Source organism: Legionella steigerwaltii (genome assembly GCF_001468065.1).
Classification (GTDB): Bacteria; Pseudomonadota; Gammaproteobacteria; order Legionellales; family Legionellaceae; genus Legionella; species Legionella steigerwaltii.
On record NZ_LNYZ01000002.1, the window covers coordinates 1 to 57,671 of the forward strand.

Sequence of the window (57,671 nt, forward strand, 5' to 3'; positions counted from 1 at the left end):
TAAAATTATGAATTTTTTTAAGAAAAATGAGACTAAATATGCTGCATGGGAATAATCAACTTTTAGACGCCAGGGTAATAATGTGACTTCTTTTTCATCTTTTGACTCAGCCATTTATTTTCTCCTCTTTTGATTGGAATATTGCTACAAAAGCCACAGATGTTGACTCATTCAGCAAAAATGGACATAGAAGATTGCAATCTATATGTGCAAATTATACGTTTTTTTGTATCTTTATAGGAAAGATTGATTATTATTTACACATTATTTGCACTAGTTGGAATAAAATGAACATTAATGAGTTGACTCAAAGACTTTTTCTTAAAATCTTCGGGATCAATGGGTGTTATGTGCTTTGTAGCCTGGGTGCAGCGCAGCGGAACCCGGGAGATCATGTTCACTTAAAACCCGGGTTCCGCTGCGCTGCACCCAGGCTACGATTAATTTAGATTTTTATCTCTCAGCTTAATACGCTCTTCAGCCTTGGCAATTGCCTTACGAATCGCTTGTGCTTCTTCTGATTGCTCTGGTGCCAATTTTAATAAGCGTTGCCAATAATCTATTGCATCTTCATAGGCATGACTTACAAAAGCATCCATCGCAAGCATCGCGAGTGCATCAGCTTGGTTTGGATTATTTTTTAATAACCGACTCAATATCTCTGTGATCTGCTCAGTAAATTGCTGGTTATTCAATACCCACAAGCTATGTGCATAATTAACCGCATATTGTTCATCATTCGGATTAAACTGATAGGCTTTCTCAAAAGCATTCACTGCGTTTTGCTTTTCATTTTGGCTGCTGTACAAACGTCCTAAGAGGTACCAACCTTTAGCACTCTTGGGGCTATCATCCAATTTTGCTTTTAATTTATCAATTAACTCCTGAGGGCTTTTAACCGACTCCAGCATTTTTTTAGCTTGTTCTTGAGATTGCACGTGGTGAACATATTCTTGCCATCCGCCAAAACCACCCCAATAAAAATATCCCGCAAATGCCATCAAAAAAACAGTAGGAAACAATAACAAACTGGCAATAAAACGGCGTTTGAATGGGTAAACCATGAAGATGCAGGCTAAGCCAGCAAGCCCAAATAGTAATCCCAGTAACCACCATTCATTCATAAGAAACTTCCTTCTTTCGAGCAAAACAAGTCCGCCAGAAAATAACAAACCCCAATAATAAAAATAAAACAGGTCCAAACCACAACAAGAAAGTTACTGCCTTAACAGGAGGGTTAAACAGAATAAAATCACCATAGCGAGCAGTCAGATAATCACTGATTTCAGTATCACTTTTCCCTGCTTTAACCATTTGATAAACCTGGGCACGCAAGTCTTTAGCTAATTCGGCATTAGAATCAGCCAAATCTTGATTTTGACAAACCAAGCAACGTAAGTCTTTGAGTAGGTGATTAAACTGGGCTTCCTTTTGAGCGGAATCTAAAGGATAAGTACTGTTCGCCCAAGTGGCTGGGCTTAGAAAAATCAAAATCCCCAAAAATACGAAATATATTCGAGCCATTATGCTTGCTCCAACTGTTTCATTAAGGGTGAAATCTCTTTTAGCCATACTTCCTGCGTCATGATGCCTACATGTCGATAACGGATTATTCCTTTTTTATCAATTACAAACGTTTCTGGTGCTCCATAAACACCCAAATCGATAGCAACTTTCCCACCTCGATCTTCAATCACGAGTTTATAGGGATTTCCCCACTGCTCTAACCATCGGAGTGCATTGACCGATTGATCTTTATAATTTAACCCATAGATTGGCACGCCCTCGCGTGCTAATTGCAACATTAAGACCTGCTCATCAATACACGCAGCACACCAACTCGCCCAAACATTCAACAAAATAACCTGACCACGTAATTGCTTGGAACTAAAAGAAGAATTCGGATCATGCAACAGGGGTAAGCTAAATTGAGGTAAGGACTTACCCAGCTGTGCTGAAGGTAACTCATGCGGATTTAAAGACAAACCACGCCAAAGAAAAACGCAAAGCAGCAAAAAAAGAGTGATTGGCGCAGCCTTCCATCCTATTTTTCTCATGCCTGCAACTCCTGAGCACGCACTACTATGGTCCTTTTTTGATAATATCGTCTATCCGTTAGCGCAAAAAAACCTCCTGCTAAAATCATAAATCCGCCGCCCCAAATCCAACGGATTAAGGGTTTATAATATAATCTGACCGACCAAGAATCATTAGCTAATGGCTCACCCAAAGCAATATAAATATCTCTGAAAGGTGTTACATCAATTGCCGATTCAGTCATCGCCATTTGACCTATTGTATACAGTCTTTTTTCAGGATAAATCAGTTTCGCTTTTCCTTCATGACTTATTTTAAATTGTGCTCTTGTTCCTTTATAGTTCGGTCCAGATAAGGGCTCCTGATGCATAAATTCTATAGAGTAATCCAGCAAAGCCACTTTTTTTCCGGGTTCCATTTGCACATCATCTTGCACCCCATAAGCAGTAGAAACCGCAATACCAATTACCGTAGTTGCAACGCCCAAATGTGCCAGAATCATTCCCCAATAAGCTTGTCCTACTTGCGATAAACCCCGATCATAAATTCGTCTGTAGGCCGCTTTGACGGTACTTAAAATCACCCAGCAAGCTAAAATTAACCCCATAAAAGCTGAACCATTAAACTCTCTAGTCGTAGCAAGGAGCAAAACTAGAGGGATTAAGAAACTAAGTACAGCGAATTTCCAGAGTTTTCTTAATACACCACGCCAATGATCACTATTCCATCGGAGGTGAATACCGATTCCCATCAACAACAACATGGGAATCATCAAAGGAATGAATACCGAATTAAAATAAGGAGCTCCTACGGATAGCTTACCTAGGCCTAAACCTTCAACAAGTAATGGGTATACCGTTCCCATTAACACGGTGAGCATAATGACGACTAAAAAAACATTATTGAGTAATAAAGCACTTTCCCTAGAAAATGGACTAGGATTACTGCCTGAATGTAAAGTCTGTGCTCTAAAAAGAAATAATAATAATGAACCACCAATAACGAACAATAAAAATCCTAAAATATATAATCCACGCTGCGGATCTACAGCAAATGCATGAACTGAAGTTAAAACACCGGAACGTACAAGAAACGTACCAATTAAACTTAAAGAAAATGCCGCAATTGCAAGCAACATAGTCCAAGCCTTAAATTGTTGACGTTGTTCCGTCACAGCTAAAGAGTGCAATAACGCGGTTCCAACGAGCCAAGGCATAAAAGAAGCATTTTCTACTGGATCCCAAAACCACCACCCGCCCCAGCCTAACTCACGATAAGCCCACCAGCTTCCCAAAGTAATTCCAGCAGTTAAACAACACCAGGCAGCTAATGTCCAAGGTCTAGTCCATTTGGACCAACTGGCTTCTACCTTACCCGCCCAAAGTGCTGCAATGGCAAACGCAAAAGCAACAGAAAAACCAACATAGCCCATATACAACATGGGTGGATGGAATAAAAAGCCTGGATCTTGCAATAAAGGATTCAAATCACGTCCTTGAGTATCCAAAACTTGGAATTGACGCAAAAAAGGATTGGATGTAGTCAGCAAAAACAGGATAAATCCAATGCTTAACCAACCGAGAACAACTAAAACTCTTGTACGCATTTCCTTATCCAAACCCGAACTGCAAAAAGTCACAAGCAATGTCCAAAAGCTAAGGATAGCAACCCATAACAACATGGAGCCTTCATGTCCGCCCCAAACCGCACAGAGTTTGTAAAACCAAGGTAAGGAAATACTGGAGTTCCTCAGCACGTAAATTACTGAAAAATCATCCTTTAAAAAACAAAGAGTTAGAAAAAGATAGGACAAGGCAATAAAGAAAAACTGACAAACTACATAAGTACTAGCAGCATCCATCCAGTTTGTACGTTTTAATTGCAGTCCAATGAGTGGAATTAATGCAAGCATAATGGAGGAAAGCAAGGCCAAAATTAAAGAAAAAAGTCCTAATTCTGCAATCATGAGCGTACCTTTTTGGCTAAAGCGATTTTCACTTCCGGCGGCATATAATTCGCATCATGTTTCGCCAATACTTGTGAGGCGCGAAAATGTTGACTGTCAATCAGTTGTCCTTCAGCAACCACACCTTGCTCATCTCGAAATAGATCGGGAAGAATTCCGGTATAAACCACAGTTATAGTTTTATCAAAATCAGTTATCTTAAATTCTACATCCAAACCTGTTTTTGAACGGATAATGGATCCTTTCTCTACCATACCCCCTATCCGAATGTTATGCTTTTGTGGTGCTTCTCCTGTTACAACCTGGCTCGGAGTATAAAATAAGCTAATATTTTGTCTCAGTGCATATAAAACCAGCGCTGCAGCTATGGATAAAATAGAGAAAGTGAATACTAAGAGTGTTATCTTACGTCTGCGTGCTGGAGTCATTTTTTTATCGCTTAAACCATTGTTGTAATTTTTGGCGTGTCTGTTTCTCTTTCCATTTCATACCTAACATATTCATGACCAAAACAGCACAAACCAAACCATAAGCTGGCCAGACATACATGGAGTATCCTCCCATTGCCAACCACTCTAAAAATTGATTCATTTAAATTCCCCTTCAAATTGAATCTTAACCCAAGATTGTCTTTTTTCCCTAAGTAATAATTCTTGGCGTGCTTTCTCTAAAATAATCCACAAACAATATAAAAAAAATCCAACCAGAGTTAACAACAAAGGATACAACATGCTGCCATCGATCTTTGGCTTGGCAAAGACGGACAAAGTAGACCCTTGATGTAACGTATTCCACCAATACACTGAATAATGAATAATCGGTAAATCAATAACCCCAACTAAGGTTAAGATGGCAATGATTTTATCTCCATCTTCCTTGTTTTTTACGGCATAGTGTGTCGCTAGAATTGCGGCATAAAGCAATAAAAGGATTAATTCAGAAGTCAGGCGAGCATCCCAAACCCACCAAGCCCCCCACATGGGCTTACCCCAAATGCTCCCGGTTACTAGAGCAAGAAACGCCATGCTAAGGCCAATTTGAGCAACAATACTGATTAAAAGACCTGCTATTTTAATACGCCAGACCAAAAGCAATACCGCTAAAAAACCCATCCAGGCATAAAGCATCATCGACAAAAATGCACTGGGAACATGCACATAAATAATACGAAATGCCTCACCTTGCTGGTAATCGGGCGGAGTAAATGCCAACCCCCAAATTATACCAACAAATAATGCCACGAAAGCACCCACAGCCAAACTTGGAGTAAGGCGTCCGGCGAAGTTATAAAAAAACTTTGGTGATGCCAGCTGATATAATAATTTCCACATAGGAATAATTGAAATCAAAAAAAGCGGATTTTAACACGCATCCACCCATTCGCAAAATCCCATAAAATAAAAGTAGCCTGGGTGCAGCACAGCGGAACCCGGGATTTTATCGCATGGAGTTCCCGGGTTCCGCTGTGCTGCAGCCAGGCTACAATAAATTCATCTACTTTTATTATTTATTCGACGTGGCTGATGCGTATTATACCGGCGATTGCGTAAGGTAAAAATCCCATTGCAACGATTGACATTGCCAATAATAGGGCCAAATAAGCAGTAATTGGCAGACCTTGCATGGCAATAGTTACGGTTCCACTTCCAAAAATGAGTACAGGCATGGTTAAAGGCAACAAAATCAAAGCCATCAAAAGGCCTTTTTGATTGATTCCCACGCCAAATGCCGCAGCCAGAGCACAAAGAAATAATAAAGCAGGAGTACCACAAATAATGGTCAGTGCAAGCACTCCTGCTTCCCAAGCACTTAATGAAAAAAGTAAAGCAATTAGCGGACATAAAACGAGTAAAGGCAGTAAATTAAATAACCAATGAGCAATTACTTTTGCAGCAACAAGTAAAGGTAAAGACTGCCCCGAAACGATCCATTGTTCAATGACACCATGCTCATAATCTTGTTGAAATAAACGTTCTGCTGAAAGCAGCAAAGATAAAAGTATTGCCATCCAAACTAAGCCAGGAGCAATGGTCCTAAGCAATATTACTTCCGGTTTTACAGTCAAGGGAAACATAAAAAGAAAAATTAAAAAAAACAGGCATGAGTTCACCAAAAAACGAATTTGACGCATCTGAATGAGTAATTCACGCCTGCATTGTTTGGCAAAGATAGAAAAAGAGGAACTCACAAACAATACTCCTCATAATCAGAGGGATTGAGTGGTAATTGCTGGTGAGAAGTCAGTAAAACTGAGCCCCCATGTTTTCGATGAGTCGCTATTTTATCCATGACCTGTGTCATGGCATGGTCATCTAATGCCACTAAAGGTTCATCAAGAAGCCACAATTTAGAGCAAGAAAACCATAAACGTAACAATCCAGCTTGTCGGCGCTGCCCGGAAGATAATACACCACAAGGAACATCGAGATGATGTTCGAGCTTAAATATTGAAGCCAGTTCTTCTATTTTCTTCAATCGATCTTTTTTTGTACGTGAGGCTAATGAGAATGCACCTTGAAGATCAAAATAACAATTCTCTCTTAAGGTTAAATTAGGATTAATACCGGCTTTGTGTCCTACAAAACACAACTGACGTTGATAAGCGGAATAGTCTTTAGCTATATTTTGGCCAAAAAATTGCACTTCACCTTGATGCGGATGCAATAAACCAGCAATTAATTTCAACAAGGTTGTCTTGCCTGCACCATTTCTACCACGCAAATGAAGCAGCCCCCCTACAGGCAAATGAAAAGCTACCTTATTCAATAAAGGCTGATCCTGATAATCAAAATCAAGGTTAATCACATCAAGCATAGGTCAATGATATACTGTAGGTTGAAATTTAGGTAGCCTGTGTGAAGCACAGCGGAACCCGGGGATCTTGAGGTTGAAGTTTTCCCGGGTTCCGCTGTGCTTCACCCAGGCTACATTTTAATAAAATAGTACTCGAACTGGAAAACAAAACAAGTTTTATTTTATATGTTTATTTGCAAAGACTTTTCAAGCTCTAGATCTCTTCTCCGCTCCGCAACCATTTCTCTAAACGCTTTCACTGAGGAGGTATCGAGCTTAAAAAACCAGGTTACCAATCCTTGGCTTACAGCAAGTACTTTTTCGTATTCAGGTTTCGCTTTTAATTCATCTACTACTCGATCAAAATTTTCTGAAGTCGCGTTTTCAAGTCGCTTTTTAAAATCCAAAAGAATTTGGCTTTTTAAAAAATCCCCTTTCAAGCCTTTATATTTTGGATCTAATTCATCATTACTTTGAGCATTGAACAGATGGAATCTATTTTTTGATGAATCTTTTACTTCAGCTTCATAATGGGTGCCTCGTAGCGAGAGCTCTGGCTCATCAATCATCGAAACATGATCAATTATATCAGTACAAATAGCAATTCGCTCGTTAATAAGCGTTAGATCTTGTTCATTAGATATTTTAAATAGATTTGGACTCAACATACTGCCCAAATTTTTGGAAGGCATTCTAGTTGCTGTATTTTGTGCTACATGCCCAAGCATTTTAAATAATAAAAAAGAAATTACTAGATTACTTTTCGTCTGGTCGTTGACTTTCAATATATTCTTTATTTCTTCTAAATAGTTCTGATTCGATTTCTTTGCATTCTTTAATTTTTGGAATTGAGAAGAGCTAAAGAGAGGATTATCTCCGTCTTTCAAGGTACCTAAAACTCCCTTTAGGAGTTGAGCACACTCGGCCAGTGATATTTCAGTCTGATCATTTATCTTAGTCTTACCTTCCTCTATTTCTCCAATTAATTCTTTGCGTCTTGCATCTGAGTACGGGCATGTGCGAAAAATTCCTTCTTTTATATCAGTATTATTCGTATCCTTTAACTTCCCTTCTATTAGTTTAATTAGAGTCAGTGCCGCATCCTGTAAGTTCTTAATTTCATTTTGGCTTAATTTTTTAGATGTCATAAATATCCCCCTTCTTTACAACTTATTAAATCTACTAAATAGACCCTTGCTAAGTACCCTATTGATCGCCATAATTTGTTTTTATTTTTTTAAAGGTCAACAATGGAATTTCTAACTCAATATGGTCTATTCCTTTTAAAATCAATCACTGTAGTTATTGCCTGCCTGATTGTATTTGCCGGTTTTTTTTCTATGAGTCGCAAGCCGAAGCCTAAACTGGAGGTGATCTCTCTAAATGAGCATTATGATCATATCATATCCACAATGAATAAAAAAGTTCTTGGAGAAAAGCCACCTAAGAAAAAGAAAAATAAAGATAAAAAGCCAACCCTGTATGTTATTGATTTTCATGGTGACATTAGAGCCTCCCAGGTAGAACAACTCAGAGAGGAAATTACTGCAATTCTGTGTACTGCGAAACCTGAAGATGAAGTTTTAGTTCGTCTGGATAGCCCTGGTGGTATAGTCAACACTTATGGGCTAGCTGCCTCACAATTGCAACGCATTCGCGATAAAAATATTCCCTTAACAGTGAGCATCGATAAAATGGCTGCCAGTGGAGGTTATTTGATGGCTTGTGTCGCCAATCAAATTATTGCGGCCCCTTTTGCAATTATCGGCTCTATTGGTGTAGTAGCACAAATACCTAATTTCCATCGTTGGCTTAAAAAACACGATATTGATGTGGAATTGTTGACAGCTGGAGAATACAAGCGAACGTTAACCCTGTTTGGCGAGAACACTGAAAAAGGAAGGGAAAAAGCGCAGGATGATCTGGAAAAAATACATGCTGCTTTTAGAAATTATGTAGCGGGTAATCGAGAACAATTAGATATTGATGAGGTTTCTACAGGGGAACATTGGTTAGCCAAAGACGCTTTTGCTCTGAAACTTGTAGATAAGTTATGCACAAGCGATGACTATCTCATAGAAAAAATTGCTAACTATAAAGCATTCAAACTTAATGTTCCTCCCAAATCATCTCTGACTAATAAATTACTTAAGCCAGCGATGCGATTGATGCACCCATGGGGCTAAAGAAACAGTAAATCAATTTTGGCAGTTGAATCATCATAATGATTCCTAAAAAAGCTTTAATATTCAAAATGCTGGATGAACTGCCGAATTCGAGATAATAGTATATAATTAATTTAGATTATATTATGGAGTGAGCTATGAGTGACTTTAAATCAAAACTACCTGATCTCAAAGAGTTAGCTTCAATGACAGGTAAATTATATACTGACATCAAAAAGAGCGTGGGTGAAATCGTTCAAAACTATAAAGAAAATAGAGCACAACAAGAGGAAGAGGCCAAACAAGCTAAAGCAGAGCCTGTTACAGAAACCAAACCCCAAAAAACTGTTGAAGAAAATGCAACTGCTACAGAACCTACTCCTGCTGAAGAATCAAAACCTGATGACACGAAACAATAATAACTTCATCTAATTAGAAATGTAGCCTTGGTCCAGCGAGACTGAGCCCAGGAATGAAAGCGCGCTCCTGTCCAGAATCCTGGATTTCGCTTCGCTGGAGCCAGGCTACCATTTAAGTTAACCATTACGAAATATCTGCATAAAGTCGCGTTTTCAGACCCGCTCAGGACGGGTAAGTCCATATTTGCGCATTTTTTCAACTAAAGTCGTACGTCGCATATTCAAGTAACTTGCAGCATGAGCAACTACCCAATCTGCTTCATTTAAAGCTTGGCTAATCAGAGCTAACTCAGTTTTTACTAAATGTTCTTTTAAATCGATACCTTCAGTACTGGTAATCTGTTCTTGACTCATTACATCTAATAAAGCTTCCCGTTCAGGATTTGAAGTATCAGATTCAGTATATGAAGGTTTATATTCACCTCGTACCTTTTGTGGTAAATCGTCTTTGCCTAAAATTCCTTTGGGATACAAAATAGTTAAACGCTCTACTAAGTTAGCCAATTCTCTAATATTACCTGGCCAACTGTACTCGCTTAATGCAACCATCGCGTCTGACATTAAGCGCACACTAGGTCTGTTTTCACTTTCAATGCGTGAAATCAACTCATTAAATAACAATGGAATATCCTCTGATCGCTCTCTTAAAGGAGGCATTTCTATAGGGAATACATTAAGTCTATAAAATAAATCTTCTCGGAATTTCCCTTCTTTAATCGCCTCCTCTAAGTTTCTGTGAGTTGCGGCAATGATCCTAACATTAACATCGATACTTTTATTGGAACCCACTCGCTCAAAGCAACGTTCTTGCAATACCCGCAATAGTTTTACTTGCATAGGTAACGGCATATCACCTATCTCATCAAGAAATAAAGTGCCTCCATTGGCTAATTCAAATCGACCTTGTCGCGAAGTAATGGCGCCGGTAAACGCACCTTTTTCGTGACCAAACAATTCACTTTCAAGCAACTCTCCGGGAATCGCACCACAGTTAATTGGGATAAACGGCTTACAAGCTCTTGAAGATAGAGCATGGATGTTACGGGCAACCACTTCTTTACCTGTCCCCGATTCTCCTAGAACTAAAACACTGGCTTCAGTATCAGAGACTTGCTCTATTAGTCTGCGAACATTACGGATGCCAGCGCTATTACCTACAAGACTACGTAATAAAGGATTTTTTTGGTTACTGATAATAATGGAGTTGACTGCCTCTTTCGCAATTTGGCATTGATGCAAGGATTCCATAATTTGAGCATACGTAAATGGAAAAGGTTGGCAAGCAACCACATTACGCAAGAGGCATTGGGTATTATTTAATTTTTGCCCCACCACGATAATCGGCACTTTGACAAACTTGTTTACCAATAAATCCAGTTCATATATAGTTTCCTGAGTGAGCTCACTTGCACCAAGTAAAATCACATCTGGATTTATATCAGCAATTTGCCACTCGCTATACTTACTGACTTCAGTCGATTCACCGATAAATTCAAGTATCGTGCGTAACTTGTCACTACGACCCTCATTATTATCAATGATAAAAACCTTGTCATTAATACTCATAAACTTATCCTTAAGTTTTTTATGCTTGCACTATCATTTCTTTCTCCCCAAAAGCGAGGAAAGATTTTCAATAATTAACTATCGGTAACACACAATCAATTTAAAAGCATTGCACTGATTACCAAAACACAATTCTTGACTACCAATTGTTCTAGTCGCACTTACTTGGGTTTCTTTCACAAAATATTTGGCTTGTAAAAAACCCATACGACTGCAAAAAGAGTTAGCTGCTCGTGAGCCACAACCTTGTTTTTGGTCATAACACCAATCCACGCGATAATCATTAAAACGAGGAACTGCAAACTGTTTTTCCCGATAATGATAAGGTTTTGGAGGGGTATGCGATAAGCTCGTGGCACAAGCAATGGTCATAAACCCATTGCAACGCCAACCTTTGCAACTCTGGCCAGTTGATAAGTAATGTGTTAACCCTATATTGTAGGCGATTTCATTATCGCTGGAATAATCATAGCCCAGCATTTGGCAATAACGATCTGCTACAATTTTGCCGCACTCCTTGCCATCCACGGTACAATAATCGAGACGCTCCCCAAGAAAAGTAGGATGCCAAAAATTTCGAAAAGCCTTATTGTGCTTTCCGTTTGTATTTGAATGGCTCGAAAAAGAGCAAAATAAAAAAACTAAAAACATAAAGTAACGAAAATTGATCATTAAAACAATCCTTTAGCGATTATCAAATCATGTTAGCTTATGACGCCTACTGGTACAAGAGCTGCATGAGGGTAAATCACTATTGATTTATTAAATGTAGCACATTTCATTTCACTCATTTTTCAATAATGATTATTTTTGATAAAAATAGTTGATCTGATAAAATAATGGCCATGAAAGCTTTTTTGATATTTTTTTCAATACTCCTTGTGAACACCTGTATACAATAAGCAACAAGATAAGCGCCCCTCGCCACGTGGCCACTTCAGCAATTGAATCTACAAATCAGTGTCTGCAAAAAACATCCTTTACCAATTTTATTCGCTGTAATCTTGGACAGACCTATGCCATACCTACAGTATATCGCTTATCAAAAAGCGCTTCATTCTTGGGATTGCTTTCTTTTTTTCTATTTCTCCTATCCCTATGCGCCGGGTTTAGTGCGCGAATCTACAAACCGCTCGTTTTCCAATAAGTAATTTTGTTTCAAGTCATTCATGCCGATGATTTTTTCATTAGATGGAGTAAGTATTCAGTTGGAAGTTCTGGATAATCAAAGTCCTGAAAGTTTTGAACCAGGTGATCATGGCCTACATTTACTGTAGGTGATATAGAACCTTTGCACGTCATCCATTAACAAAAATAAATGTCGTAGCCTGGGTGAAGCGAAGCGGAACCAGGGTTCTGAACATGGTGAATCTCGTAACCCGGGTTCCGCTTCGCTGCGCCCAGGCTACATATTTTTTTCTCAGGTTTCGTTTGTTAGCTAAATAGGATTATCACTATCAATAAATAAGTGTTCTAACTCAAACTGAGAAGCTAAATGATTCCCTAAAGCCTGAATTCCATAACGTTCTGTTGCATGATGTCCACAAGAATAGTAATGAATGCCTAATTCTTTTGCTTGGTAATACGTTCGTTCTGATATCTCCCCACTTATATAAGCATCGACGCCTAAACGATATGCATCCTCAATAAAATCCTGCGCCCCCCCACTACACCAAGCAATGTGAGTAACCGGCTTCTCATTACCCGCAACAAACAAAGGATCACGTTGTAATTTTTTTGCCAAATACTCAGTAAATTCTGTCGGTTTCATGGTCTGAGTTAACTTTCCTGACCAGAGTAAATTGTCAGTATTCCCTGCGCGGTGCATATGTACCAAGTCCACGTCTAATAATTTAGCTAAGCACGCATTATTTCCAAGATCAGGATGACAATCCAAAGGAAGATGGTATGCAAATAAATTTAATTCATTGCATAATAATTTATAAATCCGTTGACGTTTCATCCCTATTATCATTGACGCCTCACCGCGCCAAAAGTAACCATGATGAACCAATAACGCATCGGCACGCCACGCAATTGCCTGAGAAATTGCATCCTCAGAAGCCGTCACGGCAGTGCAAATACGTATTATCTGTTCTTTGCCTTCAACCTGCATTCCGTTTGGAGCATAATCATTGTATCGGTCACATTCCAGTAATTGATGCAGGTATAATGATAGTTCTTCTTTAGTAATCACCGGTCAGAAACTCGCTTGATGTCAGCACCTAATAAAGATAATTTCTCTTCGATGCGTTCATAACCTCTATCTACGTGATAAATACGTTCAACGGAAGTTTCACCTTCTGCAACTAGCCCAGCTAAAATCAAACTGGCTGAAGCACGTAAATCAGTTGCCATCACGGGTGCACCAGTTAATTTTTCAACCCCATTAATTATTGCCGTGTTTCCATTGAGTTGAATCTGCGCTCCCATGCGTTGTAACTCCTGTACGTGCATAAAACGATTTTCAAATATCGTTTCAACTATAGTTGAAGAACCAACCGCTACGGAGTTCATGGCCATAAATTGAGCCTGCATGTCTGTTGCAAAAGCAGGATAAGGTGCAGTAGAAATATTTACTGCCTGAGGGCGTTGATTGTGCATATTAAGACTTACCCAATCCTCCCCTATGGTTAACTCGGCGCCTGCCTCCTCAAACTTGCACAGTTGTGATAATAACGTATCAGGGCGTACTCGTTTTACAGTAACATGACCTCGAGTTAGAGCGCCAGCCGCTAAATAAGTACCTGCCTCAATCCGGTCAGACATTACAGAATATGTGCCTCCTGAAAGGGACTCAACTCCTTCAACCTCAATTATTGAAGTTCCAGCCCCAGAAATTTTTGCACCCATTTGGATTAAAAAATTAGCCAAATCAACTACTTCAGGTTCACGTGCCGCATTTTTGATAATTGTTGTCCCTTCAGCGAGGGTTGCTGCCATGAGTACGTTTTCAGTTCCAGTCACAGTAACTGTATCAAACATTAAACGCTTACCTTGCAAACGACCACGTTTGCAACGAGCATTAATGTAACCATTTTTTACTGTAATATCAGCACCCATAGTTTTCAGCGCTTTTAAATGCAAATCAACAGGTCTTGTCCCAATAGCACAACCACCAGGTAAGGATACATCCGCCTTACCAAATCGAGCAAGCAAGGGGCCTAATACTAAAATTGAAGCACGCATTGTCTTAACTAAATCATAGGGAGCAACAAACTCATTTACTTGGCTGGCATCAACTTGGACATTCATTTTCTCATCAACGATTAAATGAGCACCTAATTGACCTAATAACTCCATCATCGTAGTGATGTCTTTGAGGTGAGGGACATTGGAGATGGTCACATGATCTCTTGCAAGCAAACTTGCTGCCATAATAGGTAAAGCCGCATTTTTTGCGCCTGAAATAACTACTTCCCCATTCAGTGCTTTACCACCATTGATTAATAATTTATCCATGTTGCTTTCCCCATTCTTCTTTGGTCCACGTCTTCATGCTAATCGCGTGTAGCTTGCCAGAAGTAATTAATTCTTTCAGCTGTGCATAGACCCACTGCTGTCTGGCTACTTTGGATTTATTTAAAAAGACGTCACTTACTACGGTTATCTGATATTGATAACCATCCCCCTCCACTTTGATGTAGGAAACATCATCGATGGCTTTAAATTTTTGTTCGATTTCTTCATTACTTATCATTAAAATTAGCTCACAAATTGAAATAAATACAACTTTTGGTAACAAATTTATCTAAGACAGAACACAAGTTTTCCTTAGTGCTCTATTGTCCTGAAATAAAAAAAGAAAACCCGGGTTTCGCTACGCTTCACCCAGGCTACAATTCATAATTCTCAAAAGTAACCACTCTCCAAAAACTGGGCTTTCCTCATTGAATTATCAGAAAATTATACGGCCTCCAAAATACCCTTTACACCACAAAATTCTGCTAAGGATTGGGTTTCAACAGGAATTCCAATAATTTCAAAAGTCTTGTTATTTTTTTTACATAATTTCCTAGCCTCGATAAGCAATGCCAAACCAGCACTATCACAATGCCTTACATCACTAAGATCCAAGCCAAATTTGCCACTTTTATCTTCCATCATAGCCTGATAAAGCTTTGCTCGTACGGCAACAACAGACTTAAATGAAAGATCCACACCAGGTTTAAAATAAACTGTACTCACAATTAGGAAGCCCTTTTAAGTTGCTTTTTTTCCATTAACTTGATGACTTCATCAATACTGGAATTTTGTAATGCCGCTGCGAACTGTGAGCGGAAACTTTGCAATAAACTCACTCCTTCCACGCTAATATCATAAATTTTCCACTGCCCATTTTTAGCAACAAGACTATAAGATAATGGAATGTTTTGACCTTCAGCACGAACAATGATGCTGTTAACCCGCAAAAAACGGGAGTTCAGTGAACCCCTTAAAGGCAAAAATTGTACGCTTTCATCAGTATACTGCGCTAATGGGCTAGAATAAGTACGAATTACAAGACGCGTAAATGCTTTTGAAAATTGAGTTCTTTGCATATCGGTTGCCTTGTTCCACGCTTGTCTTCCCAAAACTGAACGCGACATACCTGCAACATCAACAATAGGCAACAAATTTGTTTCTACGGCCTTATAAATGATATTAGGATTATTTTTCAAACTAGACTTATTTTCTTTAAGAGTAGCAATGATGTTATTGGCAGTTTGCTCCAACATAGGTATAGGAGAGTTTTGCGCATTCATTACAGGGGATAAAATCACACTGACAACTAATAAAATTGTTTTTATTATTCTCATGTCTCTGACCTTATTTTTTAATGTTAAATAATAGTTGACCAATTAAATTTTCAAGAATAATTGCTTCTTGAGTTTTTCCAATCACATCTCCATTTCGCAAATAAGGATGGTCTTTATTGTCCTCATCCTCAAAACCAGGAACAATACTAATATAATTAGAGCCAAGCAAACCCTCAGTCAAAATTCGCGCTGAAGCATCATCGTAAGGTATTTTTTTATCACTTCGTAACCGCATCGTGACCTTGGCATTAAGATCCCCCGGTTGTAACTCAATATGAGCTACCTCCCCAATTTTAACCCCTGCTACAGTTACAGGTGCACGTACTTTTAAACCACCAATATCAGTAAAATCAGCCGTTACGTCATAACTATCATGAGACATAAAACTAGAAAGATTGCTCACTTTCATCGTCATGACCAGTAAAGCCAATATACCAAGCAACATAAATAGGCCCACACTAAAATCTACGTAACGTTGCTTACTCATTTACCAATCTCCAATCATCATTGCGGTCAACAGAAAATCAAGCCCTAAAACAGCAAGCGATGAATAAACAACTGTTTTAGTCGTCGCTTGACTAATACCTTCTGCAGTAGGAACACATTCAAATCCCTGGAATACAGAAATCCAGGTTACAACAAAAGCAAAAACTAAACTTTTAATGATACCACTGAGTACATCAATACGGAAATCCACAGCTACTTGCATATTGGACCAAAAACTTCCTGCATCCACACCAAGCCAATGCACGCCAATAAAATAACCACCAAAAATTGCTACAGCTGAAAAGATTAAGGCCAAAAGCGGTAAAGTAATAAAACCTGCAATAAAGCGAGGATAAATAACCCTTCCTAAAGGGTCAACACCCATCATATCCATGCTGGATAATTGTTCTGTGGCTTTCATCAAACCAATCTCAGCGGTTAAAGCAGAGCCCGCGCGTCCTGCAAACAATAAAGCACTGATTACTGGTCCAAGCTCTCTTGAGATGCTTAACGCCAATAACTGACCTAATTGGCTTGAAGCACCAAATTTTTGCAGAGTATTATAACCTTGTAAACCAACAACCATACCAATAAATAATGCGGAAACAACAATAATTAAACACGAGAGAACCCCAACAAAATAGATTTGATAACGCACCAAAGGCCAAAGTCTTGAAATGTCAGGTCGTCTGAATAACATAAAGAACAAGAATAAGCCAGAACTTCCCAAATTTTGCAAAACCCTTGAACCGCGATTACCGATTCGTGTGATGAACTCAAGCATCTAATAGCTCCTCTATATACGATCTGGCGGGATAATGAAAAGGAACAACCCCATCCGCCTCACCATGCATAAATTGTTTAATTTGAGGTTCAGATGATTGAATAAGTTCCGTAGGAGTTCCTTGTCCTATGATTTTTCCACCAGAAATAAGGTAAACATAATCTGCTATAGAACAGGTTTCTTCAACATCATGTGAGACTATAATTGTTGTTGTATGCAGCAATTCATTTAACCGTTTGATCAAACGAACTAAAACGCCCAGAGAAATCGGATCCTGCCCAGTAAATGGTTCATCATACATCATAAGCTCTGGATCCAAAGCAATAGTACGTGCTAAAGCAACTCGCCTAGCCATTCCACCTGACAATTGATCCGGCATCAGATTTGCAGCACCTCGTAATCCCACCGCCTCTAATTTCATCAATACAATGTCACGCAACATGGATTCATTTAATAACGTGTGCTCTCGCAAAGGAAATGCCACATTATCAAATACAGAAAGATGGGTAAATAAAGCGGAGCTTTGAAAAAGTAAGCCCATATTACGCCTTGCTTCATACAAAGCCTTGCGAGGCAATTGATGCATATTTTGGCCATTGACATGAACCAAACCACTGTCAGGTTTTAGTTGAGCACCAATTAGCTGTAATAAAGTTGTTTTTCCGGAACCACTAGGCCCCATAATTGCAGTAATCTTGCCTCGCTTAACCACCATATCAATACCATTGAAAATGCAGCGACTCTCGCGAGTGAAGATTAAATTTTTGATTTCGACCCAATTTTCAGGCATGCTCACTTTCCGGTTATTGCCAAAAGTAGAAGTATACCCAAGATACTTCAAAATGCTAAGCTAAAAATAGCATTTTGAAGTATCTTGGGTATCTATAGGAGGTCGTTTCCATTTCGCTAGCTTGAGCCAAAATGGCCTGATTTTCGAGTACCGAAGCGCAGCATACACGCAGTATGTGAGCATCGGAGCGCAGAAAATCAGGACAATTTGGCCAAGATAGTAGAAATGGAAACAGACCAATACTGGATCACAAAAAAATGAAGTGTTTAATCCTATTTATTCAAATGTTTTTTTGTTAGAATGAAAAATAAACAAAAAACCTCGAATGATCTATGAATTTTTGTACACTTGGACTTGCTGTTATTGAAACCGAAGCACAAGCTGTCTTTGAATTATCCCAAAGAATCGATAGCCGATTTGAAAAAGCATGCGAACTGTTGCTCGCCTGTAAAGGACGGATCGTAGTAACTGGCATGGGAAAATCAGGTCATATCGCGAATAAAATCGCGGCCACCTTATCCAGTACCGGCAGCCCTTCATTTTTCATGCATCCAGGCGAAGCAAGCCATGGGGATCTTGGTATGATTACACGACAAGATACAGTGATCGCCATTTCTCATTCAGGCAACACGTTAGAACTAGTCACCCTACTTCCTTTATTAAAGCGACTGGAAGTTCCACTAATTACCCTGACTGGGAATTCTGAGTCCACCTTAGCAAAAGCAGCGGATGTGAATTTGGATGTCAGTATTAAACAGGAAGCATGCCCACTTGGCCTTGCTCCTACAACCAGCACCACTGTTGCTTTAGTGATGGGCGATGCGCTAGCAATCGCTCTTTTACAGGCCAGAGGATTTAGTGAAGAAGATTTTGCATTATCGCATCCTGGAGGTTCTCTGGGTAAACGACTTTTACTACGTATCGATGAGCTCTGCCACCATGGGGAGCAATTACCCCTTGTTCATGAAAATGCAACTGTGAGTGAAGCCCTAATTGAGGTAACTGACAAAAAGTTGGGCATGACGTGTGTTATTGATCATAAAGGCTACCTTGTTGGGGTCTATACAGACGGAGATGTTCGACGTACTTTAACCCGTCAATATGACATTAACATCACTCCAATTAAAGAAGTCATGACACGTAATGCACGTACAATTCCCAAGGGAATGCTGGCTGCAGAAGCTTTGGCAATTATGCAAAAACATAGTATTACTTCATTAATTGTCATTGATGAAGAAAAACGACCCGCAGCTGTTCTTCATCTCCATGATTTATTAAAAGCAGGTGTTTTTTAAATGAATCAATTAATTGAACGAGCCAAAAACATTAAATGCCTTATCTGTGATTTGGATGGTGTCCTTACTGATGGCCTCTTATATATCGATAACCACTTTAATGAACTAAAAACATTCCACATTCAAGATGGAGTGGGCTTAAAATTACTGATGGCAGCTGGAATTGAGGTAGCTGTTATTACCGGTTCGCGTAATGCAGTAGTAGACCATAGAATGCAGCAGTTAGGTATCGTTCATTATTCTAAAGATCAATTGGATAAACAAGAAACATACAGGCAACTAAAAAATAAATTAAACCTTCAGGATGAACATTTTGCATACATTGGCGATGATCTTCCTGATGCACCAATTATGCAGCAAGTCGGCCTTAGTGTTGCAGTTGCCAATGCAGTACATCAAATTAAAGAAATTGCCATGTGGCAGACAGCGCTACCGGGCGGTCGTGGAGCCGTACGTGAATTATGCGACCTTATACTCAATGCACAAAATAAAATGGATTTGGCTATAGCAGGTTATCTAAAATAATGAATGCAGCAAAACAACTCATGTGGCTTTTTTTTACTTTGATTATCCTGGCATGTACAGGATGGTATTATGGCCATTCAACAACCAAGATTCGTCTGGATCGAGAAACTTTAGCAAATTCAGTGGACACGACAATTTCTAATGTCACAGTACGTCAGTTTAATCAACAAGGAATACTTGCCAACATACTCACCGCCCCATCGATGCAACATATTCAAAATGGGAATGTCTATTTATTTCAAAATCCACATATTATAGTTAGTCAGGAAGAGCAGCCACCTTGGGATATTAGTTCGAAAAATGCCAAGTCATTTGAAGGTGGTAAACGAATCACTTTTACAGGTAATGTCATAGTACGCCAGCAAAAAGGAAGTAAATCACAAGAAAGTACTCTAAAAACAGAGGAAGTAACTTACTTCCCTAAAGAGAAAAAAGCCAGCTCTGATTTGCTTGTAACCTATGAGCAACCAGGTAATGTCATTCAATCGACTGGAATGAATGCTTATCTTGATGAGAAAAGAGTAGAATTACTCCACCAGGCAAGAGGAAGTTATGTTCCAGCGAACGGTTAACTACAGTCTGATTCTTCTTTTAATGGTTACTTCTTCTGTTCTACATGCTTTGACAGAGGATAAAGAAAAAGTAATGCATGTCATGGCAGATTCAGCGAACCTAAGTCAACAAGAACATAAAGGGGTTTATACTGGCAATGTTGAGTTAGTACAAGGAACAACAAATCTGCAAGCGACCAAAGCAGTAACTCTTGGAAATGAAAAAAATCAACTTATTGTTGCTATAGCCAGTGGAACAGCTGGAAAGCAAGCGCATTATTGGACAATCACGGATCACAACAAGCCACCAATGCATGCCTATGCAGATACCATTCGTTATTATCCATTACGCCATTTAATTGAGTTAATAGGAAATGCTCGAGTAGAACAAGGAGAGAACTCTTTTTCTGCTGCAAAAATAAGTTATGACACTGAAAAACAGCATGTCCTGTCTCAAGGTAATGGAAATCAAAGAATAACTATTATTTATCATCCAGAAAAGAAACCATCATGAACATCCTCGAAGCGCGCAATCTAAAAAAATCTTTTAAATCGCGAACTGTGGTTAATGGCATCAGCATCCATATTAAACAAGGTGAATGTGTCGGTTTATTAGGTCCTAATGGCGCTGGAAAAACCACCTGCTTTTATATGATAGTTGGCCTGCAATCATGTGATGAAGGTCAAATTCTCTTGTCAGATCAGGACATAACTACCAATGCTATGCATCAAAGAGCTCGTTTAGGCATCAGCTATCTTCCTCAAGAAGCCTCTGTGTTCCGTAAACTTACTGTTGCAGAAAACATCATGGCCATTTTGGAACTTAGAGCTGATTTAAATGAACAGGCACGTGAAGAAAAACTGGATTTACTACTTCAAGAATTCCACATTACGCATCTGGAAAAAAGCCTAGGCATGGCTTTATCTGGAGGAGAACGACGACGTGTCGAAATTGCGAGGGCTTTGGCTATTGAACCTTCCTTCATTCTTCTTGATGAACCTTTTGCCGGAGTCGACCCTATTTCGGTTCTTGATATTAAAAAAATCATTCAACATTTATGTAACAAAGGCATTGGCGTTTTAATTACTGATCACAATGTAAGGGAAACCCTAGATATATGCGAACGAGCCTATATTGTCAGTCAAGGAAAAATCTTGTGCGAAGGAACCCCGGAGATTATACTGGCCAATCAACAAGTCAGAGCCGTTTATTTAGGCGAAGAATTTACTTTGTAATATTTTGATTTAACATGCTACTCATTATCGACAATTATGACTCATTTACCTACAACCTGGTGCAATATTTTCAATGCCTCAATCAAGAAGTATTAGTTTATACCCATGATCAAATTAGCATAAACCAAATAAAAAACCTTGCTCCAGATCATTTGGTTATCTCCCCAGGCCCAAAAGCACCAGATGACGCGGGCATTTCTATGGAGGCAATTCGTACATTTCATCGAACTATTCCCATATTAGGCGTTTGCCTTGGACACCAAAGTATTGCTCAAGTTTTTGGTGGCCGAATAATCCCTGCACCAGAAATAATGCATGGAAGAACATCAACTATAGAACATAACCAACATGGAATTTTTAAAAATATTCCGAACCATTTCAAAGCAACCCGCTATCATTCCTTGGCAGTAGAAAACGACAGTCTTCCAGAGTGTTTCTCTATCGATGCCTGGGCGAATGATACAATTATGGCAATTTCGCATCGTCAATACCCTGTTTTTGGTCTACAATTCCATCCAGAAGCAATATTAAGCCAATATGGGCTGCAATTATTAGAGAATTTCTTACAATATGAAACCCAATCTACTGTTTGAACACTTGATCGCTAAAAAAAACTTAAGTCCAGAGCAAATGCATACAGTCATTCATGCGTGTATGTCAGGTGAATATAATGAGGCACAAATCGCAACATTTTTAGCGCTCATGCGGATGAAGGGTGAAACAACAGATGAGTTAATTGCCGCAGCTGAAGTCATGCAGCAATTGGCCCATCCCATAGAATTGGGCGAAAATCTAATTGACATAGTTGGAACAGGTGGTGACGGAAAAAATACGTTTAATGTATCTACAGCATGCAGCTTTGTGGTAGCAGCAGCAGGTTTCTCAGTGGCCAAACATGGCAATCGCTCTGTCTCAAGTCGTAGTGGCAGTGCTGACCTACTAGAACAGGCAGGCTTCATTTTGAGCCTTACCGATCAGCAAGTACGAACCTGCATTCAACAATGTGGCTTGGCATTTTTATTTGCCCCCCACTACCACCCTGCCATGCAATATGCGCGAACAGCACGCCAACACTTGGGCATTAGAACTTTCTTCAATTTACTCGGTCCTTTAATTAATCCCGCCCGCGTAAAGAAACAAGTTGTAGGTGTATTTTCAACAAATTGGCAAAAACCTATAGCTTCAGTTCTTGCTCATTTGGGGAGTCAGAGAGCCTTAGTGGTATGCTCCCAAGATGGTTTAGATGAAATCAGTATTGCAGCACCTACAGATGTAATTGAATATCAAGCAGGAACTTTTCATCATTGGATAATTAATCCAGAAAACTACGGCATCAAACATTATTCTTTAGATGAGGTTATTGTTGATTCACCTCGCCGAAGTTTGGAATTAATTCAAGAAGCATTTTCTGGTAAGCAAGGCGCTGCGCGAGATATGGTTTTATTGAATTCCGCCGCAGCAATTTACTGTGCTCAGGAAAATATTTCTTTTGCCGAAGCATTAGAGCAAGCTAAAATCGCAATAGATAGTGGTAAAGCCGGCCAATGTTTTACTCAACTTAGTCAACTAACGCAAACTTTAAATAAAGAATCGCATCATGAATAGTGTGTTACAACGTATTGCCGAACGAAAGCAGGAAGAAGTTACTCTTGCAAAAAAAAATAAACCCTTAAATTTTTTAGTACAACAACCCATTATGGAGCGACGTGATTTCATTGCTGCATTGGCCATTGAGCAAAGCCCAGCAATTATTGCAGAAATTAAACGTGCTTCCCCAAGTAAAGGCTTAATCAGAGAGGATTTTAATGTCGAAGAGATTGCAACAATCTATGCGCAACATGGTGCACGTTGTCTTTCTGTACTTACTGATGTTGATTTTTTTCAGGGTCACCCAGATTATTTAGCGCAGGCAAAAAATCATTGCAATTTACCAATATTGCGCAAAGACTTTATTATTGATCCCTACCAAATTTATGAAAGCCAGGTACTAGGTGCAGATTGTATCTTACTGATTGTTGCCCTACTTGATGATGTCCAACTCACTGATTTTTGCCAATTAGCACATGAACTAGAAATGGCAGTACTTGTAGAAAGCCATAGCAAAGAAGAATTGGAGCGTGCATTACGTTTACCAACACCTTTAATAGGTATTAATAATCGTAGTCTTCATACTTTTAAGACAGACATCCAGCTCAGCATCCATTTAAAACCGTACATTCCCCAAGACAAAATAATCATTACTGAAAGCGGTATTAATACACATACCGATATAAAGCTGATGCAATCTCATGGGATTAATACTTTTCTTATTGGAGAAAGTTTAATGAGGGCTAAAGACATAGGGAAAGCCCTGGATCATCTTATAAATGGGGACTAACGTGATTCGAGTATATTGTAGCCTGGGTGCAGCCTAGCGTAACCCGGGAATAATCTATTCTGATAACCCCGGGTTCCGCTACGCTGCACCCAGGCTACAGAGCTAATCCAGGCTACGTGATTACTCCCAATTAGGCTCAGAAGGTTGTGAAGGCTCAGGCTCAGGAGCACCAGGATCATCTGGCTCATAGGGCTCTGGCTCTGAAGGATACTCATCAGGTTCATCAGGGAACTCATAAGGTTCTGGTATTTCGCCACCGTTTTTCAAAAGAACACCCTTATGTTTGTGGTATTTATAAAAACATTATAGCAAAAGGAAAAAAAATGAAAGTAGCTGCAATCACCGGTGCTGCAAATGGAATTGGCTTAGCATTAAGCCAATTCCATTTGCAACGGGGCAATACTGTAGTTATGGTGGATAAAGACAGCATTAAACTCAAACAAGAGGTCGAACGATTATTGACCCTATTCCCAGGAAAAATTCTGGAAATTCCTTGTGATGTGACTCAACCGAACGAAGTAGCTCTATTGGTGGAACAAATTGAGAGCCAGCTGGGACGAATTGACTGGATCTATAATAATGCTGGTATTATAGGCCAGCTGGCCCCTATCTGGGACTTATGTCCTGAACACATCCAAAAGGTTATGGATGTTAATCTATATGGGATGATTCATATAATTCAGGAGTTTACTCCTTTCTTGTTTCGCCAAACATTTCGTTCACATATTATCAACATAGCGAGTTTATATGCTCTGTGCACAGGGTCACAAACAGCGTCTTATGCTATGTCAAAACATGCCGTACTTGCTTTATCAGAGTCCTTATATTTTGATCTGGTGCGCCTGGAAAAACCAGTAGATGTCTCAGTGGTTTTTCCATCTTTTACAGATACAGCTCTTTTATCCCATACAACCAGTACAAACTCTTCTTTTCATGAAGCATTAAAATCTCTTCTATCCCATTCACGATCTGCGATCGATATAGCCGAACATATAGTTCATGAAGTAGAGCAAAAAAAATTCTATATTTTTCCAGATAAAGAAGTAAAGGGATATTGTGAAGAACGAACCCAGGCAATGATACTTCAAGAAATGCCACATGTTACTAATATTGAAAAATTAATGTGTGCACTTATTAAGCGGCAAGAATCGAGAAATTAATCGTAGCCTGGGTGCAGCGACGCGGAACCCGGGGTCTTCAGCCGTCATCCCGAGTGTAATGAGGGATCTCCCATCAGATAGCACTGCTAGCATGGAGATCCCTCGCGACACTCGGGATGACGGGGTCTTAGCTCGCACCCAAGCAACAATTAATCACGCTTCTAACATATCCAACAACTCTCGACGGAATTTATGATAATCCACTTCTACTGCATGTCGTATGTGTGATTTAAATCGATAATGAGGTTTATTCATTTCCTGGAGTACTTTTTCGTGTAATTTATCAGGTCGTTTCAACGTTCCCATAATGATGCGAGCCACTATTTTTGACTGATAATCAGCGAGCGGCCAAATACATCCTTGAGGTTGGCACAAACCAATAAAATATAAATTATCATAGTCTGGATGCATCATTTTGCGATAAAGTGGTATTTTGGTTGAATTACTAAAGTCAGCAATTTCCTTATCTATAAATGGAAAACTTATTTTATAGCCTGTAGCAAAAATTACTGTATCAAACTCTTCATGATGACCATCGGTAAAATAAACTCGCTTGCCTTCGAAATGAGTAATTCCTGGACGAGGAAAAATTTCTCCGTGCCTAATAAAATAAAGCAATTCTGAATTAATGGTTGGGTGGATTTCTAAAGGACCGCAATCAGGCTTCATTAATTTATATTTAGCATATCGGCCTTGCAAAATACGAATAAAAAAGCTCAATACTTTCTGCCTTAGCCAGGAAGGCATCCATCTGATTTTAGCCACAGCATCATCAGTCGGTTTACCAAAAACAAATTTAGGAAAAATATTATAACCTCGGCGCATACTGATACAGGTTCTTGGGGAAATACGCGCTATCTCAACAGCAATATCACACGCGGAATTACCACCCCCAACGACTAAAACACGTTGGTCCTTAAAAACAGAGGCTTTTTTATATTGATGTGAATGCAGTAATTGTCCAGAAAACTGGCCTGGATATTCTGGCATGAAAGGATCCCAATGATGACCATTAGCGACCAGCAAATAATCAAAACATTCTTCATGAGTACCTTGATCATTTTCAAAAATAACATTCCATTGATGTTGGTCAGTATGTTTTACTTTTAAAACATTGGTATTAAAACGGATGTATTTAGTCAAATCAAAATGATTTGCATAGCTTTTGAAATAATCTAAGACTAAGGTATGTGATGGATAATCAGGAAAGTGCGCCGGCATAGGAAAATCTTCAAACTCAGACCAGCGCTTAGAACTGATAATATGTGTAGTTTCGTAAATACTGCAATGATTATTTTCTTCATCATATACCCAGTTACCACCGATTTGATTATTTTTTTCAAATACGGTGATATCAGTTACTCCTTGTTCTTGCAAATTTTTAATTGCAGCAAGCCCACTTGGACCAGCTCCAATAACGCAGACACGAGGACAATCTTTTTTACCCTTTTGCTTTATTTGCATTACTCGACACCTTTTTCACTTCATCCATTATCATTGCTTGTACAACAGGATCTTTATCAATCGTGAAATGATTCACTTCAATGCCTTTTATCGTAGTAACATTTATATTGTCAATACGAGTTTGTTCCGGATTTACAGCCCTGAGCTTCAAACCACTAAACATGGGTACAAAACCAGGTTTGTAAAAATTCATCGCATGTTTCACATTAGGCGGTACAATTGTTTGAGATACAGCATCAACAGTAACCAGTAAATCCACAGGTATACCTAATTTATCCAGATTGCGTGCTACTTTGATTTGTTCATTCGCCCCCAAAGAATGTCCTACTAAAATAATAGGCCGATGCATCTTATGTTTTTGATAATAAGTGACAATGGAACGTGTCACATCACCCGCGTTGTACCACATATCACTGGGTGCTGGTATATTACATTCCTCAACAACAGTACTACTAAGTGTTCGCATACCCGTACTAAACAGCCCAAGTCCACCTAACATAGTATGTACTTCACCATGGTAGGGTTGCGATTGACTCACCTTCACTTTCTTCGCTGGTTTCACTGCTTTCTGAGATGCAGATTTATGAACCACAGACTGAGCAGTCTTTGGTATTGGCTTTTTCTCAGAGGCCCTACCCCCTGATAAGTCAACACAACCAGCCATGCTCATTGTTATGAGCAAAAACAAAAATGAGCTGAAAGCACCTAAATTTCTATTTTTGAGAAAAGAGTTCATTTTATTTTTATTCTTATTTTTTAGAGGAAAGATCATAGCCTATTCTTAGAAGGTTTGCCAAGATGGCACATGCATGAAGTTCAGTCTTTCGTGCTGTAAGTCTGCGATGAATTTTGGTACTCTGCATCTTAGATAGAACACTTTTTTTGTTTAAAATTCAATCTAAAAGGATTGTTTTCTACTTTTTTGTCATTTTTATGGGATAATCTGAAACTGATCATGGAAAAACAAAACATAATTCTTACTGTCACTCAGTTAAACCGACAAGTTAAAAGCTATCTTGAAAATGAACTGGGAATAGTTCACGTTGAGGGAGAACTCTCTAATTTGAGCAAACCCTCATCAGGACATTTTTACTTTACCTTAAAAGACAGCAGCGCCCAAATTCGTTGTGTTTACTTTAAAAATCGACATGTCAGCGCGCTCACAAAAAAGCTTGCTGATGGTCAACACATAGTCGCTAGCGGAAGATTAAGTCTTTATGAAGCTCGTGGCGATTATCAATTGATCGTGGAACAAATTACCGAAGCAGGTCTGGGTGCACTCTACCAACGTTTTGAAGAATTAAAAAATAAACTTGCGGCAGAAGGTTTATTTGATACAACTAAAAAAAGACCCATTCCAGTCATGCCTCGTGTCATTGGAGTAATCACGTCAACCACTGGGGCAGCAATTCGCGATGTATTATCCACTCTTGCTCGAAGATTCCCTTTAGCAAATGTATTAATTTATCCCAGTGAAGTTCAAGGTTCTGGTGCAGCACAACAATTGATTAAAGCATTACAACAAGCCAATAAAGAGAAACGATGTGATGTGCTTCTTCTTGCTCGTGGCGGAGGAAGTATTGAAGATCTTTGGGCATTTAATGATGAACAATTAGCGCGTCACATTGCAAACAGCTCGATCCCAATTGTATCTGGAGTGGGACATGAAACAGATTTTACTATAGCTGACTTTGTGTCGGATTACAGGGCAGAAACCCCTACAGCAGCCGCCGCAGCAGTGACGCCTGATTGCAATGAATTGTTTAAATTATTAAATCATTCCATCTCACGCTTGCATGAAGCAATACACCGATTTCTGCAAAAATACCAAATCAAATTACAGCATTTAACAGAAAAAATATCCTCACCACAAAAAGCAATTGCTGGTTATTGGCAAACTGCCGATTATCTGGAGCGGCAATTAATTGCTCATATGGTCTATATTATCAAACGAAAAATTCATCAATTGCATCTGTGCATCAATCATCTAAATGCCCAAAATCCCAAAACACAAATTAGACAGACACAAATACTTTTACAGAAAATTACAGTGCAGTTAATCCAGTACATGCAAAATAAAATGAACCAACTTAAATACCAATTAAGAACACAATTGTCCACCTTGCATGCGGTCAGTCCCTTGGCTACACTGGATAGAGGATATGCAATTGCAACGAAAAAAAATAAGGTATTGTTTTCCAGCCAACAAGTAATCATTGGCGATTCGATCGAGGTACTCTTGGCACAAGGTAATTTAACTTGCGAAATCACTCAAATAAACGAGTAAGAAAGTATCTGATCAGAGGTAACTTAATCTTGAGGACAGGTTGGATTTGAACATAGGTTGCGCGAAAATGATGCAGAGGAAATATAGCATAAATCAGTATGCGAGGCTTCAAGAGTATCATTTTCGCGCAAGATGAGCCAAATACGGTCTTTCGTGTATGGCCTTGATGAACGGATACGTAAAAAATGCTTGAAGAATTAAACAATAGTCTGGCCTTCATTATAAGCCAAACAAAAAATAACATCCCTATATTGGAAATTATTTTGTTAATACCCTGGCTTTTCTTTTTTGTAAGTCTGTTCTATAGAAGAATATTATTGCTCGGTATTGTCCCAAGACATGTCCGTGGCTTGTCTGGCATTATATTTGCTCCACTCCTCCATGCAAATTTCAATCACATTTTCTTTAATTCAATTCCTTTGGTGGTTTTAAGTAATTTCATTTTGATCAATGGGCTTAGCTATTTCATAGTTGTTACATTAATGATTACCATTTTAAGTGGAATTGCGATTTGGTGTTTTGCTAAACCTGGGTTACATATAGGCGCTAGTGGTCTTATTACTGGTTACTGGGGGTTTTTAGTGAGTAATATCTATCAAACGGGTACATTAACAACCATAATCTTGGGTATCATCAGCGTCTACTATTTTGCAGGTATTTTCTTGGGCATTTTTCCTAAAGAAAAAGGTATATCTTGGGAGTCTCATTTATTTGGTCTTCTAGCAGGTTTAGCTGTCAGTTATTTATTTGGACTTTACCCCGGGTTCTTACAGACAATTCCAGCTTTATCTAATAATCTTTAAAAATATTAGAGAGCTTTTACAATTCGTTAGCTTGACCAAACTGGCCTAATTTTCGAATACAGAAACGCAGAAAATCAGAACAGCCTGGCTAAGATAGTAGAAATGTAAACAGGCTCTATGCTATTCTAAACATAGAAAAAGAAAAATAACTCGAGAAATCAAAGATGCAATCACTTAAAACTTTTTTTTACGCAAGTATATTAAGTATTCTGATCTCACCCGCATATGCCTCTCAATTTATAGCCAGTTGTTGCAGTGGCATGGGCGGAATTAGTTATTGTGACTCATCAGCTGGTCGGCTTGTATGTAAAAATGGTTTTTATTCCACATGCTATTGCACACCACATGCGGTAATGGATTTACAACTCTTTCGAGGTTGCTGTTTATGGAAAGGCGGTCCTGTTACCACTTATAGTATAACAGGGTTCGTTGTATGTAATGATGGTTCTGTATCTGAAGAATGCTCTTTGCGGCCAGAAGAGAAAATTGCAGCTTGGTAAACTTCCGATATATACTTCATGGTTTTTGCTAATCTGTGAAGTATAATCATCAGGAACACACATGCTCGACCAGATCCAATCTACTATCACTTTATTAAAGAAACAAAAACCCTTAATACTTTGCCTAACCAATTACGTCACTATGGACTTTATGGCGAATAGCCTTTTGGCTTTGGGGGCTGCACCACTTATGTCTGAATCTCGAGAAGAAATTGAAGAATTAGCCAATCTCAGCCAAGCCATATACGTCAATATAGGTACTGTAGATGATGTATTTATGGAAAAAGCCCTATTCGCAGCCCAGGTTGCAAACTCTATAGGTAAACCGTTAATTCTTGATCCTGTTGGTGCAGGTGCAAGCAAACTCCGCACCTCATCAGCAATGAAATTACTTCCTTATGCTCAAGTTATCAGAGGAAATGCTAGTGAAATCCTGTCATTAGCTGGTTCAAATGGGACGACAAAAGGAGTTGAAAGTGCAGATACAGTAACCACTGCAATTCAAAGTGCGCAATTGTTGGCGCAGTCGCAAAAAACAGTAGTGATCAGCGGGCCTGAAGATTTTATAACGAATGGAATAGAGAATAAAATCCTGCCATTTGGTTCCAGCTTTATGCCACTTATTACTGGAATGGGTTGTACAATGACTGCCGTTCTTAGCGCATTTATTGCGTGTCATTCCGATTATTTTCAAGCGACCATCCAGGCTACTGCTTATTTTGGTTTATGCGGGCAATTAGCTCATAAGCAAGCAAACGCACCGGCCTCATTCAAACAGGCATTTATAGACAATCTGTTTCACCCTGACTGGTCTTTAATGTCACAAACAATTGAGAGAGTATCGCAAAATGCACTATAAAGCATTATCTATAGCAGGATTTGATGGTTCTGGTGGCGCAGGAATTCAAGCAGATCTCAAAACCTTTTCTGCTTTAGGATGTTATGGTATGACTGTTCTTACCGCCTTACCAATACAAAACACTTGCGGTGTCAGACACTGCTACAACATTCCATTGCAAGCTATAGAAGATCAGCTTAACACTCTGTTTGATGACATTAAACCCGACAGTATAAAACTAGGTATGCTCTTTAATAGCGAAATCATTGAGCTGGTTTCCGCATTTCTTAAAAAAAGAGCAATAGATATTCCTATTATTATTGATCCTGTAACTGTAGCGAAAAGTGGTGATCCTTTATTATTGCCTGAAGCTGTAAATTCATTGATTACTCGACTGATGCCACTTGCTACGTTAATTACCCCTAATCTTCCTGAAGCAGCAACATTCACAGGAATGAATGCAAACAATGAAGAAGAAATGTTAGATGTCGCTAAAAAGCTACTTGATTTTGGTCCGAGGAATGTTCTGCTCAAAGGCGGACATCTGCAATCCCAGGAGTCGAATGACTTATTAATAGGAATAAACGGAGATACTCATTGGTTTGCGAGTCCAAGAATTGACTCTAAAAATACTCATGGCACTGGATGCACCCTTTCCGCAGCAATAGCAGCTTGTCTTGCTCAAAAAATTGATTTAATCACATCATGTCGCATTGCAAAAAATTATTTATTCCATGCAATACACGCGGCAAAAGAAGAGAGTGTTGGTATGGGAAATGGCCCCGTACACCATTTTTATCATCTTTGGCCAGTGCAATTATTAGATATTTAAAAAATAGCTTGGTTTTTTGTAGCCTGGGTGAAGCGAAGCATAACCCGGGAATCTGTAATAGGGAAACCCGGGTTACGCTTCGCTTCACCCAGGCTACAAAGTATCCAAACAACAATTCTTAAGAATTGACACTGAGGTCATATTTATTCTTAACTAATGTGTTGAGAACTACACGTTCTTCATTTTTTTCAATTAATTCACCAAAACACAATGCGCTGAAAAGAATTAATAAATAGCCTATTGTTGAATAGCAAAATACAGTATCTGAAAAAGATAAGATACAAAAAGAAACCAGAAGGCCTAAAAGGAATGGTTTCATTTTATTTAACTGCATTGTAGTAATAAATAGCGTGCCTATAAAAAAAAGGAAAAGAACAATCCCTACTAAACCAAGTTCTGACAAGGTCAGCCAATATTGACTATGGGGCTCATTAAGCTTATGGCCCCAAGAAGGAATAGGTTGATCTTTAACAAAGTTATACTGAAATCCTCCGGTACCCACTCCTAAAATTGGATGCTTTTCAAATAAAGATTGGGCATATTGATGAAACTGGATTCTAAAACCTAAGGAGGTGTTCGCCTGATTGTTTTGCAAGAGTTTGATTTCATTAATCATTGAAAGAGTTCTATCTTGCATTACGGGACTTAGAGTATAAACCAAACAAATTGCCCCAAAAAATACCACCATCCCTAATAGTGCTTTTTTGGGTGTAAATTTTTGTAAGATAACCAAGGACATTAAAATTCCATAAGTAACATAGCCTGTTCTTCCAGTATTAATAAATAATATTTGATAACTTCCCACTAATATCATAAGTAAGTAAAAAAAGCGCATCCAACTGCTTTTATTATTCTCTAATACTAAAATTAGGGCAAAATAAACTCCTAAGGCAATCATAAAACCAGTAACGATATGATTGTAAAAAATATATCCCGGATCTTCAGTATTTATCACAAAAAGTTGTATCTCCTTAAGACATGAAAGAATGCTGGTGAGTAACATCACCAATATATAAGAATTTAAAACCCATAGTCTTGTCTTTGGTTTAACAAACCCCACAGCAAGAATGGGTAAGAAAATGAGTTTAGAATATTTATCAATAACATTATATTGTAAGGAAAATGGAGCTTGAGACCAGAAACAAGCAATAAGGACAAACAAAAACAAAACAAGTGCGGAACGAGCCCATAATGTATTAAATGCATAAGGTAAAAATTGTCTGTAATAAGGAGTTAATAGCAAAGCAAGCAAGCTTAATATCAATAAAATTGATTTAATACTGCTACTTATAGGAATAAAAAAGACCAATAAAACAAGAAAGGTTGGTGCAATTAAATTAATTTTTCCTTCTAGGAAGCTTCGTATCAAATTAATTCCTCTGCACTTTTTGCCAAAGAAGGCAATTGTTCCATATCAATATCTTGATACAATTGCTTAATGCCACGATAAAAAGTTCCTTGTGCATTAAATACTGCAAATAAAAAACCTATTCTGCCATCCAAAAAACCACATTGCAAGATATAGCATCTGAAGAACATCCATGAAGTACTTGCCAGCGTTTTTATAAAGCTGGGAGTTCTTTTCTTTTGTATATATGTTTTTGCACTATAAGATGAATATTTATTCATTTTATAAAGCACGTGACTTACATCTTTAAATGAATGATGCATAATAGTATTTTTGATTTTACCAATCCGAACTCCCTCTGGAAGCACTATTTTTTCATGCACAATATCGTTGCTAAAATGTGCATTAGCTCGTTTAAAAAGACGAATGTGACGCTTAGGACTTGAAGAATACTTTAGTGGTTGATTATAAAAATACATTTGAATTGCTATCCTGAAAGCATCTGCTGCATCGGATGCCATAGCATCTATGATTTCTCGTTGCAATTCCTCACTCACTGACTCATCAGCATCAAGATTCAATATCCAATCACCATGAGCTTTCGATAATGCTCTTTGTTTTTGAGCACCATAGCCAGGCCAGTCAGTAGAGAAAACGTGTTCGGTATATTCTTTGGCAATGGCAACTGTTTTATCGGTGCTTCCCGAATCCAGAACAATTATTTCGTCAGCAAATCGAACGGATTCGAGACACCTTCTAATATTCCTCTCTTCATTTTTGGTTATTATTGTTACAGTCAACGTCATTTAAAAAACACCCTCTCTATGATCATGACTATCGAAATGTAACTTACCGTCTTTAACTTTTAAGGTGACATGACCACCATGCATTAATTTACCGAATAGCAACTCATCAGCAAGAGGTTTCTTCACATTCTCCTGAATCAGTCTGGCCATTGGTCTAGCCCCCATTACTTTGTCATAGCCATGTTCAATAAGCCATTCACGAGCCATTTTATCCACATTAAAGGTAACCCCTTTATGGCTTAATTGTTCGTCTAATTCCATAATGAATTTATCAACTACTAAACCAATCGTTACTGCATCCAATGGAGCAAAATTAATGATCGCGTCAAGTCTGTTTCTAAATTCAGGGCTAAATTGTTTTTTAATTACTTCAAGGCCATCATTGCTGTTGTCTTGTTGTGAAAAACCGATAGAATTTCGTACTATCTCTCCTGCACCGGCATTAGAAGTCATTACCAGGATGATGTGTCTAAAGTCTGCTTGACGACCATTGGTATCGGTTAAAGTGCCATGATCCATGATTTGCAACAACAAATTAAATACATCTGGGTGTGCTTTTTCTATTTCATCGAGCAACAACACAGCGTGCGGATTTTTAGTCACAGCCTCTGTCAGCAAGCCACCTTGATCATAACCAACATATCCTGGAGGAGCACCAATTAAACGGGAAACTGTATGTTTTTCCATGTATTCAGACATATCAAAACGGAGTAATTCTATGCCTAAAACATTAGCTAATTGTCGAGTTACCTCTGTTTTTCCAACACCTGTTGGTCCAGCAAATAAGAAACAACCCACTGGTTTTTGCGGATCTCTCAGACCAGAACGACCTAATTTAATTGCAGAAGCCAATGCTGTAATTGCTTGATCTTGTCCATAAACTAAAAGCTTTAAATCACGCTCTAAATTACGTAAGGTATCTTTATCACGAGCAGATACTTTCTTAATTGGAATGCGTGCGATTTTTGCAACAACACTCTCAATTTCAGTGACACTAATTATTTTTTTACGCTTGCTTGCTGTTAATAAATTTTGATAGGCACCTGCTTCATCAACAACATCAATTGCTTTATCGGGCAAAAATCGGTCATTAATGTATTTTGCAGACAACTCAGCAGCAGCTTTTAATGCAGGAATCGTGAATTTCACGCCATGATGTTCTTCCAATCGCCCTTTTAACCCTTTCAATATTTCAAAAGTTTCATCTACTGTAGGCTCTGGAATATCAATTTTTTGGAAGCGTCTTGCTAAGGCTCTGTCTTTTTCAAAAATACCTCGGTATTCCTGATATGTTGTAGAACCAATGCATTTTAACTCACCATTTGCCAGCAAGGGTTTAATTAGATTTGATGCATCCATAACACCACCTGATGCTGCACCAGCGCCAATAATAGTATGAATTTCATCAATAAATAGAACGGCCCCTTCCTGTTGTCCTAATTGTTTTAACACTGCTTTTAATCGTTTTTCAAAATCACCACGGTATTTAGTACCAGCAAGTAACGCACCCAAATCAAGTGAGTAGACGATACAGTCACGGATCGCATCGGGTATTTCACCATCCACTATACGCCGAGCGAGACCCTCCGCAATTGCGGTTTTTCCAACCCCTGCTTCACCAACGAGTAATGGGTTATTTTTCCTACGACGACACAAGACCTGAATTGTACGTTGTATTTCTTCATGACGTCCGATTAAAGGATCAATCTTTCCTTGTTTTGCACGTCTGTTAAGGTTTGTACAATAGCTTTCTAAAGGTGACTCATTACCTTCTGACGAACCCATATCATCTTCCATGGAGTTCATGTTTTCATGCATGTCATTGTTTTGATATTTAGACACACCATGAGAAATATAATTAATCACATCAAGTCGTGTGATATTCTCACGACGTAAAAAATAAACTGCCTGGCTTTCTTGCTCACTAAAAATTGCTGCTAAAACGTTAGCTCCAGTTACCTCAGTTTTTCCTGCAGATTGGACATGAAATACTGCGCGTTGTAATACACGTTGAAAACCTAAAGTAGGCTGGGTTTCTCTATCTAATTCATCTTCAGGAATTCTAGGAGTAGTTTCATCAATAAACTCAATTAAATCACGACGGAGTGCTTCAATATTTGCATCACAGGCCTGTAATACACTTCCAGCCGCGGGGTTATCAAGCAATGACAACAACAAATGCTCAACGGTCATAAATTCATGACGTTTCTCTTTTGCTTCCTTGAAAGCTAAATTCAAGGTGAATTCAAGTTCTTTATTTAACATTGTCGTTGCTCCTCTTCAGCCCATAGCAAATTACTCGGGTTCCATGCTGGATAGCAATGGGTGCTGATTCATTCTGGCGTACTCATTTACCAGAGCTACTTTTGTTTCTGCTATATCTCGTGTAAATACCCCGCACACGCCTTTTCCTTGAATATGAACCTGTAACATCACCTGAATTGCAGTCTCTTCATTAAGATGAAAAAAATGCTTCAGTACATCAACTACAAAATCCATAGGTGTATAATCATCATTAAGCAACACCACCCTGTACTTTCTAGGCACCCTAATCTCTGAGCTCAGTTCCGGCTCAGCTACTTTATGCCTAACAATTTCCTCTAGATTTTGCCCAGTCATAATATACAACCTCTATATTATTTTTATAGACTCACTATGCACTTTTGGCCAGTAAAATCAGTTATTTTTAATGAAAAAATTAGCCTTTGAAATAATCAAAAACATATTGGTTAGATAGCATTCATTAAGGCATAAACTGAAAAAAGGTCGAAATTGTAGCCTAGTAAAGCGAAGTGAACTCAGGAAACTGTCTTCGTACTCCCAAATTACATCGACATGTTACATCGGCTACATCATACCCTTACAATTTACATATGCTTAATTATTTCATCTCCAAAACCAGAGCTACTCACTAAAGTAGCGCCAATCATCCCACGCTCAAAATCATAAGTTACAGTCTTGGCAGCTATGGCACCTTGCATGCCTTTGATAATTAAATCAGCAGCTTCATTCCAGCCCATATGACGTAACATCATTTCAGCAGAAAGAATAATTGAACCGGGGTTTACTTTATTCTTGCCCGCATATTTGGGTGCTGTTCCATGGGTTGCTTCAAATACAGCAACTTTATCACTTATATTCGCGCCTGGAGCAATACCAATACCACCTACTTGAGCTGCCAAAGCGTCAGAAATATAATCACCGTTTAAATTAAGTGTAGCAATTACGCTGTAATCTTCTGGTCTTAAAAGAATTTGTTGTAAGAACGCATCCGCAATTACATCATTAATGATGATTTGCTTACCTTTTTTAGGATTCTTGATTTCCATCCAGGGGCCGCCTTCATATTCCTTGGCGCCAAAAACATCACGCGCAACTTGATAGCCCCAATCTTTAAATGCACCTTCGGTAAATTTCATAATATTTCCTTTATGAACCAAAGTTACCGTATGGCGGTCATTATCAATTGCGTATTGGATTGCAGCTCTTACTAAACGCGTGGTTCCTTCTTTAGAAACAGGTTTAATTCCTATACCGCAGTGCTCCGGAAAACGGATTTTTTTAACCCCCATCTCCTTCATTAAGAATTCAATTACTTTCTTTGCTTCAGGAGTATCTGCTTGCCATTCAATACCTGCATAAATGTCTTCTGAATTTTCCCTAAAAATAACCATATCTGTTTTTTCTGGCTCTTTAAGCGGACTTGGAACACCTGTGAAATAACGAATTGGACGTAAACACGTATAGAGATCCATTTCTTGGCGAATTGCCACATTGAGCGAGCGAATTCCACCACCAACTGGAGTCGTTAAGGGGCCTTTAATTGAAACAACATATTTTTGCATCGCATCTAAGGTTTCTTTTGGCAGCCATTGATCGGAACCATAAACTTTAGTTGCTTTTTCTCCTGCGTAAACTTCCATCCAGGCAATTTTTCTCTTATCGCCGTATGCTTTCGCAACCGCAGCATCAACAACTCGAATCATAGGGGGGGTTACATCAACACCAATACCATCTCCCTCAATAAAAGGGATAATAGGATTATTAGGTACACGAAGTGATAGATCTGAAGCAACAGTAATCGCTTCACCCTGTGAAGGCACTTTGATTTTATCGTATGTCATTGACAACTCCGTAAAATTAGAGAAAAGGCAATGATAGCATGTGATAACTTGGAATCCCAAGTATCATTTCTATTTAATTACTGCACTTGGATGCTTACTAAGCAACCGAATTAAATACCTAGCATTTTATTCGATTGACTTATGCATGTTGCAACATTTTGATTTGCTCAATCAGTTGATCATATCCTGCCTCAACATTGATATAATCACTTTTTGACAAATAAATAGACAATGATCCATCATCTGTTGCAGAAGCTTTTTGCAACACTCCATTATAGCCTTTGCTTTTTAAGCGAAGGAAATCATTGATTTTGGTGACTAAATAAAAATTACGAAAATAATTTTCAGGAATCATATGAATGGCCTGCGCATCATTTTCTAAAGAATTTCCTGGAAGATAATCTTTAAGTGAATAAGATGAGTTATTATGCACGGCAACTACTTTGCCTTTTGGCAGTAATTGTTTGATTTTACTTGCCAATTTATTTACTTCTTGATGCGCTTGGGGAGTATATTGGCCAAACTGAGATAATGTTTTCTTAATTCCGTTATCTGTAAAAATACGATTTGGATCAAACTCATAACGTTGGTTATTTAAACGAAATACGATGTTGCGACCTCCAGAATGGACTAAAGTAATAAGACTTCCGCCTTCCTTTTGAATCACTAATTGAGCTGCTTTTAGAGCCGTTTGTTCATTATGATGCACATGAATATAGGTCTTTCCTCGGCCTACTAAATGCTTAATTTCTACTTTTTCATCACCAACCATAACAATATGATTCATTGCATAGGCAAATTGGCAAAATAAAAGCGAAACCAGCATTGTGTACTTCATAACTCACTTTCACCCAAGTGTCATTTTTACAGTGCCGACTATTGTATAATAATTAACCTATAAAAACAATGAGTTGACTGAGGGAATTGCTCGTAATGTAGAAAACACCTACTATAAGCGCACTCAACTCTTTTATAAATAGCTAATGTCTGAAATTATACTATTCAATAAACCTTATGGTATCGTCAGTCAATTCACTGGGGATGAGCCAGAACACACATTAGCTGCTTTTATTAATCAACCTAATTTTTACGCAGCAGGTCGATTAGATAAAAACAGTGAAGGATTATTATTATTAACAAATGATGGTTCATTGCAACACCGACTAACTCATCCCAAATTTGAAAAGAGGAAATACTATTGGGTTCAAGTAGAAGGAATACCCTCTGAAACAGATTTGCAGCCTCTTAAAAAGGGCTTGGTTCTTAAAGATATTCGCTTTTTGCCCGCAGAAGTCAGACTCATTAGCGAACCGCAATTATGGCCCCGAAATCCTCCAATTCGCTTCAGACAGAATATTCCCACCTGTTGGCTGGAAATAATTTTAAAAGAGGGTAAAAATCATCAGGTTCGCAAAATGACCGCAGCAATTGGGTTTCCCACATTAAGATTAGTACGGCATCAAATTGGCAATTGGAAATTAGACAATTTACAACCTGGCGAATATAAATCAATACATCACCACTTCAAATAATGTAGCCTGGGTGAAGGCAAAGCCGTAACCCGGGTTTCGGTTAAAAAATCACGCTTCTATATCCCGGGTTCCGCTACGCTGCACCCAGGCTACAACGATCACAAGCAACCTAAATTAAAGTTAGATAAAATTTAAATGCCTGCACGATATTCTCTCCTATCCAGCTTCATTATCAAATAAGCTCCAATTAATCCGCCTTCAGAGTTATGAATATATGTCAATAGGCGAAGTTTACCGATGTAACTATATGAGTACACAAATAAAATTAGGCGCGAATTTAATCAAACAGGAAGAATATTTATAAATAAGCTCAATAAAAAATCTTGGTAAATTTTAACCTTTTTCTTTCATTTTAAAAAACCGGAGAAGTATATGACTATACATGTTACTGTTAAACTTGATGACAACAAGATAAGAATTTATTTAAACAGTAATGATGCAACGATTGAAGCAATTGAAGATTATTTAAAAAATAAAGGATATAAGAACGTTGCTTCAGAGGTAGGAAAGGCAGAAAAAACACATGCGAAGAAGTCTCATGGTTATACTTTAAATCCTTACTCTCTTGCCTATAGTGTCTCCGGAAAAGAGGATAACGTGAACATGCAAATTGAGGCCTGGTTCACTATAAGCAAGCACTATACCGATAAAACCTTGGCTTTAGCAATCGATACTTTAATAGCACCTGTATTACCTGCTGTTGCTGACGATGCAACTCTTCCCGTGCCTAATATGAAGGTGGAAAACTTACGATCTCGAGTCTATGTTACTGTCTTTGAAGAAAAAAATGCGGCATTAGATAATGTTTTAAAGTTGATAGGTAATTTGGAATCATGTGTGCAGGGAGTAAGGAAACAAGCCGGGCTTAAAGGTGATAAGATTGCAAGTGAGATAGTTATCTCATTTAATGATAAAGTAACACAGGCACAACATGCAAAAGGCTTGTCTGTATTTGGCTTAATGCCCGCTCCACAGAGTAATGTACCAGCGAGTAATTTTTATTTTTCTTCAAATGTATCTCAGGTCAGTAATTTGCCTTTCGTTAAGTAACAAACATAGCCTGGCTGCGAGCAGCTGGGCTACAGAGTGGAAATCCCTGTACGTTCAAGACGACAGGTCATCGATAAACCAATCGCTTCAATAGAGTATCTTCTCCAAATAAGCGAATCCATGGCCAGAGAAACATGCCCACCAAAGCACTTGCTAGAGGGGTAAATAAATTATAATTAAAGCCAAGTAGCGCTGTGATAATAGAAATAATCGATTGATATAATAGACAGAAGAATCCAATTAAGAAAATTTGCTGCATCATAGAAAAAAATTGAAATCTTCTTGATTTGCTGGAAGCAATCCAGGTTACCAAAAGTAAAGCAAATGAATGTTCGCCAATGACCGTCGCAAGTAACACGTCCAAGAATAATCCAACAAACAGCAATGTAGTCAGTCTAAAGTTACCCGGTAAAAAATATTCGATATAAAGTACTAGCAATAAAACCCAGGGAGGTCGAAAAGCAGAGATTAATTCCGGCATCGGTAATATGGACAAAAGAAGAGCTACAATAAACCCCAAGCATAAACGTACGCGAAGATTTCTCATCACATAGTCTCCTTGGCATTTAAGCGCTCATTAATTTGTGTATTCAATTGCTCTTGCTCGGCATCAGGCCAGATCAGTAATACAAGTCGGTTACGATTAAGAAGAGCAACAGGTTTTACTTTCACTTTAACAAAATCTTCACCAGGAATACTATTCACCTCTTCCACCAATCCTACAGGGTAACCCTCTGGATAATGTCTATCTAAACCCGAGGTGACTAACACATCACCGGGATGAATTGAGGACGTTTTGGGTAAATTAATTAATGACAATTTCTCTATATCATTTGTTCCAACAAGAATTGCCCGTTCTCCAGTGCGATTGTTTCGCACAGGCACGGCACTTTTGGAATCAGAAATAAGTAAGACTGTACTGGTTATAGGACCAACATTAACAATTTGCCCCATAACACCTTTTGCATCCAATACAGGCTGGCCTACATAAGCACCATCACGCTTCCCTTTATTTAAAACAACTACTTGACGTGAATTGCTGGTATCAACAGCAAGAATTTGGGCCGCCATTGCTCGCATTTCTGCCTGTGATGAAGTAAGAAGCAACTCTTTTAGCTGTGAATTTTCTTTTTGAATAATAATTAACTTTTGTAATTCTGCTTCCAACATGGCTTGTTGATAACGCAATTGCATATTTTCTGCAATTAATGCTTTTTTCGCACTGACAAGTGACTGCACCCAGCCAATTACTCGTACAGGATAATCTACTGCATATTGCAAAGGAGCAACAACTAAAGAAAAGCCACTACGAACACTATCTAAATAACGATAATGATAATCAGAGAACATTAAAAAAACAGAAAAGACAAGAGCGAGTACAAATCCTGCAGAACTGTACCCGCTCCTACTAAATAATCTGTTATACGTTTTATTCTGTTGAGAGGAAATCACCGCCACGCAAGTCCATGGTTTCTAAAGCTTTACCACCACCACGTGCTACACAGGTCAGCGGATCTTCAGCAATTAATACAGGTAAGCCAGTTTCTTCCATCAGCAGAGTATCTATGTTTTTCAACAAAGCGCCACCGCCAGTTAGAACCATACCCCGCTCAGCAATATCAGCTGCCAGTTCAGGTGGAGCCAACTCTAACGCTGCTCTAACTGCACCAACAATACCCGATAAAGGTTCTTGAAGTGCTTCTAAAATTTCTGCACTGGTCAGGATGAAACTACGAGGAACACCTTCAGCAAGGTTTCTTCCACGAACCTCTATTTCAAATAAATCACGACTTGGGAAAGCTGAACCAATTTCATGTTTAATACGTTCTGCCGTAGTTTCACCGATAAGCGTACCGTAGTTGCGGCGAACATAAGATACAATAGCGTCATCAAACTTGTCGCCACCGATACGAACAGACTGGTGATAAACAATACCACTTAAGGAAATAATAGCAACTTCAGTAGTACCACCGCCTATATCCACAACCATAGAACCACTGGCTTCTTCTACTGGCATTCCAGATCCTAAAGCAGCCGCCATAGGTTCTTCAATAAGAAATACTTCGCGCGCTCCAGCACCCATTGCAGATTCACGAATTGCACGGCGTTCAACTTGCGTAGAACCACAAGGAACACAAACAAGAACACGAGGGCTTGGTCTTAAGAATTTATTTTCATGAACTTTATGTATGAAATGCTGCAACATTTTCTCAGTAACAAAAAAGTCAGCAATCACACCATCTTTCATTGGCCTAATGGCATTAATGTTGCCTGGAGTCCTTCCCAACATCCGCTTTGCTTCAAGACCAACAGCTGCAACTCGTTTTTGTCCTGATTCATTACGCAAAGCAACTACGGAAGGTTCGTTTAAGACAATCCCTTTATCTCTTACATAAATCAATGTATTAGCTGTTCCCAAGTCAATCGATAAATCATTGGAAAACACGCCCCTTAATTTTCTGAACATAAGCCGCAATATCCTGTTCTTCTTTTTGTGCGCTACTTTATCCTAAATTTGGATAAAAATCGACAGTTCTTATGCAACAATTTAAAATTAAAGAGTGAATTTTTATACATGAAGGTAATTTTGCATTTTTGAACTGAAAGCAAAAATGAAAAAATAGCTTTTAACACAATATACGAAACAAAAGATAACTGGCAACGAAGTTGAATAGAAATGGTCCCAATGCTTTAATCCTTGCATGCTGCGCGGCTTGTCCGCAATGTTTGTTGTTGTCAAAATACTAGATACCGCGGACAAGCCGCGGTACGTAGGGCTTTCTTTATTCTATTTTATTAACAACAAACACTTGATTTAATTTATCTCGATTCGCAGTCACAAATCGCTGCCCTAAGCCCTTCACATCAGCAAGCTCCTCCAAGGATTTAAAGCCGTGATGGCTTTTTCGATAGGCAATAATTGCTTCAGCTCTCTTTTTGCCTATACCTTTTACTGAACCGGTAAGCATTGATGAATCCGCAGTGTTGAGATCAATTTTATGAATTACGATAGGAGGCTTTTTCTTGACAGAAGATTCTTTAGGAATGACTGCGTGAGCAGAAAGAGTAGTTACAGATAATGACAATACAACAGCAATAAATTTTGCTTTCATAATTTTCTCCTAATTGTTGGACTATGTGGCTCGTTCCAGAGCCGGCAAGAGTATCCCAAGATTTTGGCTTACTGTCGAGAGTTTTTTTAATTTTTTGCTTTAGGTTCAATGAGTAACAAAATTTACCCTCATCCACCCTCCGGGAACCTTCTCCCCTGAGGGGAGAAGGGAAATTGATTTAACAATGAAGAAAAATTAAGTCTAATTAGCTGTTCAGGAGGTATTGTTTGAATCTTGGGGAACGGTTGGATTTGAGTGTAGGTTGCGCGAAAATGATGCCGAGGAAACGTAGCATACATCAGTATGTGATGCTTCCGAGGTATTATTTTCGCGCAAGATGCGCAAAATACAGTCGCTCAGTGAATAGGGCTCGATTGCTTAACTCGCGTGATAAAGTACGTAAGCAACACATGCAGTTAATTTTTTTACCATATCCAAGTGTAGGAATTCATTAGGACCATGTGCATTGGACTGAGGTCCTAAAACTCCAGTAATCATAAATTGTGCATTGGGAAATTTCTTTCCTAACATTCCCATAAAAGGTATGGTTCCGCCTTCTCCAAAATATGCAGCTGGCTTACCATAGTAAGTCATTGATGCTTCATTAGCTGCTTTTTCCAGCCAAGAGGCAAGTTGGGGTGCATTCCATCCTTGTGATCCATCACCTATCTTAAAACTCACTTTAGCATGGTAAGGAGGATTTTTAGTTAATGCCTCATCAATCGCTGTTGCAGCAATTTTAGGATCGACTAAAGGAGGGAGACGCATAGACAATTTTAATGCTGTATGAGGACGCAAAACATTTCCAGCATCCGCTATGGCAGGAAATCCATTGGCACCTGTGACAGTTAAAGCAGGTCTCCAAGTTCGATTTAAAATTAACTGTTCTCTGTCCTTTGTAACAGGCTCTACACCTGCATATAATGGAAACTCAGCATAAATTGAATCGCCCAAAACTTGGGCACACTTCTCTGCTTGTCGCGTTCTTTCTTCAGGGATGTCGCAAAATAATTCGGGTAATTTCACCTCTCCTGAAACTTCATCTTCGATACGGCTAATTAATTGCCGCGCAACCCGAAAACTGTCTGCAACGATACCACTTGCTGCCCCAGAATGAACTCCTTCACGGATTAACTCAATTGATAGTTCGCCCACCAAATTACCGCGCAATGAAGTAGTCATCCATAATTGCTCATAATTACCCGCCCCAGAATCAAGACAAATAACCAACTTAGGCTTGCCAATCCGTTCATTGAGCAATTCAATATAATAAGGCAGATCATAACTTCCACTCTCTTCACACGCTTCAATAATTAAAACACAACGTGGAATAGATAACCCTTGTTTCTGTAACGCGCAAATCGCAGTTAGCGACGCATATGCAGAATAGCCATCATCTGCAGCACCTCGGCCATATAGGCGCCCATTTTTTAATACCGGTTTCCATGGGTGCAAATCGTCATTCCATCCTGACATTTCGGGCTGCTTATCCAGATGGCCATACAACAAAACAGTTTCATCAATCTGGCCGGGAACCTCGATAAAAATTAAAGGTGTGCGCCCCTCCAATTTCATAACTTCAAGCATCATCCCTTTAGGAGCATGGGCTTTACACCAATTAGCAATATGTGCAACCGCCTGCTCCATTAATCCATGTTCCTGCCATTTAGGATCAAAATGAGGTGATTTATTAGGAATTTTTATGTAATCACATAAGCTAGGGATAATTTCCTTTTCCCATTGGTGACATACAAAATCATACAGTGCTTGCGGATTGAACATGAACTTGCTCCTCAATAATAGCTACAATTTGGTCCGTAGCTGACTTAATATTTAGTGCATTGATTTTATTATTAATATCCGTTTTATCTCGTTCCAGTTCATGCAAACTTTGCAGCAAAGTGTCTGTATTTAATGCTCGATCTTCAATGACGCGGCTAATGCCCAATCCTTGGAAATATCGGGCATTTTGAATTTGATCGCCTCGACTAACCTCAGCCGGTAAAGGAATTAAAATATGGGGCTTACCTAAAGCCAAAATTTCATAAAGAGAATTAGCACCAGCTCGTGAAATGACAATTGACGCTGCAGCAAACAAATCAGCTAATTGTTCATGAACGTATTCAAATTGTTTGTACCCTTCTCGATCAATTAAAGAAGGTTCTAATTTCCCTTTCCCACATATATGGATGATTTGATATTCTTTGGTTAATTGATCTAGGGAATCACGAATATTTCGATTAATAGAACCAGCACCCAAACTTCCACCAATAACTAAAAGACATGGTTTATCTAAATTAAATCCACATAGCTCAAGTCCGTGGTCACTATTACCTGCAAACAACTGCTCACGGATAGGAGTACCGGTCACTTCTATTTTATTTTGCTTTTTAAAATGTTTTCTACCTGCCTCAAAAGTCAAACAAATTTTATTAACAAAAGGAAAACAGAGTCGATTTGCAAGCCCAGGACTCATGTCTGATTCATGAGCAACAACAGGAATCCGATTTAACCAAGCACCTACTACCACCGGAAATGCAACAAAACCACCCTTAGAAAAAACCACATCCGGTTTTAACTTATTAAGTAAGAAAAAAGATTGCACAATACCCAGTACGATCTTAAAAGGATCCAATAAGTTTTTTACACTTAAATAACGTCGTAATTTACCGCTGCTTATGCCATAAAAAGGGATTTTAAGTGGCTCTATCATCTGTTTTTCAATACCAGTTGCAGAACCAATATAGGCAATTTCCCAACCTTTATGACTCAATTCATGTATCAACGCCATATTAGGCGCTACATGTCCTGCGGTACCCCCTCCCGTAAAAACAATCATTGGCATCATAAAGTCTTCCTAATAAGTAAACTCAAGTCTATGGCTTGAATTGATTTGGTAATCGCACCAACGGAAATAAAATCAACACCTAATCGGCCTATTGCATCAATATTTTCCAGAGTAATTCCTCCGGACACCTCTAAAGTACAATGCTTTGGCTGATTCATTCTCACTGCTTTTTCAAGCATATCCTGACTAAAATTATCCAGCATGATTCGATCTGGATGAGCACAAATTGCTTCACGTAACTCATCTAGAGTTTCAACTTCTACCTCAACCAAAATTTCCTTATGATTTTGCCTTGCCAAAGCAACCGCTTTAGCAACTGAACCACAAGCTGCAATATGATTTTCTTTAATTAAAACAGCATCGTAAAGCCCCATGCGGTGATTAAAACCGCCCCCGCATGTCACTGCATATTTTTGTGCGGCTCGTAATCCTGGAATCGTTTTACGAGTATCCAGTAATCGAGTCTGTGTGCCATGAAGTTTTTGTACATATCGATGCGTTTGTGTTGCTGTGGCTGAAAGCGTTTGTAAAAAATTTAATGCTGTACGCTCTCCTGTTAAAATACTTCTTCCGGGGCCATATAAAGTACATAGAGTAGATGGTGCTGCTAACCATTCACCTTCAGCAACACACCACTCCAGTTTGATTTGGTCATCAAGCTGGTTGAATACCTCATTAACCCAAGCTTGACCACATACTACCATTGGTTCCCGAGAAATAATTTCTGCCTCAATCTGAAGCTGGGGAGCCAACAAAATCGCAGTAACATCGCCATCACCTACATCCTCAAGTAGTGCACGTGTTACATCGGCTTCTATCTTTAACGAAGTTTTATTCATGTACTCGTTTCCTATCCTTCGCTGCATAACGCGCTTTTAGTAACAAAGGAGCAATAAAAGTGGTAATCATAACCATTAAAACTATTGCAGAAAATAAATCATCGGAAATAACGCCTAAAGTGCGGCCAATCGAAGCGAAAACTAGACCCACTTCACCACGTGGTAACATACCAATACCAATGAGCAATCGATCATCTGAAGCACGTGCTCCATAACCACTAAGTAATTTGCCTGCTATTGCTGCAACAATTAAACCACTCGCCAAAATAATTACATGCCAATGATAAAAACTTTCTAATTTAACCTGAATACCAATCACGATAAAAAACATAGGTGCCAAGATTGATTCCAAAGGGGATAATAAATGATAAATACTACGATTTTCTTGCTGGCTCAAAGGTTCGCCATCAAAATAGTCATCATGAAGGATTATTCCTGCCGTAAATGCACCAATAATTGTTGCAAGTTGCAGAACTGAAGCTAACCAAGACAAAATCATAATAAATAGAAAGGAAATAAATAATTTTGCTTCCCAAGGTTCAAGAAAACGAAAAAAATGGATTGCCTGACGTAAAACAATTGGACCTAAGAACAAAGTTCCTGCGAAAAACAATACTGCGCTCACAATAATGCGCAATACAACCATCATGTCTACTGCACCACTAATTACTAAAGAACTGACAACAGCTAATATAATTAATCCCAATACATCATCTAACATTGCTGCGCCTAAAATTATTTTTGCTTCCCGAGTACGTAATTTTTTCATTTCAGTCAGTACCCGAGCTGTAATTCCTATACTGGTCGCACTCAGCGTAGCTGCAATAAATAAATCGGCTTGATAGGAACCCTCTGGCATTAAGATATAGGCAACACCAAACCCCAGGACCATAGGTGCAATCACGCCTATCAAAGCGACAAAAAATGAATCACGACCTGTATGTTTCATTTCTGCTATTGAGCTCTCCAAACCAACCATGAAGAGAAGAAAAATAACCCCATACCGCGAAAAAATATCCACGATATAAGCAATTTTCAGAAAATCGGCTCCGTGAGGCCCACTTAAAGCATTGGCTACTTGTTGCCCGTAATTTGGGTTAGGAATAATTGAAGTAACTGCTTGATTTAGCGAAACTCCATTAAGTACTTCTCTGACTATATCAAAAATTGAAGAGCCTTCTCGTAATAAAATAGCTAATGGAAATCCGTAATAATAAAATAAATTGCCAATAAGAATTCCGATTACCAACTCACCAAGAACACTAGGCTGATGTAAGCGCCTTGCTGTATAACGCCCAATAATTGCAAAGAAAAAAATAGTAGTCACACCGAGCAATACAAACGCAACCGGATCAACATGATCGGGCTCAGCAGAGGCAAAAGCCATCGCAGGGCATATTCCTGCAAGAAAAAGCCACCATTTTAAACGCTGCATTACAGTTCCATACCCCGCAAATTTTTTTGAAATGATTCACCACACTCGCCGAAAAGCCATATTTGGCGCAGGTTGAACGAAAATTTTAGCCGTAACCCGGGTTCCGCTACGCTTCACCCAGGCTACAATTTTCATTTAACCTGCGATCAAAATAGATATATTTTTTTATTGCTTTGCTAAAAATAAACACGTTTCCAAAACAGAATCCGGATTAAGTGAAACACTCTCTATCCCCTCTTTCATTAACCACTCTGCAAAATCCTGATGGTCTGAAGGTCCTTGGCCACAAATACCTATGTATTTATTAGCCTTTTTGCACGCAGAAATTGCCATATGTAATAAAGCCTTTACTGCATCATTACGCTCATCAAATTGAGCTGCGATCAATCCTGAATCTCTGTCTAAACCTAATGTTAATTGAGTTAAATCATTAGAACCTATAGAGAACCCATCAAAGTGTTCTAAAAATTTTTCTGCTAACAATGCATTGGAAGGTAGTTCACACATCATGATCACGCGTAATCCATGCTTGCCTCGCTCAAGACCATGTTGTTTTAAAACCTGAATCACATTACTTGCCTCAGAAACAGTCCTTACGAAGGGAATCATTACCTCTACATTTGTTAAGCCCATTTCTTCCCGAACTCGTCGCACCGCTTTACACTCCAAAGCAAAACATTCCGCAAATGATTCAGAAACATAGCGTGATGCACCTCTAAAACCCAACATTGGATTTTCTTCATGTGGCTCATATAAGTTACCACCAACAAGATTAGCATATTCATTTGATTTGAAATCTGATAATCGTACAATGACCGGCTTGGGATAAAACGCAGCAGCGATTGTCGCAATTCCCTCTTTTAATCGTTCAATATAATATTCAACCGGAGACGCATAAGCTGCTGTTTTTTCAAGGATAAATTGCTTCAATTCTTTATCTTTTAGACTATCAAAATCCAGTAATGCGCGCGGATGAATACCAATTGTATTGGAAATTAAAAACTCTAAGCGAGCTAAGCCTACTCCTGAGTTGGGAATGGATTGGAAGGTAAAAGCTCTTTCAGGGTTACCCACGTTCAACATGATTTTCATCGGTAACTCAGGCATAGTTTCTACATCGAGATGCACTTGCTCATAAGGTAATAAACCTGCATAAACATAGCCGTTATCCCCTTCGGCACAGCTAACAGTCACCTCATCACCATCACGTATGGTTTTCGTGGCATCCCCACATCCAACTACAGCAGGAATACCCAATTCTCGCGCAATAATAGCAGCATGACATGTTCTACCACCACGGTTGGTCACAATAGCAGAAGCACGTTTCATTACTGGTTCCCAATCCGGATCCGTCATATCTGAAATCAATACATCGCCTGGTTGTACGCGATCCATCTCGCTAACGTCTTTAATAATTCGTGCTTTACCTTGGCCTATGCGTTGCCCAATACTGCGCCCCTCGGCCAGTACTTCGCCTTTCTTTTGTAAGGTATAACGCTCCAATATTTGTTTATTGTCACGACTTTTTACTGTTTCAGGACGAGCTTGTAAAATATATAGTTGACCATTCAAACCATCTTTTGCCCACTCTATATCCATAGGTCGGCCATAATGCTCTTCAATAATCATGGCTTGGCGTGCCAAACTTTCAACTTCATTGGGGGTTAAAGAAAATAACAACCGGTCTTTCGCGTCAACGTCTACGGTTTTAACTCGTTGTTTCTTGCTGGGATCATCACAATAAATCATCTTTAACGCTTTACTTCCCAGATTCCTACGAATAACCGCGGGTTTACCTGCTTTTATCCCAGGCTTATGTACGTAATATTCGTCAGGATTGACGGCTCCTTGAACAACCATCTCCCCCAAACCATAAGAAGAAGTAATAAATACTACCTGATCAAAACCTGATTCAGTGTCCATAGTAAACATCACACCACTTACAGCCAAATCACTACGAATCATCTGCTGAATACCTGCAGATAAGGCTACGTCATGGTGTTCAAACTGATGATGTGTGCGATAAGTAATTGCTCTATCGTTAAATAATGATGCAAAAACATGCTTGATTGAGAGCAAAACTTCTTCAACTCCCTTTACATTTAAAAAAGTTTCTTGCTGGCCAGCAAAGGAAGCATCGGGTAAGTCCTCTGCTGTTGCTGATGAACGAACGGCCACGCTAAAGTTATCATGGCCTATTGACTTCGCCAATTGTTCATAAGCAACGCGCACTGAATGCTCAAACTCAGGAGTAAATGGCGTATTGACGATCATTTCTCTGATTTCTTTCCCTACCACAGCGAGTTGCTGCACATTATCTGCATCCAGGTTTGCTAATTTTGCATAGATTTTTTTATCTATATTATTCTGGGACAAAAACTCTCTAAATGAATCCGCAGTTGTTGCAAACCCGCCAGGAACTGCAACCCCTGCTGAGGATAAATGACTGATCATCTCTCCAAGAGAAGCATTTTTCCCACCAACCTGCTCTAGGTCGTGCATGCCAAGATGTGCTAAATCAATAATATGTGTTTTGACCGTCATAACCACCCCAAGCCCATAAAATGATAAGTCGTCATTTTACTGAAAATGTGCGGTTATGGGAAATAGAAACTTTACTGTCAGCAAAATTTATGCATTACTTGCAGCCAAAGCTTGAGAAAAATCTTTATGGAAATTCGCGTCACCCAGAAGTTTAACAATTCCCCCTTTGCGTAGTTTTTCCTCTACGCGTGCATTAGCCCCACTTATAATCACTCTCACTTTTCGTTCTTGTAAATCTTCAATAACTTCTTCCAAAGTTTGCAACCCAGTAACATCCATAAAAGGGACCCAACGCATCCTAATAATTAATATCTTGGGATCGGTATGGGTTACTGCTAAAGCATGTTGGAAAGCTTCAGCGGCAGCAAAAAAGAAAGGCCCTTCGACAGCATAAACTAATACGCCATCAGGCAAAGTATCCATATTTTGTCGTGCTAATTCATGTGACAACTCTTCCTGAGTCATTTGTTGTACTTCAACACTAGAGGCCATGCGTCGTATAAAATGCAACACTGCAATAATTACACCTATGTTTACTGCAACCACCAAATCAACAAACACAGTAAGGAAAAAAGTCACTAATAAAATCACAACATCAGCTTTGGGAGCACGTTGTATTAATTTAATAAAATGTTTTACTTCACTCATATTCCAAGCGACAACAAATAAAATTGCAGCCAATACGGTAAGCGGTATATTGACGGCCAAAGGTGCTAAGAAAAGAATAATTAAAACCAAAGTGAGCGCATGGATTACCCCTGCTAAAGGACTATTACCCCCATTGCGAATGTTTGTTGCTGTACGTGCAATGGCTCCTGTTGCCGCAAACCCTCCAAATAAGGGTGTCATAATATTAGCTATTCCTTGACCAACAAGTTCTTGATTGGAATTATGCTTTGTCCCTGCCATCCCGTCAGCAACTACTGCGGACAAAAGAGACTCTATAGCACCAAGCATAGCAATAGTAAAAGCAGGCCCTATCAATTCAATCACCCTATCTATGCTCAGATCGGGTAGTTTAAATTCAGGTAAGCCTTGAGGTATTCCTCCAAATAAGGAACCTATGGTCGCCACTCCAGAAAAATGATAGATCGACTGCAATACGGTTACGGTTAATAAAGCAACAAGCGGACCCGGAACACGCTTTAATCCAGGAACTCTATTTGAAAAAATGACGAGGAATAATGAGAAAAAGCCCAAAAGAGTTGTAGGTACATTAAGTTGTGGAAAAGCGTTTAATAAATACCATAATTTTTCGTGAAAATGACCACTCCCTCCTGAAGGAAGGCCAAAAAAGTAATGCCATTGTCCTACCCAAATCACTACGCCGATTCCTGCAGTAAAACCAATAATCACAGGTGCAGGTATAAACTTAATAATGCCGCCTAAACGAGCAAGGCCAAAAAATAACAATATAAACCCAGCAATCAGTGTGGAAATTTGCAAACCGGAAACCCCGTATTTTGCAGTAATACCTGAAAGCACAACAATAAAAGCACCTGTAGGACCTGCAATTTGTAAACGGCTTCCGCCCATAACTGAAACAATTAATCCAGCAATAATTGCTGTATAAATCCCTTGCTCCGGCCTAACACCTGAAGCAATAGCGAATGCCATTGCCAAAGGCAATGCGACAACTCCTACAATAATTCCTGAGATAATATTTTGCAACCAATATTTCTTATGAAACAGACCTGCTTGATACGATTCAACAATGGTTTTCATAAAATGCTGTGACTTATTTTTAATAATGAGATCATTATACACAAACATATTAAAAAAATATCAATTTTCTGATAAAATTCCTTACTTTAATTCACATCTGGTCGCGCATCTAATATTATATGTGCTTTATCATTAGGGCTAGCTACTTATGACTCTTACTGCTTTAAATGCGATCTCACCAATCGATGGACGTTACATTAATAAAACACGGGCTTTGAGTCCTTATTTTAGTGAATTCGCCTTAATTTATTATCGCCTGACTGTAGAAATTCGCTGGCTTGAATCTCTAGCTGCGAATAATTCTATTTCTGAGGTCCCTCAATTAAATCAGAAAGCCAAAGATTTTCTCAATGATCTTATTGCCAATTTTGATGAAACTGAGGCGATCAAAATTAAAGAATTTGAAAAGCAAACAAATCACGATGTTAAGGCAATAGAATATTACCTAAAAGATAAATTCCAACAAAATGACAGTTTGAAAGCAATTACTGCTTTTATACATTTTGCCTGCACCTCAGAAGACATAAACAATTTGGCTTACGCTTTAATGGTAAAACAAGCAATTGCACAAGTCATTCAACCTACCCTTGCTGAAATCATGGGAGGCATTACTCTTCTAGGAAAACAACATGCCGATGTATCTATGTTGTCTAGAACACATGGACAACCCGCAACACCTACAACGATGGGGAAAGAACTCGTTAATTTTGTTGCCCGTCTCAAAAGACCGCAACAACAATTATGTGAGGTCTTGATTCCTGGCAAATTCAATGGTGCTGTAGGAAATTACAATGCTCATGTTGTGGCCTATCCAGAAGTAGACTGGCGTAAACACTGTGCTAACTTTGTTACCTCTCTAGGTTTATCTTTTAATGCGTATACTACACAAATTGAGCCACATGATGGTTTGGCAGAAGTATCACAAATTATGGTACGCATTAATAATATCTTACTGGATTATACTCAGGACATCTGGAGCTATATTTCTCTTGGCTACTTTAAACAAAAAACTGTAGCAGAAGAAGTCGGTTCATCCACTATGCCCCATAAAGTAAATCCTATTGATTTTGAAAATGCAGAAGGAAATCTGGGGATGGCTAATGCCCTATTCATTCATTTTGCCAATAAACTGACTCAATCAAGGCTGCAACGCGATTTATCTGACTCTACTGTTTTACGTAATATAGGTATGGGATTTTCGTACAGCTTAATCGCCTACCTCTCGCTGGCCAAAGGCAATGATAAATTACAAATCAATAAGCGCGCTTTACAAGACGATTTAAAATCAAATTGGGAAGTGCTTGCTGAAGCAGTACAAACTGTGATGCGTCGATATAATGTGCCTGATGCCTACGAACAATTAAAAGCTTTGACACGAGGACATGGAATTGATGAGCAAAGTCTCAAACTATTCATTAAGGGACTCTCTATACCCGAAGAAGCTAAAGAACAACTGCTTAAGCTTACACCAGAGAACTATACGGGGCTAGCAACCCAGTTAGTAAAGGCCTTTTTATGAGTGATACACTCTCTCAACAAGGACAAACCTTTGAGTTTGATGTTCTTGTTATTGGGACGGGACTGGCAGGATTGCAATATTGTTTGCAACTCCTTAGCCTGCAACCACGTTTAAATATTGCATTAATTAGCAAGGCAGAATCTATTGAATGCAATAGCCGTTACGCTCAAGGTGGGATCGCTGCTGTTTTTTCAGCAGAAGATTCCCTGGAGTCCCACATTTCAGATACCCTAATTGCCGGTGATGGATTGTGCTATTTACCTGCAGTTGAATTCATTATTCGCCAAGGCCCGGAGACAATAAAACAACTGAGTCAATATAACGTTCATTTTAAACAAGACGGCAAGGGCAACTTTCATTTAGCACAGGAAGGTGGGCATTCTCACCGACGTATTTTTAATTGTGGCGATCAAACAGGTTTATCTATAACTCAAACAATGAATCAGCTTGCTTTACAAAAAGAACAAATTCATTTTTTTGAGCATCATGTTGCTGTGAACCTAATTACTCATTACCATCCCCATCGTACCGACATTCAAGGAGAGGTTTTAGGCGCTTATATTTTAGATTGTTCAGCAAATCGAATTCATACTTTTTTGGCAAATTGTGTAGTACTGGCCACCGGAGGCGCAGGTAAAACATACAGATATACGACCAACCCAATGGTTGCAACTGGGGATGGTGTGGCTATGGCTTATCGTGCAGGAGCACGTGTTGGCAATATGGAGTTCTATCAGTTTCACCCTACCCTATTGCATCATCATTCTTTAAATAATTTCCTCATCTCAGAAGCGGTGCGTGGTGAAGGGGCTTTACTTAAAAATGCTGAAACAGGGGAGCGGTTTATGAAACATTACGCCCCAGATCAAATGGAGTTGGCAACACGTGATGTGGTTGCACGCGCCATTTTTAGTGAAATTGAACGCAGTCAAATGGGATTTGTTTATCTCGATATTACCCATCAATCCAAAGAATTTCTGAAGAAACGTTTCCCTCAAATTTATATGACTCTGTTATCCATTGGTATTGATATGAGTCAAGATATGATTCCTGTTGTACCTGCAGCGCATTACCAGTGTGGAGGAGTACTTACCGATATTGATGGCCGCACGGATTTAAAACGTCTTTATGCTATAGGAGAAGTCGCTTTTACTGGTTTACACGGTGCGAATCGTCTTGCAAGTAACTCCTTACTTGAAGCCTTAGTCATGGGTTCCAATGCAGCCCGATGTACTTTAAAAGACGTTTCTGATCCATGGAAATACACCGATCATATCCCAAACTGGAGTGCTCCCAGTGAAGTCAATGCACGACGTGCCAGTCAAATTAATGCACAGTGGCGTGGTTTAAGAGGAGAAATGACTTCTTATGCAGGTATAGTCCGGACTGAGGCAGGACTTGAAGATCTGCTACAATTAATAATAAAACGAAAAAAAATAATCGAAGGATATTATTGGAAGCATTGTATCACCCGAGATTTTATTGAATTAAGAAACATTATTCTCAATGCTGAATTAATTGTAAGAGCTGCTCTAGCAAGGCGAGAATCACGTGGCGGCCACTTCCGTGAAGACTACCCTAATAAAAAAGCTGAGGCACAAGAAAGTATTGCCAAACTTGGACTATTGGATACTTCACCTGAATAAAAAGATCAATGTAGCCTGGGTGCAGCGCAGCGGAACCCGGGGATTGAGATGACTATTCATGTCCAGAAAATCCCGGGTTCCGCTGCGCTGCACCCAGGCTACAATATTCTTCACCAAAGCAACACATTAAAATGATTTGAGGCAAAATAGATGTTTAAAAACTCCACCCTTTATACACCTGAAACTACATTAATGCATATCAGAAATGATATGAGCATTTGCCAAAGTGACTACCCGATCGACTGGTATCAAGAAGAATTTATTCCCTATGCCCAAGAATACCAAGCATTGCCAGATCGTAAGCTAACCACCGTTTTGGCATGGATGACTCCTTATCTCAAAAAAGCACAGGATCATTTTGGAGAACGATTATTACTCTTGGCACATTATTACATGGGTGGTGATATTGTCCGCTTAGTCGAGCAATTCGGTGGGCTTATTGGTGATTCCTATCAATTAGCCTTGATGGCAGCTGAGCATCCTGAAAAATCCGTTATTATTGAATCTGCAGTACATTTCATGGCTGAATCAATCAGTATTTTAGCAAATAAAAACCAGCAGGTTTACATTACTAATCCTAAATCCGGTTGCACTATGGAGATGCTTGCGAAAGATTTCATGGTGGAACCTGCTTTCCTTGATTTAAATGAACGTTATGATGCTGAGAATATTTTACCGGTTTGCTATATGAATACTTCAGGTCGAGTCAAAGCGCTTACTGGTGCCCAAGGTGGGGCCGTATGTACCAGCTCAAACGTAAAAAAAATATTCCAATGGGCACTGAAACAAAATAAAAAGATTCTCTTTATTCCCGATCAACATATGGGAGAGAACGTAGCTTATTGGTTAGGCATAAAAAATCTTGCTTATTGGCCAGGTGGAACTGCAGGCGCTCAATATTCACTTGCGAATCAAGATGCAAAAACACTGAAACAGTTTGATGACTCACAGCTCATTCTATTTGCCAGTCAATGTGCCGTACATACGCATTATCAACCAGAAATGTGTGATTATTGGCATAATCAAGGGTATGCTACGATTGTTCATCCTGAATGTCGCAATTCAGTAATCAAAGTCGCACAACACTCGGGCTCTACAGCATTTATCTGGGATTATGTGGTTCATGATCGTGCTAAGACTAGACGTTATGCTATTGGTACTGAAAATCATATGGTAGAAAATCTAAAACAACATTGTAAAAGCTTAAATATAGAAGTAGTCAATCTGGCTGAGGCACCTAAAAAAGAAAATGAAAAAGGTATAGGATGTGGTTGTGCCACCATGTCACGCAATGATCCCCCACATCTAGTCGCTCTCGTCGATTTATTAAGACAAGGAAAAACCATGTCTTATAATGAAGTTAAAGCAGGTGATGTGGTCAATGAATTCACGGGAAGCAGGCATAGATTACCGGAACAGGATCAACAATGGGTTATAGCTAATGCCAAAAAATCCTTGCAGATGATGAT

The 57,671-nt window shown here is 38.9% G+C and carries 60 protein-coding genes (1 of these 60 running past the window's edge); 21 read left to right on the forward strand and 39 right to left on the reverse strand.

The window, feature by feature from the left end; genetic code table 11:
• Positions 1–440 precede the first annotated feature (440 nt).
• The 10 genes from Lstg_RS01905 to Lstg_RS01950 form a co-directional block, all read right to left on the reverse strand.
• Complete coding sequence (locus tag Lstg_RS01905; protein ID WP_058475983.1) at positions 441–1,124, reverse strand: tetratricopeptide repeat protein; 684 nt, start codon at positions 1,122–1,124, stop codon at positions 441–443.
• Positions 1,117–1,524: a cytochrome c-type biogenesis protein gene (locus Lstg_RS01910; protein WP_058475984.1), complete on the reverse strand. Its 408-nt coding sequence runs from the start codon at positions 1,522–1,524 to the stop codon at positions 1,117–1,119. Before Lstg_RS01910 ends, Lstg_RS01905 begins: the two co-directional genes overlap by 8 nt.
• Positions 1,524–2,057 (reverse strand): DsbE family thiol:disulfide interchange protein, encoded by a 534-nt coding sequence (locus Lstg_RS01915; RefSeq protein ID WP_058475985.1) that lies wholly within the window; start codon positions 2,055–2,057, stop codon positions 1,524–1,526. Before Lstg_RS01915 ends, Lstg_RS01910 begins: the two co-directional genes overlap by 1 nt.
• Positions 2,054–4,003, reverse strand: coding sequence for a heme lyase CcmF/NrfE family subunit (locus tag Lstg_RS01920; protein WP_058475986.1), 1,950 nt, complete (start codon positions 4,001–4,003; stop codon positions 2,054–2,056). Before Lstg_RS01920 ends, Lstg_RS01915 begins: the two co-directional genes overlap by 4 nt.
• Positions 4,000–4,431, reverse strand: a complete 432-nt coding sequence (ccmE, locus tag Lstg_RS01925) for a cytochrome c maturation protein CcmE (RefSeq protein ID WP_058475987.1) — start codon at positions 4,429–4,431, stop codon at positions 4,000–4,002. The genes Lstg_RS01920 and ccmE overlap by 4 nt, the downstream gene beginning before the upstream one ends.
• A gap of 4 nt (positions 4,432–4,435) precedes the next feature.
• The gene (ccmD, locus tag Lstg_RS01930) at positions 4,436–4,594 is read right to left on the reverse strand and encodes a heme exporter protein CcmD (protein WP_058475988.1); all 159 of its coding nucleotides are present in this window, start codon (positions 4,592–4,594) and stop codon (positions 4,436–4,438) included.
• The gene (ccmC, locus tag Lstg_RS01935) at positions 4,591–5,334 is read right to left on the reverse strand and encodes a heme ABC transporter permease CcmC (protein WP_058475989.1); all 744 of its coding nucleotides are present in this window, start codon (positions 5,332–5,334) and stop codon (positions 4,591–4,593) included. The genes ccmD and ccmC overlap by 4 nt, the downstream gene beginning before the upstream one ends.
• Positions 5,335–5,510: 176 nt before the next feature.
• Positions 5,511–6,191, reverse strand: coding sequence for a heme exporter protein CcmB (ccmB, locus tag Lstg_RS01940; protein ID WP_058475990.1), 681 nt, complete (start codon positions 6,189–6,191; stop codon positions 5,511–5,513).
• A complete protein-coding gene (gene ccmA, locus Lstg_RS01945; RefSeq protein WP_058475991.1) occupies positions 6,188–6,817 on the reverse strand; it encodes a heme ABC exporter ATP-binding protein CcmA in 630 nt (209 codons plus the stop codon). Before ccmA ends, ccmB begins: the two co-directional genes overlap by 4 nt.
• A gap of 161 nt (positions 6,818–6,978) precedes the next feature.
• Complete coding sequence (locus tag Lstg_RS01950; protein ID WP_058475992.1) at positions 6,979–7,944, reverse strand: RhoGAP domain-containing protein; 966 nt, start codon at positions 7,942–7,944, stop codon at positions 6,979–6,981.
• Positions 7,945–8,046: 102 nt separating this feature from the next.
• Here Lstg_RS01950 and sohB point away from each other — a divergent pair, with 102 nt between their 5' ends.
• Both sohB and Lstg_RS01960 read left to right on the forward strand, forming a co-directional pair.
• Positions 8,047–8,982 (forward strand): protease SohB, encoded by a 936-nt coding sequence (gene sohB, locus Lstg_RS01955; protein ID WP_058475993.1) that lies wholly within the window; start codon positions 8,047–8,049, stop codon positions 8,980–8,982.
• A gap of 137 nt (positions 8,983–9,119) precedes the next feature.
• Positions 9,120–9,380 (forward strand): hypothetical protein, encoded by a 261-nt coding sequence (locus Lstg_RS01960; RefSeq protein WP_058475994.1) that lies wholly within the window; start codon positions 9,120–9,122, stop codon positions 9,378–9,380.
• Between the two features lie 153 nt (positions 9,381–9,533).
• Here the strand turns inward: Lstg_RS01960 and Lstg_RS01965 are convergent, their stop codons facing one another.
• The 10 genes from Lstg_RS01965 to Lstg_RS02010 form a co-directional block, all read right to left on the reverse strand.
• Complete coding sequence (locus tag Lstg_RS01965) at positions 9,534–10,946, reverse strand: sigma-54 dependent transcriptional regulator (RefSeq protein ID WP_058475995.1); 1,413 nt, start codon at positions 10,944–10,946, stop codon at positions 9,534–9,536.
• Positions 10,947–11,024: 78 nt separating this feature from the next.
• Positions 11,025–11,618, reverse strand: a complete 594-nt coding sequence (locus Lstg_RS01970) for a hypothetical protein (protein ID WP_058475996.1) — start codon at positions 11,616–11,618, stop codon at positions 11,025–11,027.
• A gap of 766 nt (positions 11,619–12,384) precedes the next feature.
• The gene (locus Lstg_RS01975; RefSeq protein ID WP_058475997.1) at positions 12,385–13,143 is read right to left on the reverse strand and encodes a Nif3-like dinuclear metal center hexameric protein; all 759 of its coding nucleotides are present in this window, start codon (positions 13,141–13,143) and stop codon (positions 12,385–12,387) included.
• Positions 13,140–14,408 (reverse strand): UDP-N-acetylglucosamine 1-carboxyvinyltransferase, encoded by a 1,269-nt coding sequence (gene murA / locus Lstg_RS01980; protein ID WP_058475998.1) that lies wholly within the window; start codon positions 14,406–14,408, stop codon positions 13,140–13,142. Before murA ends, Lstg_RS01975 begins: the two co-directional genes overlap by 4 nt.
• Complete coding sequence (locus tag Lstg_RS01985) at positions 14,401–14,646, reverse strand: BolA family protein (protein WP_028380130.1); 246 nt, start codon at positions 14,644–14,646, stop codon at positions 14,401–14,403. The genes murA and Lstg_RS01985 overlap by 8 nt, the downstream gene beginning before the upstream one ends.
• Before the next feature lie 206 nt (positions 14,647–14,852).
• Complete coding sequence (locus tag Lstg_RS01990; protein ID WP_058475999.1) at positions 14,853–15,134, reverse strand: STAS domain-containing protein; 282 nt, start codon at positions 15,132–15,134, stop codon at positions 14,853–14,855.
• Positions 15,135–15,136: 2 nt separating this feature from the next.
• A complete protein-coding gene (locus Lstg_RS01995) occupies positions 15,137–15,745 on the reverse strand; it encodes an MlaC/ttg2D family ABC transporter substrate-binding protein (protein WP_058476000.1) in 609 nt (202 codons plus the stop codon).
• A gap of 10 nt (positions 15,746–15,755) precedes the next feature.
• Positions 15,756–16,232: an outer membrane lipid asymmetry maintenance protein MlaD gene (gene mlaD / locus Lstg_RS02000; RefSeq protein ID WP_058476001.1), complete on the reverse strand. Its 477-nt coding sequence runs from the start codon at positions 16,230–16,232 to the stop codon at positions 15,756–15,758.
• The gene (gene mlaE, locus Lstg_RS02005) at positions 16,233–17,015 is read right to left on the reverse strand and encodes a lipid asymmetry maintenance ABC transporter permease subunit MlaE (RefSeq protein ID WP_058476002.1); all 783 of its coding nucleotides are present in this window, start codon (positions 17,013–17,015) and stop codon (positions 16,233–16,235) included.
• Positions 17,008–17,805 carry an ATP-binding cassette domain-containing protein gene (locus tag Lstg_RS02010; protein WP_058476003.1) on the reverse strand — a complete coding sequence of 266 codons (798 nt, stop codon included), beginning with the start codon at positions 17,803–17,805 and terminating at the stop codon, positions 17,008–17,010. The genes mlaE and Lstg_RS02010 overlap by 8 nt, the downstream gene beginning before the upstream one ends.
• A 332-nt stretch (positions 17,806–18,137) precedes the next feature.
• Here Lstg_RS02010 and Lstg_RS02015 point away from each other — a divergent pair, with 332 nt between their 5' ends.
• From Lstg_RS02015 to trpC, 8 genes are read left to right on the forward strand one after another with little or no spacing between them, the layout of a single operon-like run.
• Positions 18,138–19,100: a KpsF/GutQ family sugar-phosphate isomerase gene (locus Lstg_RS02015; protein WP_058476004.1), complete on the forward strand. Its 963-nt coding sequence runs from the start codon at positions 18,138–18,140 to the stop codon at positions 19,098–19,100.
• Entirely contained in the window at positions 19,101–19,625 is a 525-nt protein-coding gene (locus tag Lstg_RS02020) for a KdsC family phosphatase (RefSeq protein ID WP_058476005.1), read from the forward strand.
• A complete protein-coding gene (gene lptC / locus Lstg_RS02025) occupies positions 19,625–20,197 on the forward strand; it encodes an LPS export ABC transporter periplasmic protein LptC (protein WP_058476006.1) in 573 nt (190 codons plus the stop codon). Before Lstg_RS02020 ends, lptC begins: the two co-directional genes overlap by 1 nt.
• On the forward strand, positions 20,178–20,690 hold the full coding sequence (gene lptA, locus Lstg_RS02030; protein ID WP_082650779.1) for a lipopolysaccharide transport periplasmic protein LptA: 513 nt from the start codon (positions 20,178–20,180) through the stop codon (positions 20,688–20,690). Before lptC ends, lptA begins: the two co-directional genes overlap by 20 nt.
• Positions 20,687–21,412 (forward strand): LPS export ABC transporter ATP-binding protein, encoded by a 726-nt coding sequence (gene lptB, locus Lstg_RS02035; protein ID WP_058476007.1) that lies wholly within the window; start codon positions 20,687–20,689, stop codon positions 21,410–21,412. The genes lptA and lptB overlap by 4 nt, the downstream gene beginning before the upstream one ends.
• 14 nt (positions 21,413–21,426) lie before the next feature.
• On the forward strand, positions 21,427–22,005 hold the full coding sequence (locus Lstg_RS02040) for an anthranilate synthase component II (RefSeq protein ID WP_058476008.1): 579 nt from the start codon (positions 21,427–21,429) through the stop codon (positions 22,003–22,005).
• The gene (trpD, locus tag Lstg_RS02045; RefSeq protein WP_058476009.1) at positions 21,983–23,017 is read left to right on the forward strand and encodes an anthranilate phosphoribosyltransferase; all 1,035 of its coding nucleotides are present in this window, start codon (positions 21,983–21,985) and stop codon (positions 23,015–23,017) included. Before Lstg_RS02040 ends, trpD begins: the two co-directional genes overlap by 23 nt.
• On the forward strand, positions 23,010–23,789 hold the full coding sequence (gene trpC, locus Lstg_RS02050; protein ID WP_058476010.1) for an indole-3-glycerol phosphate synthase TrpC: 780 nt from the start codon (positions 23,010–23,012) through the stop codon (positions 23,787–23,789). Before trpD ends, trpC begins: the two co-directional genes overlap by 8 nt.
• A 120-nt stretch (positions 23,790–23,909) precedes the next feature.
• On the opposite strand, the gene Lstg_RS17850 is transcribed toward trpC, so the two are convergent.
• The gene (locus Lstg_RS17850) at positions 23,910–24,056 is read right to left on the reverse strand and encodes a hypothetical protein (protein WP_165481739.1); all 147 of its coding nucleotides are present in this window, start codon (positions 24,054–24,056) and stop codon (positions 23,910–23,912) included.
• 56 nt (positions 24,057–24,112) lie between these two features.
• Here Lstg_RS17850 and Lstg_RS02055 point away from each other — a divergent pair, with 56 nt between their 5' ends.
• On the forward strand, positions 24,113–24,949 hold the full coding sequence (locus Lstg_RS02055) for an SDR family NAD(P)-dependent oxidoreductase (RefSeq protein ID WP_058476011.1): 837 nt from the start codon (positions 24,113–24,115) through the stop codon (positions 24,947–24,949).
• 153 nt (positions 24,950–25,102) lie between these two features.
• On the opposite strand, the gene Lstg_RS02060 is transcribed toward Lstg_RS02055, so the two are convergent.
• Entirely contained in the window at positions 25,103–26,413 is a 1,311-nt protein-coding gene (locus Lstg_RS02060; protein WP_058476012.1) for a flavin-containing monooxygenase, read from the reverse strand.
• The gene (locus tag Lstg_RS02065; RefSeq protein ID WP_058476097.1) at positions 26,391–27,149 is read right to left on the reverse strand and encodes a hypothetical protein; all 759 of its coding nucleotides are present in this window, start codon (positions 27,147–27,149) and stop codon (positions 26,391–26,393) included. Before Lstg_RS02065 ends, Lstg_RS02060 begins: the two co-directional genes overlap by 23 nt.
• Positions 27,150–27,368: 219 nt before the next feature.
• On the opposite strand from Lstg_RS02065, the gene xseA reads away from it, so the two are divergent.
• From xseA to thiD, 5 genes are all read left to right on the forward strand, one after another.
• Entirely contained in the window at positions 27,369–28,700 is a 1,332-nt protein-coding gene (gene xseA / locus Lstg_RS02070; RefSeq protein WP_058476098.1) for an exodeoxyribonuclease VII large subunit, read from the forward strand.
• 185 nt (positions 28,701–28,885) lie between these two features.
• Positions 28,886–29,503, forward strand: coding sequence for a rhomboid family intramembrane serine protease (locus Lstg_RS02075; protein WP_058476013.1), 618 nt, complete (start codon positions 28,886–28,888; stop codon positions 29,501–29,503).
• Between the two features lie 164 nt (positions 29,504–29,667).
• Entirely contained in the window at positions 29,668–30,003 is a 336-nt protein-coding gene (locus Lstg_RS18125) for a hypothetical protein (protein ID WP_058476014.1), read from the forward strand.
• 61 nt (positions 30,004–30,064) lie between these two features.
• Positions 30,065–30,862 carry a hydroxyethylthiazole kinase gene (gene thiM / locus Lstg_RS02085; RefSeq protein WP_058476015.1) on the forward strand — a complete coding sequence of 266 codons (798 nt, stop codon included), beginning with the start codon at positions 30,065–30,067 and terminating at the stop codon, positions 30,860–30,862.
• Positions 30,852–31,673: a bifunctional hydroxymethylpyrimidine kinase/phosphomethylpyrimidine kinase gene (thiD, locus tag Lstg_RS02090; protein WP_058476016.1), complete on the forward strand. Its 822-nt coding sequence runs from the start codon at positions 30,852–30,854 to the stop codon at positions 31,671–31,673. Before thiM ends, thiD begins: the two co-directional genes overlap by 11 nt.
• A 118-nt stretch (positions 31,674–31,791) precedes the next feature.
• On the opposite strand, the gene Lstg_RS02095 is transcribed toward thiD, so the two are convergent.
• From Lstg_RS02095 to Lstg_RS02120, 6 genes are all read right to left on the reverse strand, one after another.
• Positions 31,792–33,042: an O-antigen ligase family protein gene (locus Lstg_RS02095; RefSeq protein WP_058476017.1), complete on the reverse strand. Its 1,251-nt coding sequence runs from the start codon at positions 33,040–33,042 to the stop codon at positions 31,792–31,794.
• Entirely contained in the window at positions 33,039–33,827 is a 789-nt protein-coding gene (locus Lstg_RS02100; protein WP_058476018.1) for a glycosyltransferase family 2 protein, read from the reverse strand. Before Lstg_RS02100 ends, Lstg_RS02095 begins: the two co-directional genes overlap by 4 nt.
• Entirely contained in the window at positions 33,828–36,092 is a 2,265-nt protein-coding gene (gene clpA / locus Lstg_RS02105) for an ATP-dependent Clp protease ATP-binding subunit ClpA (RefSeq protein WP_058476019.1), read from the reverse strand.
• Positions 36,093–36,122: 30 nt separating this feature from the next.
• A complete protein-coding gene (gene clpS, locus Lstg_RS02110) occupies positions 36,123–36,446 on the reverse strand; it encodes an ATP-dependent Clp protease adapter ClpS (RefSeq protein WP_058476020.1) in 324 nt (107 codons plus the stop codon).
• Between the two features lie 248 nt (positions 36,447–36,694).
• Positions 36,695–37,951, reverse strand: coding sequence for an NADP-dependent isocitrate dehydrogenase (gene icd, locus Lstg_RS02115; protein ID WP_058476021.1), 1,257 nt, complete (start codon positions 37,949–37,951; stop codon positions 36,695–36,697).
• A gap of 139 nt (positions 37,952–38,090) precedes the next feature.
• Positions 38,091–38,789 (reverse strand): protein tyrosine phosphatase, encoded by a 699-nt coding sequence (locus Lstg_RS02120; RefSeq protein ID WP_172462830.1) that lies wholly within the window; start codon positions 38,787–38,789, stop codon positions 38,091–38,093.
• Positions 38,790–38,934: 145 nt separating this feature from the next.
• On the opposite strand from Lstg_RS02120, the gene Lstg_RS02125 reads away from it, so the two are divergent.
• Complete coding sequence (locus Lstg_RS02125; RefSeq protein WP_058476022.1) at positions 38,935–39,483, forward strand: pseudouridine synthase; 549 nt, start codon at positions 38,935–38,937, stop codon at positions 39,481–39,483.
• Positions 39,484–39,855: 372 nt separating this feature from the next.
• Positions 39,856–40,533, forward strand: a complete 678-nt coding sequence (locus Lstg_RS02130; RefSeq protein WP_058476023.1) for a hypothetical protein — start codon at positions 39,856–39,858, stop codon at positions 40,531–40,533.
• Positions 40,534–40,600: 67 nt separating this feature from the next.
• Here Lstg_RS02130 and mreD read toward each other — a convergent pair whose 3' ends face one another.
• From mreD to Lstg_RS02180, 10 genes are all read right to left on the reverse strand, one after another.
• Positions 40,601–41,080 carry a rod shape-determining protein MreD gene (gene mreD, locus Lstg_RS02135; RefSeq protein ID WP_058476024.1) on the reverse strand — a complete coding sequence of 160 codons (480 nt, stop codon included), beginning with the start codon at positions 41,078–41,080 and terminating at the stop codon, positions 40,601–40,603.
• Positions 41,080–41,985 carry a rod shape-determining protein MreC gene (gene mreC / locus Lstg_RS02140; RefSeq protein WP_058476025.1) on the reverse strand — a complete coding sequence of 302 codons (906 nt, stop codon included), beginning with the start codon at positions 41,983–41,985 and terminating at the stop codon, positions 41,080–41,082. The genes mreD and mreC overlap by 1 nt, the downstream gene beginning before the upstream one ends.
• Entirely contained in the window at positions 41,963–43,000 is a 1,038-nt protein-coding gene (locus Lstg_RS02145) for a rod shape-determining protein (protein WP_003636696.1), read from the reverse strand. The genes mreC and Lstg_RS02145 overlap by 23 nt, the downstream gene beginning before the upstream one ends.
• A gap of 316 nt (positions 43,001–43,316) precedes the next feature.
• On the reverse strand, positions 43,317–43,646 hold the full coding sequence (locus Lstg_RS02150) for a ComEA family DNA-binding protein (RefSeq protein ID WP_058476026.1): 330 nt from the start codon (positions 43,644–43,646) through the stop codon (positions 43,317–43,319).
• A 378-nt stretch (positions 43,647–44,024) separates the two neighbouring features.
• Positions 44,025–45,428: a M20 family metallopeptidase gene (locus tag Lstg_RS02155; protein ID WP_058476027.1), complete on the reverse strand. Its 1,404-nt coding sequence runs from the start codon at positions 45,426–45,428 to the stop codon at positions 44,025–44,027.
• Entirely contained in the window at positions 45,403–46,494 is a 1,092-nt protein-coding gene (locus tag Lstg_RS02160; protein WP_058476028.1) for an undecaprenyldiphospho-muramoylpentapeptide beta-N-acetylglucosaminyltransferase, read from the reverse strand. Before Lstg_RS02160 ends, Lstg_RS02155 begins: the two co-directional genes overlap by 26 nt.
• Positions 46,491–47,333 carry a carboxylating nicotinate-nucleotide diphosphorylase gene (gene nadC / locus Lstg_RS02165; protein WP_058476029.1) on the reverse strand — a complete coding sequence of 281 codons (843 nt, stop codon included), beginning with the start codon at positions 47,331–47,333 and terminating at the stop codon, positions 46,491–46,493. Before nadC ends, Lstg_RS02160 begins: the two co-directional genes overlap by 4 nt.
• The gene (locus tag Lstg_RS02170) at positions 47,326–48,768 is read right to left on the reverse strand and encodes a cation:proton antiporter (RefSeq protein WP_058476030.1); all 1,443 of its coding nucleotides are present in this window, start codon (positions 48,766–48,768) and stop codon (positions 47,326–47,328) included. Before Lstg_RS02170 ends, nadC begins: the two co-directional genes overlap by 8 nt.
• 165 nt (positions 48,769–48,933) lie before the next feature.
• On the reverse strand, positions 48,934–51,312 hold the full coding sequence (gene ppsA, locus Lstg_RS02175) for a phosphoenolpyruvate synthase (protein ID WP_058476031.1): 2,379 nt from the start codon (positions 51,310–51,312) through the stop codon (positions 48,934–48,936).
• Between the two features lie 87 nt (positions 51,313–51,399).
• Complete coding sequence (locus Lstg_RS02180) at positions 51,400–53,037, reverse strand: SulP family inorganic anion transporter (protein WP_058476100.1); 1,638 nt, start codon at positions 53,035–53,037, stop codon at positions 51,400–51,402.
• 148 nt (positions 53,038–53,185) lie between these two features.
• On the opposite strand from Lstg_RS02180, the gene purB reads away from it, so the two are divergent.
• The 3 genes from purB to nadA form a co-directional block, all read left to right on the forward strand.
• On the forward strand, positions 53,186–54,556 hold the full coding sequence (gene purB / locus Lstg_RS02185) for an adenylosuccinate lyase (protein WP_058476032.1): 1,371 nt from the start codon (positions 53,186–53,188) through the stop codon (positions 54,554–54,556).
• Positions 54,553–56,202 (forward strand): L-aspartate oxidase, encoded by a 1,650-nt coding sequence (gene nadB / locus Lstg_RS02190; RefSeq protein WP_058476033.1) that lies wholly within the window; start codon positions 54,553–54,555, stop codon positions 56,200–56,202. Before purB ends, nadB begins: the two co-directional genes overlap by 4 nt.
• Before the next feature lie 150 nt (positions 56,203–56,352).
• Positions 56,353–57,671: the 5' portion of a quinolinate synthase NadA gene (nadA, locus tag Lstg_RS02195; protein WP_058476034.1), read on the forward strand. 25 nt of this gene lie beyond the right edge of the window; 1,319 of the gene's 1,344 nt are visible here — the first part of the coding sequence; its start codon is at positions 56,353–56,355; the stop codon falls past the right edge of the window.

What these genes read in the sequence shown, in the direction of transcription:
- Lstg_RS01905 (WP_058475983.1), bottom strand. Translation starts at nt 1,124, where the DNA reads ATGAATGAATGGTGGTTACTGGGATTACTATTTGGGCTTGCTGGCTTA.
- Lstg_RS01910 (WP_058475984.1), bottom strand. Translation starts at nt 1,524, where the DNA reads ATGGCTCGAATATATTTCGTATTTTTGGGGATTTTGATTTTTCTAAGC.
- Lstg_RS01915 (WP_058475985.1), bottom strand. Translation starts at nt 2,057, where the DNA reads ATGAGAAAAATAGGATGGAAGGCTGCGCCAATCACTCTTTTTTTGCTG.
- Lstg_RS01920 (WP_058475986.1), bottom strand. Translation starts at nt 4,003, where the DNA reads ATGATTGCAGAATTAGGACTTTTTTCTTTAATTTTGGCCTTGCTTTCC.
- ccmE (WP_058475987.1), bottom strand. Translation starts at nt 4,431, where the DNA reads ATGACTCCAGCACGCAGACGTAAGATAACACTCTTAGTATTCACTTTC.
- ccmD (WP_058475988.1), bottom strand. Translation starts at nt 4,594, where the DNA reads ATGAATCAATTTTTAGAGTGGTTGGCAATGGGAGGATACTCCATGTAT.
- ccmC (WP_058475989.1), bottom strand. Translation starts at nt 5,334, where the DNA reads ATGTGGAAATTATTATATCAGCTGGCATCACCAAAGTTTTTTTATAAC.
- ccmA (WP_058475991.1), bottom strand. Translation starts at nt 6,817, where the DNA reads ATGCTTGATGTGATTAACCTTGATTTTGATTATCAGGATCAGCCTTTA.
- Lstg_RS01950 (WP_058475992.1), bottom strand. Translation starts at nt 7,944, where the DNA reads ATGACATCTAAAAAATTAAGCCAAAATGAAATTAAGAACTTACAGGAT.
- sohB (WP_058475993.1), top strand. Translation starts at nt 8,047, where the DNA reads ATGGAATTTCTAACTCAATATGGTCTATTCCTTTTAAAATCAATCACT.
- Lstg_RS01960 (WP_058475994.1), top strand. Translation starts at nt 9,120, where the DNA reads ATGAGTGACTTTAAATCAAAACTACCTGATCTCAAAGAGTTAGCTTCA.
- Lstg_RS01965 (WP_058475995.1), bottom strand. Translation starts at nt 10,946, where the DNA reads ATGAGTATTAATGACAAGGTTTTTATCATTGATAATAATGAGGGTCGT.
- Lstg_RS01970 (WP_058475996.1), bottom strand. Translation starts at nt 11,618, where the DNA reads ATGATCAATTTTCGTTACTTTATGTTTTTAGTTTTTTTATTTTGCTCT.
- murA (WP_058475998.1), bottom strand. Translation starts at nt 14,408, where the DNA reads ATGGATAAATTATTAATCAATGGTGGTAAAGCACTGAATGGGGAAGTA.
- Lstg_RS01985 (WP_028380130.1), bottom strand. Translation starts at nt 14,646, where the DNA reads ATGATAAGTAATGAAGAAATCGAACAAAAATTTAAAGCCATCGATGAT.
- Lstg_RS01995 (WP_058476000.1), bottom strand. Translation starts at nt 15,745, where the DNA reads ATGAGAATAATAAAAACAATTTTATTAGTTGTCAGTGTGATTTTATCC.
- mlaD (WP_058476001.1), bottom strand. Translation starts at nt 16,232, where the DNA reads ATGAGTAAGCAACGTTACGTAGATTTTAGTGTGGGCCTATTTATGTTG.
- mlaE (WP_058476002.1), bottom strand. Translation starts at nt 17,015, where the DNA reads ATGCTTGAGTTCATCACACGAATCGGTAATCGCGGTTCAAGGGTTTTG.
- Lstg_RS02010 (WP_058476003.1), bottom strand. Translation starts at nt 17,805, where the DNA reads ATGCCTGAAAATTGGGTCGAAATCAAAAATTTAATCTTCACTCGCGAG.
- Lstg_RS02015 (WP_058476004.1), top strand. Translation starts at nt 18,138, where the DNA reads ATGAATTTTTGTACACTTGGACTTGCTGTTATTGAAACCGAAGCACAA.
- Lstg_RS02020 (WP_058476005.1), top strand. Translation starts at nt 19,101, where the DNA reads ATGAATCAATTAATTGAACGAGCCAAAAACATTAAATGCCTTATCTGT.
- lptC (WP_058476006.1), top strand. Translation starts at nt 19,625, where the DNA reads ATGAATGCAGCAAAACAACTCATGTGGCTTTTTTTTACTTTGATTATC.
- lptA (WP_082650779.1), top strand. Translation starts at nt 20,178, where the DNA reads ATGTTCCAGCGAACGGTTAACTACAGTCTGATTCTTCTTTTAATGGTT.
- lptB (WP_058476007.1), top strand. Translation starts at nt 20,687, where the DNA reads ATGAACATCCTCGAAGCGCGCAATCTAAAAAAATCTTTTAAATCGCGA.
- Lstg_RS02040 (WP_058476008.1), top strand. Translation starts at nt 21,427, where the DNA reads ATGCTACTCATTATCGACAATTATGACTCATTTACCTACAACCTGGTG.
- trpD (WP_058476009.1), top strand. Translation starts at nt 21,983, where the DNA reads ATGAAACCCAATCTACTGTTTGAACACTTGATCGCTAAAAAAAACTTA.
- trpC (WP_058476010.1), top strand. Translation starts at nt 23,010, where the DNA reads ATGAATAGTGTGTTACAACGTATTGCCGAACGAAAGCAGGAAGAAGTT.
- Lstg_RS02055 (WP_058476011.1), top strand. Translation starts at nt 24,113, where the DNA reads ATGAAAGTAGCTGCAATCACCGGTGCTGCAAATGGAATTGGCTTAGCA.
- Lstg_RS02060 (WP_058476012.1), bottom strand. Translation starts at nt 26,413, where the DNA reads ATGCAAATAAAGCAAAAGGGTAAAAAAGATTGTCCTCGTGTCTGCGTT.
- Lstg_RS02065 (WP_058476097.1), bottom strand. Translation starts at nt 27,149, where the DNA reads ATGAACTCTTTTCTCAAAAATAGAAATTTAGGTGCTTTCAGCTCATTT.
- xseA (WP_058476098.1), top strand. Translation starts at nt 27,369, where the DNA reads ATGGAAAAACAAAACATAATTCTTACTGTCACTCAGTTAAACCGACAA.
- Lstg_RS02075 (WP_058476013.1), top strand. Translation starts at nt 28,886, where the DNA reads ATGCTTGAAGAATTAAACAATAGTCTGGCCTTCATTATAAGCCAAACA.
- Lstg_RS18125 (WP_058476014.1), top strand. Translation starts at nt 29,668, where the DNA reads ATGCAATCACTTAAAACTTTTTTTTACGCAAGTATATTAAGTATTCTG.
- thiM (WP_058476015.1), top strand. Translation starts at nt 30,065, where the DNA reads ATGCTCGACCAGATCCAATCTACTATCACTTTATTAAAGAAACAAAAA.
- thiD (WP_058476016.1), top strand. Translation starts at nt 30,852, where the DNA reads ATGCACTATAAAGCATTATCTATAGCAGGATTTGATGGTTCTGGTGGC.
- Lstg_RS02100 (WP_058476018.1), bottom strand. Translation starts at nt 33,827, where the DNA reads ATGACGTTGACTGTAACAATAATAACCAAAAATGAAGAGAGGAATATT.
- clpA (WP_058476019.1), bottom strand. Translation starts at nt 36,092, where the DNA reads ATGTTAAATAAAGAACTTGAATTCACCTTGAATTTAGCTTTCAAGGAA.
- clpS (WP_058476020.1), bottom strand. Translation starts at nt 36,446, where the DNA reads ATGACTGGGCAAAATCTAGAGGAAATTGTTAGGCATAAAGTAGCTGAG.
- icd (WP_058476021.1), bottom strand. Translation starts at nt 37,951, where the DNA reads ATGACATACGATAAAATCAAAGTGCCTTCACAGGGTGAAGCGATTACT.
- Lstg_RS02120 (WP_172462830.1), bottom strand. Translation starts at nt 38,789, where the DNA reads ATGAAGTACACAATGCTGGTTTCGCTTTTATTTTGCCAATTTGCCTAT.
- Lstg_RS02125 (WP_058476022.1), top strand. Translation starts at nt 38,935, where the DNA reads ATGTCTGAAATTATACTATTCAATAAACCTTATGGTATCGTCAGTCAA.
- Lstg_RS02130 (WP_058476023.1), top strand. Translation starts at nt 39,856, where the DNA reads ATGACTATACATGTTACTGTTAAACTTGATGACAACAAGATAAGAATT.
- mreD (WP_058476024.1), bottom strand. Translation starts at nt 41,080, where the DNA reads ATGAGAAATCTTCGCGTACGTTTATGCTTGGGGTTTATTGTAGCTCTT.
- Lstg_RS02145 (WP_003636696.1), bottom strand. Translation starts at nt 43,000, where the DNA reads ATGTTCAGAAAATTAAGGGGCGTGTTTTCCAATGATTTATCGATTGAC.
- Lstg_RS02150 (WP_058476026.1), bottom strand. Translation starts at nt 43,646, where the DNA reads ATGAAAGCAAAATTTATTGCTGTTGTATTGTCATTATCTGTAACTACT.
- Lstg_RS02155 (WP_058476027.1), bottom strand. Translation starts at nt 45,428, where the DNA reads ATGTTCAATCCGCAAGCACTGTATGATTTTGTATGTCACCAATGGGAA.
- Lstg_RS02160 (WP_058476028.1), bottom strand. Translation starts at nt 46,494, where the DNA reads ATGATGCCAATGATTGTTTTTACGGGAGGGGGTACCGCAGGACATGTA.
- nadC (WP_058476029.1), bottom strand. Translation starts at nt 47,333, where the DNA reads ATGAATAAAACTTCGTTAAAGATAGAAGCCGATGTAACACGTGCACTA.
- Lstg_RS02170 (WP_058476030.1), bottom strand. Translation starts at nt 48,768, where the DNA reads ATGCAGCGTTTAAAATGGTGGCTTTTTCTTGCAGGAATATGCCCTGCG.
- ppsA (WP_058476031.1), bottom strand. Translation starts at nt 51,312, where the DNA reads ATGACGGTCAAAACACATATTATTGATTTAGCACATCTTGGCATGCAC.
- Lstg_RS02180 (WP_058476100.1), bottom strand. Translation starts at nt 53,037, where the DNA reads ATGAAAACCATTGTTGAATCGTATCAAGCAGGTCTGTTTCATAAGAAA.
- purB (WP_058476032.1), top strand. Translation starts at nt 53,186, where the DNA reads ATGACTCTTACTGCTTTAAATGCGATCTCACCAATCGATGGACGTTAC.
- nadB (WP_058476033.1), top strand. Translation starts at nt 54,553, where the DNA reads ATGAGTGATACACTCTCTCAACAAGGACAAACCTTTGAGTTTGATGTT.